This is a genomic window from Citrobacter freundii ATCC 8090 = MTCC 1658 = NBRC 12681 (assembly GCF_011064845.1).
GTDB classification, from domain to species: domain Bacteria; phylum Pseudomonadota; class Gammaproteobacteria; order Enterobacterales; family Enterobacteriaceae; genus Citrobacter; species Citrobacter freundii.
Genome location: NZ_CP049015.1, coordinates 3040900 through 3098570 on the forward strand (window position 1 = coordinate 3040900; position 57671 = coordinate 3098570).

Genomic DNA, 57671 nt, shown 5'->3' on the forward strand with positions numbered 1-57671 from the left:
AGCAGGATAAAAAGCAGCGCATTACCCCAGTGCCAGCGGCGAACTGCCAGCGAATAGAGGTAATCCCGATGTTCTTCTCCAGTAGCTGTTTTGGGTGACAGCATCCGACGTAACAGCGCGTGTATAACCAGGCCCGCAATCATCAGCACAATAACAACGCCTGCATAAATGAGCCACAGCGGCCAGTAGTCCGGCGCATAGTTAAGCTCTGCTCCCCAGATAGAATTCATGCTTTACCCTCCTGATGGATCTCTTTACGCCGATAAACACTCACCGGGCCGCTACGCGTATCCTGCTGGCGATAAACCTCTTTTTGATTTATCCAGTGCTGAATTTCCGGGTCGTCACGACGACCAAATTTCAGCGCATCCGTCGGGCAAACGGAAACGCAGGCGGGCGATTGTCCAGTCTCCAGTCGGGTATCTGCACAGAAGTTACATTTGTCGGCAATTCCCGTTTGCGGATTGAGATAACGGACGTGGAACGGACAAGCGGCAACACAATAGTCACAGCCAATACAGCGAGACTTATCCACTTGCACAATGCCATTTTCGTCGCGAAATGACGCACCGGTCGGACAAACGCTGACACACGGCGCATCTTCACAATGCTGACAGGAAACGCGAACAAACTGGAAGTGGGATAGCACCTCGGGTTCATGTTCGGGTGAACGGATCTGCACCTGTAGACGGCTAAATCCCTCTGGCACGTCATTCAAAACTTTGCAGGCAACCGTACATGCCTGACAGCCGATACAGCGTTTCTCGTCATGCAGCATGACATAAGGGTTTGTTGCTTGATTCATGATGTTCTCCTTTCTCATGCCCGACGAAGCGTAACGCCAGCGGTGTGCACCACTGTACCGGAAACCGGACTGGTAACATGCGGAAGCAAATTACCGCAATGGATACCGTGCGTTGTCGCTGCGGTTTTGGCTCCCGCCTTGGCGCCAAACCCCATATAAACAAACAGCGTATCGGGCCGAATTCCGGCGGTGACCAGCGCTTTGCCTTTTTCCTTGCCGGTCGCGTTTTCCAGCCAGATGTCATCGCCGCTTTTGATGCCTTTTTCACGGGCCGTTTGCGGGTGGATCCACACCGCGTTGTCCCACATCAACTCGCTAAGCAGTGGCACGTATTGCGTCGCACCGTTGGTATGAACCGCCACTTTTCCCTGGATAAAATAGAGCTCACTATCGCCTTTGAGCGCAAAATTGCGCGCGCGCGGAATACCGTAGCCAGGCAGGAGCGTCTCCAGCTCTTCAGAATAAAGCTCTATTTTTCCTGAAGGGGATTTAAAGCGCAGTTGCTCGCCATAGGTACCGTCGCTGTCAACCGCCACCGCGCCCGGATAGCGTTCCACAAACTGACGCACCGCTTCAGGTTCACGCAGCAGTAACGGAACACCCCACTCCCGATACCCTTTCTCACGCAGTTCAGCAGACAGCGCATGATCGCCATTAAGCTGGTATAACTGACGCGTTTGCATATCCTGCCATGGGTAGAATTGCCCAAGGCCTAACTGCACGGCCAGCTCTTTCCAGATTTGCCAGCTTGGACGCGCATCACCAATAGGTTCTACTACCTGCTGGCGCAGGGCATAGGCTGGATTCAGACCCGACATGTCTGAAACTTCTTCATCGCGCTCAAGGTAAGTACATTCAGGCAAAAGGTAGTCGGCATACGCCGCGCTTTCGCTTAGATAAACATCACAACTGACCACAAGGTCGAGCTGTTCAACGGTTTTGACCAGATCCGGTCGGCAGGTAACGGTTTGGAAAGGGTTGTGTCGGGACATAATCCATCCCTTCACCGGATAAGGCGTCTGGTTTAACACAGCATCAATGATGCTTTGCACCACACCACCGCCCGCCGCGATGTACTTAAACTGCGGGGCTACCAGATCGATACGCTGCGCCGTTGGCTTGGGTAATTTGACATCGGGTTTTGCCAGCACCGGAGCGACCTTCTCTCCGGCCAGCTTATTATAAGTTGCCGCCGCTTTTTTCTGGTATAAACCGCCTTCACGCTCAATATTACCAAGCAGCACATTGAGGGTAAAAATCATGCGCCGCATATCAATTTCTTCTTGCGAGAACGTCGCACGATGGCCCGGGCTGACGATAGCATGAGGCGCGCAGGCGGCCATTTCTCGGGTGACCCGAACAATGACATCAGCAGGCACATCAGCTTGCTTTTGCGCCCATTCCGGCGTGGTCTCTTGTACTGCTTCTGCCAGTTGGTCAAACCCTGTGGTGTAGCGCGCAACGAAGTCCGCGTCATACAATTTTTCATTGATCATGACGTGACACATGGCCATCAACACCGGCAAGTCGCCGCCCGGTTTGAGCGCATGCCATTCATCCGCCTTGCTGGAGAAGACGGACAGACGAGGGTCGAAGCTGACCATTTTTGCGCCCTTTTCCTGCGCCATCATAAGTTCATGCGTTTCGGCAACCTCAATTCCTTCATAAAGGTTGTGACCAAAAGAGACCATATAACGGGTATTGGCGATATCCATGGCCAAATCGCCGCCCATCATCACTTTGGCGGCAATCGATTTTCCGGCCGGGCATGTCGACGCGTGCGTAAAGGTGTTTGGCGATCCGAAAGCCGTCGCCAGTTGAAATAAATGCCCTGAAAGCGAACCGGATTTAGAAGAAAAGACGACGCCCTGAGGACCATGCTGCGTTTTGATTGCCGTCATTTTTTCGGCAATTTCTTTATACGCTTGTTCCCAGCTAATAACCTGCCATTCTCCGCTCCCGCGAGGTCCTGTGCGTTTCATGGGTTTAACAATACGGTGCGGGTCGTTGACCAGGCTAACGCCGCTGCCGCCACGAGCGCAGACACGTGTCCCTTGCTGGGGCGCATTAGGGTTCCCTTGAATAAAAACCGTTTTATTATTAATTACCTGTGCCTGTATCGGGCAACGATAAGAACACATTTCACACAAACTTGGCGTCAGGGATGTTTTCCCCTTAATGCTCTCTGGAGAATTACGCGCCAGTGCGCCTGGCGGAAAACTGCCTATCGCACAGGCTGAACAGCCTATACCCACTCCTCGCAAAAAATTACGCCGACTAATGCTCATATAACCTCCTGTTATTAGATATATCCAATGATTATATGGCGTTTAGAATATTTATTTTTTACATCAATCACATTTCATTACAATGCATGACAGCGAATTGACACAAATAAAAACTCTTTGTTTATAAAAGACTTTTAAAGTTTCCAGAACACAATAAAAGAAGAAGAAAATAACAATAATGGTTATCAATTAGATTGTTTACAAATCCGCAACTCCAAGATATTTTATTTCCGTAATTTATTTTAACAGTGCGGAATTTATTTATTAATTCTATAAAAGTCCTGTTTATCTCAACTTTATTGCGTACACAATCCAGCTTCGATAATACCATAGCTGATTATCTCACTATTTTTTGGTATTCTTGGACGAGCGCTAAATTGATCCCGGACATAACTGAACAATGAATGACGGCAAGCAGCAACCTGGTTTTCTCTTCCACGATTACGAGACATTTGGCACCCATCCGGCGCTGGACAGACCCGCGCAATTTGCGGCTATCCGCACAGATAATGATTTCAACATCATCGGTGAACCAGAAGTCTTTTATTGCAAACCCGCGGACGATTATCTGCCGCAGCCTGAGGCGGTGTTGATTACGGGTATCACACCGCAGGAAGCACGTGAAAAGGGAGAGAATGAAGCCGCTTTTGCTGCGCGCATCCACGCCCTGTTCACCGTGCCGAAAACCTGTATCCTGGGCTATAACAACGTGCGCTTCGATGATGAGGTGACGCGCAACATCCTGTATCGCAATTTCTACGATCCCTATGCCTGGAGTTGGCAGAACGATAATTCGCGCTGGGATCTGCTGGATGTGATGCGCGCCTGCTATGCCCTGCGCCCTGAAGGCATTAACTGGCCGGAAAACGACGACGGCTTACCCAGCTTCCGCCTGGAGCATTTGACTAAAGCCAACGGTATTGAGCATGCCAATGCTCACGATGCGATGGCGGACGTATACGCCACGATCGCAATGGCGCAATTAGTGAAGTCACGTCAGCCGCGTCTGTTTGATTATCTCTACAGCCATCGTAATAAGCACAAGCTGGCCGCACTGGTTGATGTCCCGCAAATGAAACCGCTGGTCCATGTCTCTGGTATGTTCGGCGCATGGCGCGGTAACACCAGTTGGGTGGCGCCATTGGCGTGGCATCCGGAGAATCGTAACGCAGTTATTATGGTCGACTTAGCTGGTGATATTTCGCCGCTGCTCGAACTCGACAGCGACGCCCTGCGCGAGCGGCTCTACACGTCTAAAGCGGATCTGGGTGATAACCCGGCCGTACCGGTTAAATTGGTGCACATCAACAAATGCCCGGTACTGGCACAGGCGAATACCCTGCGTCCGGAAGACGCCGACCGTCTTGGCATTAACCGCCAGCATTGTCTGGATAATCTTAAAGTTCTGCGCGAAAACCCGCAGATACGCGACAAAGTGGTCGCGATCTTTGCCGATGCGGAACCCTTTACACCATCAGATAACGTGGATGCCCAACTGTACAACGGCTTTTTCAGCGATGCTGACCGTGCGGCGATGAAAATCGTTCTGGAAACTGAACCACGCAATTTACCTGCGCTGGATATCTCCTTTGTCGATAAGCGCATTGAAAAACTGTTGTTTAATTACCGTGCACGTAACTTCCCGGGAACGCTGGACGAAGCTGAACAGCAGCGCTGGCTGGACCATCGTCGCCAGGTATTCACACCGGAGTTTTTGCAAAATTACGCCAATGAATTGCAGCTATTGAGCCAGCAATATGCGGATAACAAAGAAAAGTTGATGCTGCTGAAATCACTCTGGCAGTATGCCGAAGAGATTGTATAAATCCCACGTATAAAAAAACGGAGAACATGTCTCCGTTTTTTTTCAGCTAAATGCAGTTATTACGCGATATCTTCGTCGTACTGTGGGACCGGGTTGCGGAAGCTTTTGGTCACGCAAGCAAGGTAGATCAGACCGATACCCGCCCAGATCAGGCCCAGAACCATTGAGCTTTCTTCCAGGTTCACCCACAGCGCGCCAACGGTCAGCGCACCACACATTGGCAGGAACAGGTACTGGAAGTGATCTTTCAGCGTCTTGTTACGCTTCTCACGGATCCAGAACTGGGAGATTACCGACAGGTTAACGAAGGTAAATGCCACCAGCGCACCAAAGTTAATCAGCGCCGTCGCCATCACCAGGTCGAAGTTGATTGCCAACAGAGCAATCGCCCCAACCAGAATGATGTTCATGGACGGAGTACGCCATTTCGGGTGTACATAACCGAAGAAGCTTTTCGGGAATACGCCGTCACGACCCATCACGTACATCAGACGCGCAACGCCTGCATGCGCCGCCATACCGGACGCCAGTACGGTAATGGTAGAGAAAATCAGCGCGCCGACCTGGAAGAACTTACCGGCAACATACAGCATGATTTCCGGCTGCGAAGCATCTGGATCCTTAAAGCGCGAAATATCCGGGAAGTACAACTGCAGCAGATAGGTGGAGACAATAAAGATCAGGCCACCAATCAGCGCAGTCAGGAAAATCGCACGCGGGATCACGCGCTCAGCGTCTTTGGTTTCTTCTGACAGGTTGCTGATACCGTCAAAACCGGTGAACGAGAAGCACAGGATGGTCGCGCCGGTGATCATCGGGATCACGTGCGCATCACCGGACCAGAATGGGCGACTGCTCGCCAGCGTACCGGCACCTTCCCCTTCGAACACGCCATAAACGACCATGCCGAGGATCACCGCAATCAGCACCACCTGCAACAACACGATCACGGTGTTGAAATTCGCAACGGATTTGAGGCTGCGCAGGTTGAAGGCGGTCATAAAGGCCACCAGCGCCACCACGAACATCCACGATGGAATCGAAGGCACCAGCGCTTCAAAATAAATTTTCGCCAACAGAATGTTGATCATCGGGGCGAACAGGTAGTCCAGCAGCGATGACCAACCCACCATAAAGCCAACTGTCGGGCTAATGGATTTCTGGGCGTAAGTGTAGGCAGAGCCTGCAGACGGATAGCGGCGTACCAGTTTACCGTAGCTCAGTGCGGTAAAAAGGATGGCGATCAGTGCAAAGGCGTAAGCTGTCGGGACGTGACCATCGGTCATTCCTGATACGATACCGAATGTATCGAACAGCGTCATCGGCTGCATATAGGCAAGGCCCATCATGACAACCGGAACCAGCGTAAGCGTTTTACGTAATTCCACGCGAGAGGTGTTTGGAGTAGCGTTATGCGACATGGTTATCCCCCATTACGGCGAAAACCGTCGCGTAAGCAAAAAATTGCCCCATTTTTTGTTAATCCTCAGCGACAACAACTGTCGATTTTTAAGTAAGTATCTATCCGGTACGAAGCCCGGCCTCTTTTATGAATGATTGGTTTGATGCAAAAAAATAACCGACGCGTATTAAAACGTCGGTTAATGTCATTTTTTGCAAGCGGCATATTTTGCACTAAATTGGGGAGAAATAACAAGAGATTGAAGTGGCCACAAAAGAATATTTTTTCTTAACTGATTGATTTGTCAGCAGCCGTTTTAACATACACCCCCGCAATAGCACTATTTGCTAAAATTTCATCTCGCCACCAGGCACTGGCCAACCCGGCGGTCTGTTCATTCCAGCCTATCCACACGGGTTCAAGGACAATTTGCGCGACCACTTTTTTCTCAATCAGTGCGCCGCTCTCCAGAAATCGCTGCGCCAGATAGCGCGGAATATAGCCACATCCCAGGCCGCTGATTTGTAGTTCCAGCTTGGTTTTGAAGTCAAAAACGGTAATGGCTTCCTGATCGTCAAGCACCTGAGAACCTGAGACATTGGCATGCTGCGCATTGTCGCCCACTACAATGGCGCGAAAACGGCGAATAGTGCGACGATTTAACGGTTCCTGTTCCTGCGCCAGCGGGTGATGCGGCGCAACCACAAACACCTGTTCCAGAACCCCCAGCCGTGCAAAGCCAAATTCGCTCGCTGCAGGGGGTTCATGCATGGCACCGACAATAATATCCGCCCGGCCCTGAATTAGGGCATCCCATGAGCCGCCCAGCACGCCATTGATAAATTTCAGACGCGTCACGCTGTGGTGTTGATAGAAAGACTCGATGAGTGGGGCCAGCAATGAAAAGGGAAAGGTATCATCTACGCCAATAACCAGTTCATTCTCCCAGCCTTCGTGTAGTTTAATGGCCTGCTTTTCGAGTTCACGGACGGTATGCAGCACCTCCCGCCCCTTTTCCAGCAGCATCTGTCCGGTGCGGGTGAACTTAGCCCGGTGCCCGCTGCGATCGAGTATCTGAATATTAAGATCGCTTTCCAGCTTATGGACGGTGTAGCTAAGCGCAGACGGCGTCTTAAACAATTTTGCCGACGCCGCCGCGAAACTGCCCTCTTTTTCTAAGGCATCGAGGATGATAAGAACGTCCAGCAGTGGTTTCATACTCGCCCCCTGGCGGTATACAGCGGCACTCTGCTGGCTTGTCACTCCATCGGCATCACCAGCGGATCAGGATACTGGTACTCAAACCCAAGCTCATTACAAATACGGTTGCCATCAATGACTTTACCTTTACCGTTATCCGTACCGTCGCGAAATTCCGGCGGCTCCATCCCCAACTGGCGGGCCATCTGCGGATAGAACACGTTACGCGCCGGATGCATAGGCGCACATATATTATAGATGTGTCCCCCTTTAGGCGCTTGCAGCAGTAACGTGATGGCAGAAACCACATCGTCCAGATGCACCAGATTGACGCCATGATGTCCGTCTGGCGCCGTCTTGCCGGCAAAGAAGCGACCAGGATGTCTTCCCGGACCAACTAACCCGGCCAGACGCAAAATATCCACCGACGTGCCAGGTAAATTGTGCAACCAGTCTTCAAGTTCTTTCAGAACACGGCCACTTGCCGTGACCGGATTACGCGGCGTCCCCTCTTTCACTATTCCTTGAACGTCACCATAGACTGACGTCGAACTGGTAAAAATAATTCGCGGGATCCGATACGCCAGCGCGCTGTCGACCAGTTCCTGCATTGCCTGCAGGTAAAATGCTTCCCCAGGACCGCTACGGCGTGCAGGCAGCGTAATAACCAACGCATCGGCGTCCATCAGTGCGTCGAGATCGTCAGCCTCACAGACCAGTTCAGGTTCCAGGCGCAGCGAGTAACTCTCGATACCGCTCATGCGGGCCGCTTCCACCCCATCCAATGTGGTTTTGCTGCCGGTAACCTGCCAGCCTCTCGCCGCCAGCGACATGGCTAACGGCATGCCTAACCAACCTAATCCGACAATTGCGACCTTTTTCATGCCTTCTCTCCTGACTTTTGGCCTATAACGCAAGGCTACGCCAGCCCACGGTGGCTGACAATTCATAGTATCAATATGAAATGAATTAATGATCAAAAAAAGCCCTTGCTTTCCGTAGCTAAAGTGGTTTAGGTTAAAAGACATCAAATGAATAAACATTCATCGAGAAAATTTATGACACGCGCTCAATTTAAACACCATCATCACCATCATCCTGACTAGTCTTTCAGGCGATGTGTGCTGGGAGACATTTAAATCTTCCAGCGGTGCATGAGCGTATGAGAAAGCCCCCGGAAGATTTCTTCCGGGGGCTTTTTTTTGTGCGTGACCCAAACTGATTCAGACAGGATAACGAGGAATAAAGAATGTTAGACAACACCCGTTTACGCATAGCTATGCAGAAATCTGGCCGTTTAAGCGATGATTCACGCGAATTGCTGGCCCGTTGCGGTATTAAAATTAATCTTCACACCCAGCGCCTGATTGCAATGGCAGAGAATATGCCTATCGATATTCTGCGCGTACGTGATGACGATATCCCGGGTCTGGTGATGGATGGCGTTGTTGACCTCGGCATCATCGGGGAAAACGTTCTCGAAGAGGAACTGCTCAACCGCCGCGCACAGGGTGAAGACCCTCGCTATTTTACCCTGCGCCGTCTGGACTTCGGCGGCTGCCGTCTCTCGCTGGCTACCCCGGTTGATGAAGCCTGGGATGGCCCGGCAGCGCTGAACGGTAAGCGTATCGCTACCTCTTACCCACACCTGCTCAAACGCTATCTCGATCAGAAAGGGGTGTCGTTTAAATCCTGTCTGTTGAATGGCTCTGTAGAAGTCGCACCTCGTGCAGGCCTGGCAGATGCGATTTGCGATCTGGTGTCCACCGGCGCAACGCTTGAAGCCAACGGCCTGCGTGAAGTGGAAGTGATCTACCGCTCTAAAGCCTGCCTGATTCAGCGCGACGGCGAAATGGCCGAAGCCAAGCAACAACTGATCGACAAACTGCTGACCCGTATCCAGGGGGTGATTCAGGCACGCGAATCCAAATACATCATGATGCACGCGCCGAGCGAGCGTCTGGACGAAGTTATCGCCCTGCTGCCTGGCGCTGAGCGTCCGACCATTCTGCCGCTGGCCGGCGACCAGCAGCGTGTTGCCATGCACATGGTCAGCAGCGAAACCCTGTTCTGGGAAACAATGGAAAAACTGAAAGCGCTCGGTGCCAGCTCAATTCTGGTGCTGCCAATTGAGAAGATGATGGAGTGATAGCCATGAGCTTCAATACCCTGATTGACTGGAATAGCTGTAGCCCCGAGCAGCAACGCGAACTGCTGACGCGCCCGGCTATTTCCGCCTCGGAAAGCATCAGCCGTACGGTGGCCGAGATCCTTGAGAACGTCAAAAATAACGGCGACCGGGCGCTGCGTGAATACAGCGCGAAGTTTGATAAAACCGAGGTCGGCGCGCTGCGCGTCACCGAGGAAGAAATCCAGCAAGCCAGTAGTCGCCTGAGCGACGAACTGAAACAAGCTATGCAGGCAGCGGTGCGTAATATTGATACTTTCCACACCGCGCAGATCCTGCCACCGGTGGATATTGAAACTCAGCCAGGTGTGCGCTGCCAGCAGGTTACCCGCCCTATCGCTTCCGTGGGCCTGTATATTCCAGGAGGTTCAGCGCCGCTGTTCTCTACCGTATTAATGCTGGCGACCCCGGCGCGTATCGCCGGCTGCAAAAAAGTGGTGCTGTGCTCACCGCCGCCGATTGCCGATGAAATTCTCTACGCCGCGCAACTGTGTGGTGTAAAAGAGGTGTTTAATGTGGGCGGCGCTCAGGCTATTGCCGCGCTGGCGCTGGGCACCGAATCTATTCCTAAGGTCGATAAAATCTTCGGGCCGGGCAATGCGTATGTGACCGAAGCCAAACGTCAGGTCAGCCAGCGTCTTGACGGCGCGGCCATCGACATGCCTGCTGGTCCGTCCGAAGTGCTGGTTATCGCCGACAGCGGCGCGACGCCGGACTTTGTTGCCTCTGACCTGCTTTCTCAGGCAGAACACGGCCCCGACTCGCAGGTAATCCTACTGACGCCAGACGCTACGCTTGCCGAAGGCGTTGCCAAAGCCGTAGAGCGCCAGCTCGCTGAGCTTTCCCGCGCTGAGACCGCCCGCCAGGCGCTCAGTGCCAGTCGGCTGATTATCGCCAAAGATCTGGCGCAGTGCGTGGCCATTTCTAACGCCTACGGTCCGGAACACCTGATTATTCAGACCCGCAACGCACGTGAACTGGTTGATGAGATCACCAGCGCCGGTTCGGTGTTCCTCGGCGACTGGTCGCCGGAATCCGCAGGCGACTATGCTTCTGGCACCAACCACGTTCTTCCGACCTACGGCTATACCGCGACGTGCTCAAGTCTTGGGCTGGCTGACTTCCAGAAACGGATGACTGTACAGGAATTAACCCCACAAGGTTTCTCTGGCCTGGCCTCAACCATTGAAATACTGGCCGCTGCTGAACGACTGACTGCCCACCAAAATGCCGTTACCCTGCGCGTTAACGCCCTGAAGGAGCAAGCATGAGCACTGACAACTTTCTCAGCGTCACTGATTTAGCCCGTAAGAATGTTCGCGAATTAACGCCCTATCAGTCTGCCCGTCGTCTCGGCGGTAACGGCGATGTCTGGCTCAACGCGAATGAATATCCCACCGCCGTGGAGTTCCAGCTCAGTCAACAAACGCTGAACCGCTACCCGGAGTGTCAGCCGAAAGCGGTGATTGAGAATTACGCGCAGTATGCTGGCGTCAAACCGGAGCAGGTGCTGGTTAGCCGCGGCGCAGATGAAGGGATCGAGCTGCTGGTGCGCGCGTTTTGCGAACCCGGTAAAGATGCCATTCTCTACTGCCCGCCGACTTACGGCATGTACAGCGTCAGCGCCGAAACGATTGGCGTCGAATGCCGCACCGTTCCGACCCTTGATAACTGGCAGCTGGATTTGAAAGGCATCGCGGACAAGATTGTTGGCGTGAAGGTGGTCTACGTTTGCAGCCCTAATAACCCAACCGGCCAGTTGATTAACCCGCAGGATCTGCGTTCACTGCTCGAAATGACGCAGGGTAAAGCTATTGTGGTCGCTGATGAGGCCTATATTGAGTTTTGTCCGCAGGCCACGCTGGCAGGCTGGCTGTCTGAGTATCCGCATCTGGTGATATTACGCACGTTGTCAAAAGCGTTTGCTCTCGCCGGTTTACGCTGCGGGTTTACGCTGGCGAATGAAGAGGTTATCAATCTGCTGTTAAAGGTGATTGCCCCTTACCCACTCTCTACGCCGGTAGCAGATATCGCCGCCCAGGCCCTGACGCCGCAAGGGATTTCCGCCATGCGTAAACGCGTAGAGCAGATCCTGGAAGAGCGTCAGTATCTGGTAGATAACCTGAAAACGATTCGCTGTGTAGAACAGGTTTTCGACTCTGAAACCAACTATGTTCTGGCGCGCTTCACCGCATCAAGTAGCGTATTTAAATCTTTGTGGGATCAGGGCATTATCTTACGAGATCAGAATAAACAACCTTCGTTAAGCGGCTGCCTGCGAATTACTGTCGGAACCCGTGAAGAGAGCCAGCGCGTCATTGACGCCTTACGTGCGGAGCAAGTATGAGCCAGAAGTATCTTTTTATTGACCGTGATGGAACCCTGATTTCCGAACCGCCGAGTGACTTTCAGGTCGATCGCTTTGACAAACTCGCCTTCGAGCCGGAAGTTGTTCCCGTTTTGCTGAAACTGCAAAAAGCAGGTTTTAAGCTGGTTATGATCACTAACCAGGATGGACTCGGAACGCAGAGTTTCCCACAGGCTGATTTTGACGGTCCGCATAACCTGATGATGCAAATTTTCACCTCTCAGGGCGTGACGTTTGATGAGGTACTGATTTGCCCGCACCTGCCAGCGGACGAGTGCGATTGCCGTAAGCCAAAAGTGAAGCTGGTTGAACAGTATCTGGTTGAACAGGCCATGGATATGGCGAACAGCTACGTCATTGGCGATCGGGCAACCGATATTCAGCTCGCTGAAAACATGGGCATTAGCGGAGTACGTTACCATCGCGACACCCTGAACTGGGCAATGATCGGCGAGCAGTTGACCAAACGTGACCGCTACGCACACGTTGAGCGTAATACTAAAGAAACGCAGATTGACGTCAAAGTCTGGCTGGACCGTGAAGGCCAAAGCAAAATCAACACAGGCGTGGGATTCTTTGACCATATGCTGGATCAAATCGCCACCCATGGCGGTTTTCGCATGGAGATAGCCGTCAAGGGCGATCTGTATATAGACGATCACCACACCGTTGAAGATACCGGTCTGGCGCTGGGTGAAGCTTTAAAGCTGGCATTAGGCGATAAACGCGGCATCAATCGTTTTGGTTTTGTGCTGCCGATGGACGAGTGCCTGGCGCGTTGCGCACTGGATATCTCCGGCCGCCCGCACCTGGAATACCGCGCGGAGTTTACCTACCAGCGCGTTGGCGATCTGAGCACAGAGATGATCGAACACTTCTTCCGCTCACTCTCTTACACCATGGGCGTCACCCTGCACCTGAAAACCAAAGGCAAAAATGACCACCACCGTGTGGAGAGCCTGTTTAAAGCCTTTGGCCGTACTCTGCGTCAGGCAATTCGTGTAGAAGGCGACACGCTGCCCTCTTCAAAAGGAGTGCTGTAATGGACGTGGTGATTCTGGACACCGGCTGCGCCAACCTGCACTCGGTAAAATCCGCCGTCGCACGCCATGGATACGATCCTGTTGTCAGCCGCGACCCGGATGTAGTGCTGCGCGCCGATAAGCTGTTTCTGCCGGGCGTCGGTACCGCCCAGGCGGCGATGGACCAGTTGCACGAGCGCGAACTGATTGAGCTGATCAAAGCCTGTACGCAACCAGTGCTGGGGATCTGCTTAGGCATGCAACTGCTGGGCCGTCGCAGCGAAGAGAGTAACGGCGTATCCCTGCTGGGCATTATTGAGCAGGATGTCCCGAAGATGACCGATTTCGGTTTACCGCTGCCGCACATGGGCTGGAATCGCGTCTATCCGCAGGCGGGAAATCGTCTGTTCCAGGGCATTGAAGATGGCGCGTATTTCTACTTTGTTCACAGCTATACTATGCCGGTAAACCCGTGGACCATCGCCCAGTGTCATTACGGTGAACCGTTTACCGCGGCAGTACAAAAGGACAATTTCTTTGGCGTGCAGTTCCACCCTGAACGTTCGGGCGCGGCTGGGGCGCAGTTGCTGAAAAACTTTCTGGAGATGTAATGATTATTCCGGCATTAGATTTAATCGACGGCACGGTGGTGCGTCTTCACCAGGGCGATTACGCAACGCAACGTGATTACGGCAACGATCCGCTCCCCCGTTTGCAGGATTACGCCGCCCAGGGTGCCGAAGTACTGCACCTGGTTGATTTAACCGGCGCGAAAGACCCGGCGCAGCGCCAGATCCCGCTGATTAAAACGCTGGTCGCTGGCGTCAACGTTCCAGTGCAGGTTGGCGGCGGCGTGCGTACCGAAGCGGATGTTGAAGCGCTGCTTAACGCTGGTGTTGCGCGTGTAGTGGTGGGTTCGACGGCGGTAAAATCTCCCGAAGTCGTCAAAAGCTGGTTTGCTCGTTTTGGTGCCGACGCGCTGGTGCTGGCACTGGACGTTCGTATTGACGAGCGCGGGAACAAACAGGTAGCGGTTAGTGGCTGGCAGGAAGACTCCGGGGTTTCACTGGAAGAACTGGTTGAGACCTATTTACCCGTCGGCCTGAAGCACGTGCTGTGCACCGATATCTCCCGCGACGGCACGCTGGCAGGCTCAAACGTCGCGCTTTATGAAGAAGTGTGCGCCAAATATCCGCAGGTGGCGTTTCAGTCATCTGGTGGTATTGGTGGAATCGAGGACGTAGCGGCCCTGCGCGGGACCGGTGTTCGTGGTGTTATCGTCGGACGAGCCTTGCTGGAAGGAAAGTTCACCGTTGAGGAGGCCATACAATGCTGGCAAAACGCATAATTCCTTGTCTGGACGTCCGCGATGGGCAGGTAGTAAAAGGCGTTCAGTTCCGCAATCACGAGATTATTGGCGACATTGTCCCACTGGCAAAACGCTATGCCGATGAAGGCGCAGATGAACTGGTGTTTTACGATATCACCGCCTCCAGCGATGGCCGCGTAGTGGATAAAAGCTGGGTATCACGCGTGGCGGAAGTGATCGATATTCCGTTCTGTGTTGCCGGTGGCATTAAATCCATCGACGATGCGGCACGTATCCTCTCTTTCGGGGCGGACAAAATCTCCATCAACTCCCCGGCGCTGGCCGAACCGGAACTTATCACCCGTCTGGCGGATCGCTTTGGCGTGCAGTGCATCGTGGTGGGCATTGATACGTGGTATGACGTCGAAACCGGCAAATATCACGTTAATCAGTATACCGGGGATGAAAGCCGTACCCGCGTCACGCAGTGGGAAACACTGGACTGGGTGCAGGAAGTCCAAAAACGCGGCGCGGGCGAAATCGTCCTGAACATGATGAATCAGGACGGCGTACGTAACGGTTATGACCTGGAACAGTTGAAAAAAGTACGTGACGTTTGCCACGTCCCGCTGATTGCCTCCGGCGGCGCGGGCACCATGGAACACTTTCTCGAAGCCTTCCGGGATGCCGACGTTGACGGCGCGCTTGCCGCCTCCGTCTTCCACAAACAAATTATCAATATTGGCGAATTAAAAGCGTACCTGGCAACACAGGGCGTGGAGATCAGGATATGTTAACGAAGCAACAATGCCGCGAGCTGGACTGGGAAAAAACCGACGGGCTGATGCCAGTCGTCGTGCAGCATGCGGTTTCCGGTGAGGTGCTGATGCTGGGTTATATGAACCCGGAAGCGCTGGATAAAACGCTCGAAAGCGGCAAAGTGACCTTTTTCTCGCGGACTAAGCAGCGCCTGTGGACCAAAGGAGAAACATCCGGTCACTTCCTGAATGTGGTGAGCATTGCGCCTGACTGCGACAACGACACTCTGCTAGTGCTGGTTAACCCGATTGGCCCGACCTGCCATAAAGGGACTTCAAGCTGCTTTGGCGACGCCAGCCACCAGTGGCTGTTCTTGTATCAGCTTGAGCAACTGCTGGCCGAACGTAAAACCGCTGACCCAGCCAGTTCCTACACCGCGAAACTGTATGCCAGCGGCACCAAACGCATCGCACAGAAAGTGGGTGAAGAAGGCGTAGAAACCGCGCTGGCTGCGACGGTGAACGACCGCTTTGAGCTGACAAACGAAGCCTCTGATCTGATGTATCACCTGCTGGTGCTGCTGCAGGATCAGGACCTTGACCTGACGACGGTGATTGAGAATTTACGTAAGCGTCATCAGTAAGTTGCAAATGTAAAAAAACCGGGCAAGCCCGGTTTTTTTTATTGAGATGAGCGCTTACTCTGTTTTGCCTTTATAGCTGCGCAACGCATTTCGCCCCAGCACCACGCCAGCCCCAATCATCCCACCGAGCAGAACCGCCAGCACCAGGGTAATCGCTTTTTTCGGACTGTCGCGACGAATCGGTAACGTTGGTTTCATTACATAGCGATAGGCGTGTAACTCGGCCCCCTCAAGCTTAAGATTTTCGATATCCAACAGCTTTTGCTTAGTCTGAAAGTAGTTGTCAGATAATATCAAAGGGCGTGTAGATTCGTGTTCAATCATGGACTTCAGGGCATCACTACCCAACAAAAACATACTGTCCTGCGTCACATCCTGCGTCTGCTGAATTTGCGGCTTAATCACCCCGGACTGTTCTGCATAACGCAGCGCTTCCTGGATTTGCTTGATTCTCAGATCTTTTTGCTCCTGAGCGACCACTTCCTGAGTTTTCAGAGAGTCTTGCAACGTAGTTGTTTGCAATTTGATGTTATCAACCAGGTCAAGTTCCAGCTCTTTGGCAACCTTTTCATCTGTTTGTTGAATGTATTCGGCGAGCTGACGCTGAGCGTCTTCTGGTGAACCACCCACATAAGAAACCGCCAACGGTAATGGTTGCCCTTTTACAGACTGCTCAATCGATAGTTTTTCAGGCTTTTCCTGATTATCCAGCATTTCCGCCAATGCGGATAAAGAGGTGCTGAAACGACCGATCACATTTTCCTGAAGTTCAGTAGCCTTAGGCGCACTGGCACCATACAACACATTGAGGGCGTTGTTATATATGGCTATCTGACCAACATCCGGTTGAGTGATAATGGCTGTTGAAGTCCATTTCTCCTTAGCAACTGCCAAGTAGCCCACAGCAAGCACTATGGCAATAACAATCGCAATAACGATTGTTACTTTCCCGCGCCACAACTGTACCAGTAAATCAATCAGATCAATCTGTTCCGGATTATGACTGCGCCCGGACATGTTATTATCACTTACAGACATAGAAACCCTAGATAAGGAAAGTCTTAAACTGGGATTAGTTTAGCTATAAATTGAAGCAATGCCATAGGATTAATGATAAAAAATCAAATTGTTTGAGGGATTTTGATTGGTATTTCAATCACTACTGAAAATCAATACGATTAAACAAAAGTGTAATTACTCAAAGAACACTTTCATGAGCAAAAAAACAGCAACAATCAGATTTCATGTCCGCCAATCGTTGCCCTTTACAATTCATTTTAATGAATCCATGTCATGAATATTTACCGTCTGACCAGTAAAAATGGTAAGCGTAAAAAATATAACAATTAGCTTTTTTACCATCTAACGGTATCATTCCACTTTTTAGTAGCGCCTGTTGGTGTCTGGCTATTATTTAGCCAAAAAGAGGAATAAACATGAAATACCTGGTTACGGGTGCCGCTGGTTTCATCGGCTTCCACGTTAGCAAACGCCTCCTTGAGGCTGGCCATCAAGTAGTCGGTATTGATAATCTGAACGATTACTACGACGTCAGCCTTAAGCAGGCTCGTCTGGCGTTACTGGTACATCCCGGTTTCCATTTTCATAAGATTGATTTAGCCGACCGGGAAGGCATGGCTTCGCTCTTCGCATCAGAGCATTTTGAACGCGTAATTCATCTCGCCGCCCAGGCTGGCGTACGTTATTCACTCGAAAACCCGCATGCCTATGCAGACTCAAATCTCACAGGCTTTCTGAACATACTGGAAGGGTGTCGCCATAATAAAATTCAGCATTTACTCTATGCCTCATCCAGTTCAGTTTACGGCCTGAATCGCAAAATGCCTTTCTCTACGGATGATTCCGTCGATCATCCCGTGTCGCTGTATGCAGCAACCAAAAAAGCCAACGAGCTGATGGCTCATACTTATTCCCACCTGTACGGATTGCCCACCACCGGGTTGCGTTTTTTCACCGTGTACGGCCCATGGGGTCGACCGGATATGGCGCTGTTCAAGTTCACCAAAGCGATGCTGGAAGGGAAAAGTATTGACGTCTATAACTACGGCAAAATGAAGCGTGACTTTACCTATATCGATGATATCGCAGAAGCGATCATTCGCCTGCAGGATGTCATTCCACACGCAGACACACAATGGACCGTTGAAACAGGCACGCCAGCAGCCAGCATTGCGCCCTATCGCGTCTACAATATCGGCAATAATTCACCGGTTGAGCTAATGGACTATATCCAGGCTTTGGAAGATGCTCTGGGTATTGAAGCGAAGAAAAACATGCTACCACTACAGCCAGGTGATGTACTGGAAACCAGCGCAGACACTAAAGCACTGTATGAGGTAATTGGTTTTAAACCTGAAACCACGGTAAAAGATGGGGTGAAGAACTTTGTTGACTGGTATCGTAATTTCTACAAAGTTTAATTACTGACCTGATTAAAATAAAAAGGCCTTTTATAAGGCCTTTTTTATGGAGACGAGATTAATCACTACCAAACAAATCGCGGGTATAAACTTTATCGGCAACATCAGCTAATTCTGACGTCATGCGGTTAGAAATAATAATATCCGCTTCATTTTTGAACGCATTAAGATCACGCACAACTCGGGAATGGAAAAATTCATCCTCTTCCATGACCGGTTCATAGATAATAACTGGTACGCCCTTGGCTTTAATGCGCTTCATGATGCCCTGAATCGATGATGCCCGGAAATTATCGGAACCAGTTTTCATGATCAAACGGTACACGCCGACCACCTTAGGCTTACGCGCAAGAATAGAATCTGCAATGAAGTCCTTACGCGTACGGTTCGCATCAACAATCGCGCCAATAATGTTATTCGGTACAGACGCGTAGTTAGCCAGCAACTGCTTAGTATCTTTCGGCAGGCAGTAACCACCATAGCCGAATGACGGATTGTTGTAGTGATTACCGATACGCGGATCCAGGCACACACCTTCAATAATCTGCCGTGAGTTCAAGCCAAGACTTTCTGCATAGCTATCCAGCTCGTTAAAGTAGGCAACACGTAACGCCAGATAGGTGTTAGCGAACAACTTGATGGCTTCGGCTTCAGTAGAGTCGGTAAACAGCGTCGGAATGTCTTTTTTAACCGCACCTTCCTGCAGCAACTCGGCAAAACGCTCGGCTCGTTCGGAACGTTCACCAATAACGATACGGGACGGATGCAAGTTGTCGTATAGCGCACGACCTTCACGCAGGAATTCTGGCGAGAAAATAATATTATTAGAGTTAAATTTTTTACACATTTTCTCAGTAAAACCAACTGGAACTGTCGATTTAATAACCATTGTTGCAGATTTATTTAATTCAATAACATCTTGAATAACAGACTCCACAGAAGATGTATTAAAATAGTTTGTCTTCGGATCATAATCAGTAGGTGTTGCAATTATTACATAATCAGCATCAGTGTAAGCTTTGCATTTATCTAGAGTAGCATTGAAGTTAATTTTTTCAGATTGTAAAAACTGCTGAATCTCATTATCAACTATAGGTGATATTCTTCTATTTAAAGCATCAACACGTGATGGCACAATGTCCAACGCAACAACCTGATGATGCTGTGCAATGAGCAGAGCATTGGATAAACCAACATATCCAGTACCGGAAACAGCTATTTTCATTTTATGCCTCAGAATAAAATCAACCATCAATAATATAGCATTCACTTCCTAACAAAAGCAAACAATGCTAACTCAAAAATAAAAACAAAGCCAATAAAAGCTGAATAAATCAGATAATACTTATCACAAAAAAAGATATCAGAGTAATGGGCAGTTGAAAAACACGTAAAACAAGCATTGAAATTCAAGAGCATTTATTCGTCCTTGAAAAATAGACTTCACTTATCAAGCGATTATTAAAAATCAATAAATCAATAAATCAATAAATCAATAAATCAATAAATCAATAAATCAATAAATCAATAAATCAATAAATCAATAAATCAATATAAATATCCCAAAAGCCCTAGGGGTTCCATAGGTCAAGAGGTAGATTAAGCACATCTAATTTACGAGAGGGAAAACGCCTAAATTATTATAATAAATCTGCATAACATTCCTCAAAAGTCCATCATGAACACAATTAAATCGACAAACCCAACAAAGTGTGGTAACCGCTTAAAAAGAATACAATCTCACTTTTCTTGTAAGCATAATTAAGATCATAATCGTAACCATTTTAAGCCTTAGACTCACTAATCCGTAGGCAAAAACTGCTATAGTAAGACGACTGTTAAAAATATTTTTTGATGCTAAAATATCTATACTGCCTCTTCTATTTTCTGTTTTGTGCTGAACATCAAGCTAGCGAATCGGAGAGTGGCTAAAATAATAGTTGTTTTCCTGATGAAAATAGAAGCCTAGTAAAAATTGAGCGGAGAAATAAAATGGGACAATTTTCAATCATATCAAAAAAAGCACAAATAGGAATAAATGTTACAATTGGTGATTTTGTAACCATACATGACAATGTCGTTATTGGTGACAATTGCATCATCGAATCCTACACTGAATTAGGTGTTCCAAACCATCTTTCAAATGGTGACAACTTAATCATAGGTAAAAACTCGCATATTAGGTCTCACAGCATTTTTTATGAAGGCTCCATATTTGGTGATGGATTAATTACTGGTCACCGGGTAACTGTTAGAGAAAAGACTAGGGCCGGAAAAGGATTTCAAATAGGAACACTCTCAGACATACAGGGCCATTGTAATATTGGTGATTATGTAAGGACCCACAGTAATGTACATATTGGACAACATAGTGAAATAGGTAATTTCGTATGGATTTTTCCCTATGTAGTTTTAACTAATGACCCACATCCACCGAGTAATGTTATGCTCGGAGTTACGCTAGATGATTTTTCAGTTATAGCAACAATGTCTGTAATATTACCTGGGGCACATATTGCCAAGGGTGTGTTAGTAGGTGCCCACTCATCAATATCTGGTAAAACAGAAGAAGATATGATCTATTCTGGTAGTCCCGCCAAATGTATAGGACCAACCAGTAAGCTAAAATTACGTGATGGCTCTAGAAAACCAGCATATCCTTGGCGTAAACATTTCACGAGAGGTTACCCAGAACACGTCGTCGATTCATGGAATAAAGAGGAATTTTAAATGTATAAAATAGAAGATATTTCAATTGGTATGTCTGCATCATATTCACAAACAATAACCGATGCTGATATAAAGGCTTTTGCTGGGATATCAGGAGATAGAAATCCAGTACATTTAGATGAAAAATATGCCGAATCCTCTCGTTTCAAAAAAAGAATTGCACATGGCATGATAAGTGCGGGTTTCTTCTCTGCGCTTTTTGGAACTAAAATACCAGGAGAAGGCTGTGTATATGTTTCACAAAACCTTAAATTTAGAAAACCTGTTTATATAGGCGATACGGTAGTTGCTACCATTGAAGTTAAAAGCATAGACATTAGTAAAAGACGTGTTTTTTTTGATACTTATTGTAAGGTCGGAAAATCAAAGGTAATAACGGGAGAGGCTGAAATATATATACCAGAACAAGAATAGGATAATCCCTAATATCTAGAGAAAAGATTATTAAACCTTTTTGTCAGTTGCCGGCATTTATACCTGGCAACTGACAAATTACAATACCAACAATTCAAAATATTATATTAAATGCTCTATGATATGTCTGTTTGGCAATGATATAAAAATACAAGGCGTTGATTAGACTTTAGAATACACAAACGTTGGAATAGTTTCAAAAACTCGTTAAAATCATTCTTATAAATTTCATAATAGAGCATACATTTAATTATATAAATTAAGAATTAGATAAATAATCACTATCGCCAAAATCAACTTGATGACCGATAAAAAAACGTATCCAAGAGTAGAATAAACTTGGATACGCTGACTAGCTAAAACTGCAACTAGTTAATAAATTAATCCAGCCATTCAGTGTGGAACACGCCTTCTTTATCGGTGCGTTTATACGTATGTGCACCAAAGTAGTCGCGCTGGGCCTGGATCAGGTTAGCCGGCAGTACCGCAGAGCGGTAGCTGTCGTAGTAGGCTACCGCTGCAGAGAAGGTCGGTACCGGAATACCGTTCTGCACAGCATAAGCCACTACGTCACGCAGTGCTTGCTGATATTCATCAGCGATATTTTTGAAATACGGAGCCAGCAGCAGGTTCGCGATGCCTTTGTTTTCAGCATAGGCGTCGGTGATTTTCTGCAGGAACTGCGCACGAATGATACAGCCCGCGCGGAAGATCTTCGCAATTTCGCCGTAGTTCAGATCCCAGTTGTATTCGTCAGATGCGGCACGCAGTTGAGAGAAGCCCTGAGCATAAGAGACGATTTTGCCCAAATACAGCGCGCGACGGACCTTCTCAACAAACTCTGCTTTATCACCAGCCAGTTTAGCCTGCGGGCCAGACAGCACTTTAGATGCCGCAACGCGCTGGTCTTTCAGAGAAGAGATGTAGCGAGCGAATACGGATTCGGTGATCAGCGACAGCGGTTCGCCCAGATCCAGAGAGCTCTGGCTGGTCCATTTACCGGTGCCTTTGTTCGCCGCTTCGTCCAGGATCACATCAACAAGGTATTTACCCTCTTCGTCTTTCTTGGTGAAGATATCTTTGGTGATGTCGATCAGATAACTGCTCAACTCGCCTTCATTCCACTCGGTGAAAGTAGTTGCCAGCTCTTCGTTAGACAGGTTCAGACCGCCTTTCAGCAGAGAATAGGCTTCCGCAATCAGCTGCATATCGCCGTATTCAATCCCGTTGTGCACCATCTTCACATAGTGACCTGCGCCATCGGCACCGATATAGATCACGCACGGTTCGCCATCTTCAGCAACAGCGGCGATTTTAGTCAGAATCGGCGCAACCAGTTCGTACGCTTCTTTCTGCCCGCCAGGCATAATAGACGGACCTTTCAAGGCCCCCTCCTCACCGCCTGAAACACCTGTACCGATGAAGTTGAAACCTTCCGCAGACAGTTCACGGTTACGACGGATTGTGTCCTGGAAGAAGGTGTTACCACCATCAATAATGATGTCGCCTTTATCCAGATACGGCTTCAGGGAATCGATGGCAGCATCGGTGCCAGCGCCCGCTTTCACCATTAACAGGATACGACGTGGGGTTTCAAGAGACTCGACGAACTCTTTCACCGTGTAATAAGGTACCAGTTTCTTACCCGGGTTCTCGGCAACAACTTCTTCAGTTTTCTCGCGGGAGCGGTTGAAGATGGAGACGGTATAACCACGGCTTTCGATGTTGAGCGCCAGGTTGCGCCCCATCACTGCCATACCGACGACGCCGATCTGTTGCTTGGACATTACATACTCCTGTCAGGTGTGGTCACCGCGGCAGAGCGCGGTTCAAAAGTCGTGTTATAATAACCCATGTAAATACATCATAGAAAGTAGCTTCTGCGCTCTTTAATCAGCGATTGATTTTTATCTTTCCTGGCTATCTCTCGCGAAGTATACATCCTCATACTTCATAGCTATTTTATCCCAACAGTACAGCTCATCAGCTATAAGCTTCATATTAACTGCACATTTTTCATCATCCAAGACACCTGATTCAGCATCTGACAACAAGCCAAGTAGCTGTACAGAATTAGCGAAATAAAATGCGCGTTCGTCAGTGGTATATCGGTTGAAGGTACAATCGAATGCAAAAACTGGCTTGGCAAAATGCATAATCTCTACCAGCGAAGGGTTTGTTCCTCCCGCTGAGTGACCATGAATATATGCACGGCAATTACTTCTGAGCTTAAAAAGTTCATCCAACTCATATACTGGTTTAATCATTTCAATATTACTAAAAGACGAATACTTGCTCAGAAGATTTTTCCCGTATTCACTAGCTTCCCAGTTACCGATAAACTTGAGTCTCTTATTTGAACCAGAAAATGCTTCAAGTATCATATCAATATTATTTTCTGGTTCAATCCGACACAAAGATAAGTAATATTCATCAGTCGAAGGAGTATCGTTATAATTTGTCGTTTCTACACAAAGTACATGATCTCCCCCATAGGCTATTGTTTTTGCCTCAACGCCATAACATTGTTTAACATATTTAGTAATTTGCATGTTATCAGCAATAACAACATCTGAAAATTTTACTGCAAACCATTCAGATAACTTCAAGAATCTTTTTACATTGGTTGACCATTTATTTCGTTTCCACTCCATCCCGTCAATGTTAGTTATAATTTTTGCTTTTGTAAAAAATTTCAGTATTGGTAAAATCGTACAGCCAGAAACACCCAAGATTAATATTACATCTGATTTACGCGCCTTGAATAAAGAAATAATATCATATGGAATGCTTTGCAAGCCATTTGCGCGCAGGTTAACATATTTTAATGATGCATTATTATAAGTTTTCTTTTGAACTTCGTATAATGGCGAAGAACAGTAAACAACATAATTGCATTCAGGAGAAGCATGTTTAGTAAGATTTTCCACTAATGTTTCAAATCCACCATAACATGCCGGAATTCCAGCTGCGCCAACTACTGACACTGTTTTCTTCATGAGTAAAAGTACTCTTCCTATTTTATTTTAAAATGCACTGTAAATTTTCCCGGTACTGCTCAAAAAAGTACCTTTCACTCGCATCCCGAGCATTACGAGAAAACGCATAAAAATTTTCACGATCATTAAGTAAAGTAATTATTTTATTAAGAATTTCGTCATGTCTATCATGAGATATAGTATAACCAAATGCTGATTTAATAATTTCTGCAGGGCCACCTGTAACGGGACCAATTGGGATCGCGCCGTTGGCCATCCCCTCTACCAATGTTAACCCAAACGTTTCTATCCACTCAGGTGTAGATAAATTTAATACAAAAGACGACATTTGATATAGTCCCCTTAAATTTTTTGGTCGATTATACATAGTCACATTTCGCGGTATCTCCCTCTCTTTCAAAAAAGAGTTGAACTGTGTTACAGAACAATTCAAAACCATATGAAAATTAATATCTTGACTCTTAACAATTGCCATTTTTGCAATTGCAAGGAAATCATCTAATCCTTTATAGGGAACGAGAGAGGACAAAAACAATACATTGCGCCCATGGTATTTCGCATCAATATCCAATTCATCTATAGGAGTAATAAGTGAGTTGCTTAGTGGATTATAGATCACATATTGATTAGTAATATTTTCTAATTTTTCTGTTTCAAAAAGATAGTTTGAAACAAAAATAGTTTCGCTAGCACATTTATTGATACAAAAACGAAGGAACTTTTTAAGTAATATCGGTTTTATAGATGTTTCATGAATATATACTGTTGTTCTGACTTTCATTATTCGCGCAGCAAACATTGCCCCAAATGGCAGCATTGTATTTACTATCACATGTTGTTCCTGACCTTTATTAGCCTTTAATAGGCGATAAAGCATATGAAAAATGATAATATTTGCAACTACAAACTGGTAAAGCTTAACAAATTTATTGCTGTTCGGTATATAACGAAATTGATGATATTCCACACCATCAATATCTGATAGCACACCTTCGCCATCGCTGGTAATCAAGTGTTTTTCAGAGGAAACAGTGCTGATCATCTCCCTCAATACTCGAGGGCTACCACTGAAGTCATTGTACAAGTGAACAAAATAGTAAAGAACAGGATTTTCTATACATTGAGCCATTAGCGATCTCTAATCAGTTTTGCTGGCACTCCGCCAATTAAAGAAAATGGAGGAAAAGACTTATGAACGACGGCTCCTGCAGCAACAACAGAACCCGTACCAATTGTGACATTACTTAGAATCGTAACGTTGCAGCCGATCCAAACATTATCTTCAATCGTTACATTACCTCTTACAACTCCTTGTTCTTTAATATTACGGGTTTTATCAGTGAAAATATGATTTTCACCGATAATTGTTAGATGAGGGCCAATAATAACATCATCCCCAATATGAATATACCCAGAGCAACCAATAAATGAGTTAATCCCTATAGCACTTCGATTACCAACCCAAAGCCCTTCTCCCTTCATTCCTCCATAATAGCCGGAAGGACGAATACTAGTTCCAGAACCAATAGTGCATTTCTCACCAATATTGATCCCTTTAGTACAGTCACACTGGATTATGACATTCTCCTCTATCTTTGTCATTTTACCAATTGATAGTTTTCTTCTATCACCAATAATTTTCACTCTTGAATGGAAAAATAAAGGATATGAATAGCGACCTCTGCGGCAAAATGTTTTCATGAATGCTCGAGAAAACATCATTAAAATTCGATATAATACTCGAAAATTATATGACTCATCGTTATACGCTAAAGATCTCAAAAATGTACGCATTATTTACACCGTTCTATATTATCTACCCTACTTTTAACCGACATTGCTATTATTGGCAACATGATAACAGCACTGACATTTTGAAAAAGCGCAACATACAGTATCAGTAACAAAAATATATATGATTGATTTCCATCTTTTGAAAGCACCGCAGAAATCTTGATGAGAAAATATAGTGCAATAACAAGACCAATATAGCCAGCCATATATATATACGCAATAACATTTGAATCAGGCCATTTTTCTAAACCAACCCCGGCAAAGCCAACTCCATGACCAAGTGGATTACTTTTAAGATCAGTTAAAACATCTGTCCATTGGGTTACTCTACCTAATGATGATAAGTCGCCGCTTAAATTAACAATGATAAATAATGTCCCAATAAAACCGATCAAAACGAGCAGTATGTAACTATAAGTTTTTAATTTATAATGCATTCTGATTTTGTATAAAAAAAGCAAACAGAAGAATAATACAGCAACAAGGAAGATGGTCCGGGTTCCTGATAGTAGTGCAGGGATAAGGGAAATCAACATCACTAGTATTTTGGAGTTTTTAGAATAAACGCTAGAACCAACGAAAATGAAGAAACAAAAAAAAGCCAAAGATAGGGTATTACTAAAAAACCCAAACGGTCTTACAAAGCCTTCACGAAAATAGTCCCACTCATTCAACGCTAAATCCATATTCATGAATGAATCATAGAACCAAAAATCCTTTATCATATGATAATTATAATATTGATATAATGCGAATATAGCATTTGGCAGAACAATCAATATAAAACAAGCATTAATATAGTTTTTTTTATTAACAAAAGCATCCGTCTGACAAATTGCGATGAGAAGAAGTAACATCGGCACATATGAATTAAAACCAATAAAATAATTGCTTAACCCATTATTCATTATGCCTAATACAGAGATAACTATCAGAATGGAAAGCGTCAGCAGGACTTGTTGATATTTATTATGATTCAAGAATAATCTTCCCATATAAATCATACACAATAAATACACTGCTATCTCTTTTGCATATCCAGATATAAGAACAATACTATGATTAACATAATCTTTTGCTAATAAATAGATCCAATCATAGTAGCCATATAAACATGTTAACAGAACAAAAAACAGGGTAGTGTCTCGCTTGAGACCACTCAGTAACAAAGTAATTAATATGATTAAAAAGAAAACCACATCGAATATTTGTATTACTAGCATATATTATTTTCTCAATCTCAATGCTAAGCTTTTAAACGTTCGTACAAAAAATAATAAACCTTAGCTAAATAACCATGGATTATAGAACGTTTAAAGTTTATATAAATCGTTGCTTTTTTGCTATTAACATATCTAAAATTACTAAGCTTTTCTCTTTTACTTAATACAATGCCATCATCATACATTGACATATCATGCTCAAGTTTAGTATTAAGCACATTTACTGGGATATTTAGCTTGGATAAGTTAATAAAAAAATCAGTATCAATACCATATAAATTAAGCGACTCATCAAACAATGGACTGAATATATCACAAAGCTTTCGATTTATAACCATTCCACTAGTAATAGCCAATAGTTTCGGATGCAAGCCAGGGTTTATGGAGTTAAGATGCTTACCAACAACAATACCCATCCTTGCAGGGCTCTTCAGTGCCCCATTAACATATATCTGAGGGATATGAACTAAATAATCCCTTTGAAGTTCTTGCTCCAACTCAGCGAAGTAAACTCTATTATATACAGTATCATCATCTGATATAATAATAAAATCTAATTTATTTTCATTAATAATCTTATTATAAACATAGCTTAACGGACAGTTCTTTTTTTCTGTGCGATAGGTGATGTTGTTATTAGTCGCATAACTTTGATTTTGTTCTAGTATCTTCTCATCATCGCTATTATCCCATACAATAACGTCAAAATTCTCAAATGTTCTCTGTGACTCTTTCACACTATTGACTGCAACATTAACTTCTAGCTTTTTATTGTATATGACAACAAGTAGTTTTAATATCATTTAATTTACCGTAAATATATTTACAATAGTGCAATAAAGACAACACCACCCTTTTATATTTTTTCTCAATGACCTACTAAGAACTTTACTTGATTAACAATTTTTGCTGTAATGAATTTTACCATTGCCCACGAAGTCGAAAATCTCAGCAATATACCATAGGGAGCATCAAATAAAGTTAAATGGTTGGGAATATTAGCAATGTGCTTATTTTCTAGAAAATGTTCATCTCCACTCCATTTTATAAAACTCTGACAAAGATTTTTATTGCAAATAGTACCATCTAATGCCAAGAGAAAACGCTCTTTAACTTTATCGCTTGAATGAACCTCAATAGCCATATCCAGAACACGTCTAAATTCTCTATTATCACATTTATGAAACCCCGTGAATTTTCTCATTTTAAATACTTCAATCGGTGTATAACCCTGAACTGGACTATGTAAACCAATGCAAAATTTCCCTTTAAAAAACTGTTCGGCGAAAGCCGAACCACCAGGCAAAGGATGACTATCGATATATCCCTTGGCTGAATTAGTTAGGGATAGATACGCTTCATAACTAAGAGTTGAGTGAAGTACGATTCGACTTCTATATTTGAGTTTTGTTGCCCACCACCAATAGTCTCTATATTTACTAACACCTATGACATAAATTTTAGATTTACTATATTTATCAAGTATAGGGTGAATTATTTTTGTTATAGTCTCATTTCTAATAGGTTTATACTTAAAGCCAGCGGCAGCAGTTACTAACAAATCACCATTTGAAATCCCAGATGTCTGAAGATGTTTTTCGTTATCAATAATTGCAATATCAAGTGGGATACCTAGAAACGATTTTTCCGTTTTTAAATTCCTTAAGACATCAATCCGCCTACCAAATTCGCTGAGCTCAAACCAAAGATCAGCAATAGTTTGCCCAAAAGAAAAAGTATGATCTGCGTGATTCACGAAAAACACTTTCAACTTTGGATTATTTTTCTTTGCAATACCACATGAAATAACCGCACTGATATCATCAGGATGTATATTTAGTACAACTTTATTGTAATGTTGTATTTTTTCAACCAACCGATAAACATGCATCAAATAATTGTTTTTTGACACATATATACCTGTGATTTTATTAAAAAAAGTCTCCATTCTCGCTACCACGTCTGTATTATGTGGCATTCTGGTTATCAGTAAATCAGGTTTATTTTCGCAGTATTGAGATAATCTCTCCATTAGTCGAGTGTGCCCACCGGTTAGGTAAGGTTCACTGACAACAAACAATTCGTTGGGGCTACAGCCTATGGTTTCATGCCATTTTTTAGAGTTATAGCATAAATCACACAATTCACTCTCAATATCAGCTAAACTATAAATTCCAACATTGTTAAACCACAGCAATGAACCGATTTTCTGAGCATTTTTAATAGACAGATTTAACTCTTTATCATCAAAAATATACTCATTTACTTTTGTTAACAAGAGATTTTTATTCATATTCTAGTTTTTACAAAGAAAGTTTTTAGAAAAAACAAACATAAACATCATCACAATCAAATATAGTGAATAGTTTGTCAAATATGCGTAATTAGCCCCTTGCACACCGAGTTGTCTCACAAAATATTGAGTAAATAAAACTAATGTTAAAGAGAAAAAAATTTCTGAGAAGATATATAGCTTTGTTTTAGCATTAGAAAGCATTGGATATGCAATAACCCAACTTATAATTTTTACGACATCTCCACAAAGTTGAACTAAAAACAAATCCCTTGCACCTTTGAACTCATCGGTGAAAAGAATCTTAATAACTAAATCACGAAAAAAAAATACAGCACCAGCACTCAATATCGCAAACGGAATTACGACCTTCAAAGTATTAATAATTTCCATCTGCATTTCGCTTCGCGAAGTCAAGGTAGCCAATTTAGGCAAATAATAAGTTCCAAGCGCGATGGTCAATACTGAAAGATATGTTTCTGAAATACGCCATACAGCCTGCCATTGTCCTGCATCAACCCAACTTGTATTTGCAATAATTTCATTACGCACAAAAATGAATGATATAGGTACAGTTAAAGCAGTTGTTACTGCCATGAGAATATAATTCCCCAAGCCGGACAAGTATTTTCGCTCTACTCTTCCCCAAAAATTATTAAAGTTAAACCATGGTTGCCTGAAGTTTAACGCCAACATAGCAATACCCACAATGGCATTCTGAAGAGCCGCAGCGACTAATGCTCCCTGAATACCATATCTAATAACCATGTAAACCATGACACCTGCAGTAACCAGTGTCGAAAACATACCTACCTTTATATATTGTCGATATTGCTGTTTTCCATTGATGATTGATGTTAGCAATGTACCTAAGGTCACTAAAGGCAATGAGCAAGCACAAAGAATAAGCAACCAGGCATACTCAGTATTGTCAAATAACCATCCCGATAGCATCGTTGAAAAACTAATGGTAATGGCAATCGCAAGTATGCTTATAACCAGAGCCCAGTGTACTGCGGCTCTCCACCATGGGGCACATGCTTCTGTGCCCTTAGGTGAAAATTCAGCTGTATACTTGATAATGCCATTACTCGTTGGGGCATTTACCAGACCATTAAGACTGGTAACCACACTTTGAATTTGCCCCAGCATGGCCATTCCTGATGGGCCAGTATAGATCGCAACTACTTTAGCAATTATGAAACCCATTAACATTTTGACTAATGTTAATGAACCAGTCATAGCTGTAACCTTTAGCAATTTCTTCATACAGAAAATTCATTCAAGGCTTCAATTACTTTTTCCACATCAAGATTGGACATTGTTGGATCCAGCGGTATTGACAATACCATATTGTGAAGGCTTTCAGTTGTTGGTAAATCAATATCATTCATCCACTCATAGGCCTTCTGTTTATGTGGCGGGATAGGATAATGAATTAAAGACTGGATATTATTTTTTGCTAACCAGGACTGTAACAAATCTCTGTATTCACATTTTACAACAAATAGATGCCATACATGTGCTGAGTCAATTGTAACAGCAGGAAGATGGATTAAAGGATTACTAATACCTTTAATATAAAGATTTGCTATCTCTTGTCTGCGAAGAGTTTCTTGGGGAAGATATTTTAATTTTACAGTTAACATTGCAGCTTGGATTTCATCTAGACGACTATTAACGCCTGCATATATATTTTCATATTTTTTTTGTGAGCCATAGTTCCTCAAGGCATAAAGCACATCAGCTAATTGATCATCATTGGTTGTAATTGCCCCTGCATCCCCCAATGCACCAAGATTCTTTCCCGGATAAAAACTAAATCCTGATGCAATCCCCCAATTACCCGACATTTTGCCATTAATATTTGCACCATGTGATTGAGCGCTATCCTCGACTACAAGCAAATTGAATTCATCTGCGATTTCCATAATCTCAGGCATTGGAGATAACTGACCATATAAATGCACTGGTAAAATAAGCTTAGTCTTATTTGTTATTGCTAACCTAACATTCTGAGGTGAAAGATTGTAAGTACTGGGGTCTGGCTCGACAAGTACAGGTTTCAAATTATTTGCAGTTATCGCAAGAATAGATGCGATGTATGTATTAGCCTGTACAATAACCTCATCGCCATCATTTATTTTACCCATCTCCTTCAGGGCTCGAAATATTAAAATTAGTGCATCCAATCCATTCGCAACGCCTATTACATGCTTAACGCCACAGTAATCAGAAAAATTCCTTTCAAATTTTTGTAACTCCTCGCCCATAATGTACCAACCTGAATCGATTACCTTCGAACAAGCATTTTTGAGTTCTTCATTGTACCTGGCATTTACTTCTTTCAAATTTAGAAAATTAATCATAATTAACCTGTCGTATTTAATTTGCTTTCTTTAAAAAATCATCATAATCACGAATGTAATCTTTCTCATCATAATGACTGTTGGCTAATATCATAAGGACACAATCACTCGAAAAATCATACATTTCACGCCATATGTACGATTCAATAAGAAGACCTTGAGCTGGATTATCAAGCACAACCTCTATGCGCTCTGTACCATCATCCAACAGAAAACGACAGGACCCCTTGACTGCAATTGCAACTTGCTTTAATTCTTTGTGAGCGTGAAAGCCCCTACGAACACCTTCTTTGGTATCAAAAATGTAGTAAACTCTTTTAATACTAAATGGTATATTATTTTCTTCTTCTAAAGCGACTAATGAACCGCGATCATCACCATGTTTCTGAAGTGGGATAAGATTTATTTTCATACTCCTTCCTTAGTATTTAATGAAGAAAAAGTTGAGCCGCGCTGATCTTTTTCTGAAATGATATAATCCATGGAAGGCCATTCTATTTTTAAATCTACATCATCCCATTTAATACAACGTTCATGATCCGGTGAGTAATACTCTGTAGTCTTATATAGAAATTCGGCATGCTCGCTAAGAGTAAGAAAACCATGAGCAAATCCAGGAGGGATCCAAAGCTGCTTATTATTCTCTCCTGATAGCACCACACCGAACCACTCGCCATAAGTAGGTGATTCTGTACGTATGTCAACAGCTACATCAAATACTTCCCCACTCACACACCTGACGAGCTTCCCTTGTTCAAACGGAGCTTCCTGATAGTGTAAACCTCGTAAGACACCTTTACTAGATTTGGACTGATTATCTTGCTTAAAACTAACGTCTGAGCTTATATATTTTTTGAATTCTTTATCATTATAACTTTCAAAGAAATATCCCCTCTCATCATGGAATACTCGAGGTTCAATAACCATAACGCCACTAAGTGGAGTGTTAATTATATTCATCAGTTCCTCTACTTTATTCTAGCAATACATAAAGTCATTTTCTCGATATTTTACGGAGCTATCTACTAATGCCTTACCAAGGTCATTCCGGATCTTAGCAAATAAACAACACTTAAAGTTAACTCATTCGAGAAAGTTTTATCTAAAAAAACATGCCAATATGAGCATTGTCTGCGTTAATATGTCAACTTGATAATTTAATCAACTTAAACTATTTCTTTTCCCTATATTTTATCATGCTACTGTCACTTCCAATCATCTTGAAGTATTTACATAGCATTTTTTCTAGCATTTAGCCTAACATTAAAAGTTTCATATAAAATTATGTCTAATATTCGTAAAACACAAAGAACTAATGAAGCCTATCCCGAAGATTTATGTAACACATAATTATGAAAATGCTAAAATAGATTATTATTTATTCTCAATCATCTTTAAAAGATATTTCCCATAATTATTTTTCGCTAAAGGTTTAGCCAATTGAGCTATTTTCTCTGCATCAATAAACCCTTTGCGATATGCGATTTCTTCCGGACAAGAAACTTTCAATCCCTGACGCTCTTCAATTGTCGCAATAAAGTTACTTGCTTCGATTAAGCTCTGATGAGTACCTGTATCCAGCCATGCATAGCCACGTCCCATCATTGCAACAGATAACCGCCCCTGCTCCATGTAAATTCGGTTAATGTCTGTAATTTCCAACTCGCCACGTGCTGAAGGTTTTAAGTTCTTTGCCATTTCAACAACATCGTTGTCATAGAAATACAGCCCTGTCACCGCATAATTACTTTTTGGCTCAAGTGGTTTTTCTTCCAGGCTAATCGCTGTGCCATCCTTGTCGAACTCTACAACACCGTAACGTTCAGGGTCGTTTACATGATAGGCAAATACAGTTGCGCCACTTTCTTTATTTACGGCTGTATCCATTAATCTAGGAAGATCATGGCCGTAAAAAATATTGTCGCCAAGCACTAAAGCACAATCATCATTACCGATAAACTCTTCACCAATAATAAATGCCTGAGCAAGGCCATCCGGCGTCGGTTGTACTTTATATTGCAGATTTAGTCCCCACTGACTACCGTCACCCAGTAACTGCTCAAATCGAGGGGTATCCTGTGGAGTACTAATAATCAGAATGTCACGAATCCCAGCTAACATCAGCGTGGACAGCGGATAATAGATCATTGGTTTATCATAGATCGGAAGCAATTGTTTACTAACAGCCATTGTCACCGGATAAAGACGTGTTCCAGAGCCACCAGCTAATATAATGCCTTTACGCGTTTTCATTTCATGATCTCTTTATATGTCAAAATGCCCATTAAAGGGCATTTAAAATAATTTTAAGCTGTCGTAGTTGTAAATAATTCAGCCAGCATACGTCTTACACCACTCTCCCACTCGGGTAATACCAGATCAAATTTGTTCTGGAATTTATCAGTGTTTAGCCGAGAGTTATTTGGTCGTCGCGCAGGGGTAGGATATGCACTGGTAGGAACGGCATTGAGCTTGTTAATAGCCAGTTTTATTCCCGCTTTACGTGCTTCATCGAATACCAGTGCTGCATAGTCATGCCATGTGGTCGTGCCACTAGCCACCAAGTGATACAGTCCTGCAACCTCAGGTTGTTTAAGCGCTACACGTATTGCATGAGCCGTACAGTCCGCTAGCAATTCAGCTCCTGTGGGCGCACCATACTGATCGTTAATCACCGACATTTCTTCGCGCTCTTTTGCGAAACGTAGCATGGTTTTTGCAAAGTTATTACCTTTACCCGCGTAAACCCAACTGGTGCGGAAAATTAAATGCCGGACACAATTATCCTGAAGCGCTTTCTCACCCGCCAATTTTGTTTCACCATAAACATTCAACGGTGCAGTAGCATCATCTTCACGCCATGGAGTTTCCCCAGTACCAGGAAAGACATAATCAGTCGAATAATGCACGACCCATGCCCCTGTTTCTGAAGCAGCTTTGGCGATAGCTTCGACACTTCGCGCATTGAGCAGTGTTGCAAACTCAACTTCTGACTCAGCTTTATCTACTGCCGTGTGCGCAGCCGCATTCACGATCACATCTGGGCGGATTCGACGTACGGTTTCCGCAACGCCCTCTGGGTTACTGAAATCGCCGCAATAATCTTTCGAGTGGACATCAAGCGCAATAATTTTTCCAAGAGGTGCTAATGCGCGTTGAAGTTCCCAACCCACCTGTCCATTTTTGCCAAAGAGGAGAATATTCATTACTGACGCTCTCCGTAATTCTGTTCAATCCAGGTTTTATAAGCGCCACTCTTCACATTCTCAACCCACTGGGTATTATTCAAATACCACTCCACCGTTTTACGGATACCGCTTTCGAATGTTTCCTGCGGTTTCCAGCCCAGCTCATCGCTGATTTTTGCTGCATCAATTGCATAACGACGATCGTGTCCAGGGCGGTCTGTGACGTAGGTCAGTTGATCGCGGTAAGACCCTTCTTTAGGCACAATCTCATCGAGCAGTTCGCAAATAGTATGTACTACATCCAGGTTTTTCTTCTCGTTATGCCCACCGATATTGTAGGTTTCACCGACTATACCCTGGGTCACCACGGTATACAGTGCTCGGGCATGATCTTCAACATAGAGCCAGTCGCGAATCTGATCGCCTTTACCATAGATTGGCAATGCCTTACCTTCCAGCGCATTAAGAATCACCAGCGGGATCAGCTTTTCAGGGAAATGATATGGCCCGTAGTTATTGGAGCAGTTGGTGACAATTGTTGGGAAACCATAGGTACGTAACCATGCACGAACCAGGTGATCGCTGGATGCCTTAGAAGCAGAATACGGGCTACTCGGCGCATATGCTGTCTTTTCCGTAAACAGAGGCAACACGCTACCGGCAGATACTTCGTCTGGGTGTGGCAGGTCGCCGTATACTTCATCCGTAGAGATATGATGGAAACGGAACGCCGCTTTCTTATCCGCATCCAGGGTGTTCCAGTAACTACGAGCGGCTTCCAGTAACACATAAGTACCGACGATATTCGTTTCAATAAACGCTGCCGGCCCCGTTATAGAGCGATCAACATGACTTTCTGCCGCCAGATGCATCACCGCATCTGGTTGATGAGTGGCAAAAATGCGCTCCATTGCCGCTTTATCACAGATATCCGCATGCTCGAAGTGATAGCGATGACTTTCGCTGACTTCAGAAAGGGACTCAAGGTTACCGGCATAGGTTAGTTTATCGACATTAATAACAGTATCCTGAGTATCTTTAATAATATGACGAACTACTGCAGATCCAATGAAACCCGCCCCACCAGTAACAAGTATTTTCACGTTTTAATTCCGAATATCGTTTATATGACTACTATTTAAATGCTGGTATACAATGCCTGCGTCTGGATATTTACGCACGCTACCGCCCCTGGCCTTACAGCAACCAGAGCACCACTTGATGGATAAAGATGTAACCAGCCCCGCCAGCTTTCGCAAAGCACGCTAAATTCAAACGCTAATTGTCTTACCAAATGCAGTCGGAAACAAGGAAAAATCCAATCAAAAGAAGATTAAACTTAGTAGGTTAACTTCTTGTTATCCATTGTTTTTAAAATAAAAAGCGACAGTAACACCCCACAGCATAAAGCATAGACACAGGGATGTTAGCTGCCGCTATTTTTTCTGGTTTACCGTCACAAAGACCTGTAAATATCTACTCGCTCAGTAGCTTCTCGATGCTCTTACGGAACTTCGGACCTTCTTTCAGGTTACGCAGCCCATACTTAACGAATGCCTGCATGTAGCCCATCTTTTTACCGCAGTCGTAGCTGTCACCCGTCATCAGCATGGCATCAACAGACTGTTTTTTAGCCAACTCTGCAATGGCATCAGTCAGTTGAATACGTCCCCAGGCACCTGGTTCAGTTTTTTCCAGTTCTGCCCAGATATCAGCAGAAAGTACGTAGCGGCCTACAGCCATCAGATCGGAATCCAGCGTCTGCGGTTGATCAGGTTTTTCAATGAATTCAACGATACGGCTGACTTTACCTTCGTTGTCCAAAGGCTCTTTGGTTTGAATAACAGAGTATTCAGACAGATCGCCTTCCATACGCTTAGCCAGCACCTGACTGCGCCCGGTTTCATTAAAACGGGCAACCATAGCAGCGAGGTTGTAGCGCAGCGGATCCGCACTTGCGGTGTCCAGAACAACGTCAGGTAATACCACGACGAACGGGTTATCACCAATGATAGGGCGAGCACAAAGAATGGAGTGACCCAGACCCAGTAATTGAGCCTGACGGACGTTCATGATAGTCACGCCCGGAGGACAGATAGACTGCACCTCGGCTAATAACTGGCGCTTAACACGCTGCTCAAGCAACGATTCGAGTTCGTAAGAGGTGTCGAAGTGGTTCTCAACCGCGTTCTTAGACGCATGAGTTACCAGAACGATTTCTTTGATACCTGCAGCTACAATTTCGTCGACAATGTATTGAATCATCGGCTTGTCTACGATCGGCAGCATCTCTTTAGGGATTGCCTTAGTGGCTGGCAACATGTGCATCCCCAGACCCGCTACCGGAATAACTGCTTTCAAATTAATCATTAAGTCATTCACCTATTCATTAGTTGCTGAATTATAGCTTTTTAGCTTGTTTTAGCCAGTATGAATTACATTGTACAGTTGCCGCGTATGTTACGCCGCTTATCTGTAGAATGCAGTAATCTTAAGCTCAAGTATGTGCGACTTGAGCCAGGAATGGTCGCAAAGTTACCTCCCCTGCCCCGGTAGTCGAAAATTCACCGCTTCTACATTCACTACCTGATGGTTTATACGGTCGATGTCAACTGAACTTTGCCCAGCTTCGTTTACTGCATGTACGTTGGCCAGTGAGAGTAATGTGTCCTGCCTGGCCATAAACTTACCGCGTACGTCCTGGCGCAGATCGAAGTGCATCTTAAGTGCGGGACCCGTAGCCGATTGCTGCATCACCCTGACGTTACGTAAAAAAAGGTGCTGCGGTTGGTTGTGCAACTCAAGCGTGGCATGCTTCATCTCCACGTTGGTGATGGCCACGAATGACGTTGCATTACCAGAGGAGATCTGAATTCCGCGTAATTTGTATTCACGTTTGGTGTTATCGAGATGGATATTATTTAGCTTAAAGTTTTGTGGAATGGATAAATATCGACCTTTGATGACGCCATAACCAATGAGCATACCTGCGCTGTTCTCCATATTGATATTATCAATCACGAAGTTATCACATCCATAAATAGCAACCGTCGCATTATCAATGCCTGCTTTCTTACTGAAATCCGGTGTGATATTTCGCGCGGTAATATTACGAATGATAAAGTGTTTGCCGTTCTCAACATGAACTAACTGCCGACAGTCGGTACCGGTGATGTTCGCCACCACGAAGTTTTTTACCGCCAGTTCATCGGGATAGCTATTGTCATAGGTACTGCCCGCCAGCCCGATACCGATGCCCCAGTTCACATTGCCATTGGTACAGTTAATACGTTCAATGACATGGTCAGAAATGAGGATGTTGCTGTCGTTGATAGCCACATTCCACTCAATGGCATCTCCCTGTAGATCGCTAAAACGGCAGTTTGTAATCTTTACGCCGTCCATTCGGTTATGAAAACCCTGACGCAAAATCCCATAGTTAGCGCGTGTGACAGTAATATCATCAATAATCAGATTACGCATCAGCCTTGAAGTTTTACCGCCGATATAGATTTGCGTCACCGGACCGAAACCGCTCATGGCAATCCCTTTTATTACACAGTCCGAACCACGTACATCCAGGGTAACGTTCTTCAGGCTCCCGCCTTGCTCGCCCACAACGTTGCATCCATCCTGTAAAATAAAGCGCCCACGGCCATTGCCACTTATTCGCCCTTGTATGAAGAGCGTTTTGCCTGGCGGAATAACAATAGCAGTATTGAGATCCTTACATTCCAGGCCTTTTGGTACGACGACCATTTGCCCTTCTTTGAACGCCTGCCTGAAAGAGGCCACCCAATCCTGTGGGTTGTAATCCTGAATGTTGACGCTGCCCGATGATTCAAGCGCGCGAACAACGGGAGAATGCAGCATGACAAGCGCAGAGCCCGCCGTCAGAAAAGTACGGCGTGAGAGTTTGTTCTCTGACATACAACCTCGATTTACATCGTTTGCAGCAGACTGGCTAACTGTTTATTGATAGCTAACTGATTAAATTCATTTTCAATTTTTTCGCGCGCACACTGCACAATCGACTGTACCTGCTCACTGTCGAGCAGGCTAAATGCCGCTAAACGCTCTGCCAGTGCCTGCGCGTCGTTTTCCGGTGCCAGCCAGCCTGATTTACCCGACTCGACCAGCTCCGGGATCCCGCTGTGAACGGTGGAAATCACCGGAATACCCACCGCCATCGCCTCCATCAGTGCCACCGGGATCCCTTCCATATCGCCGTCTCTTCCGGTGATCGAAGGCAGCAAAAATACATCCGCCTGTTCAAGCATCTCCTTTACCTGATGACTGGGCTTAAAGCCGGGCATCTCAATAACGCCATCGAGTTGATATTGCTCGATCAGCGTACGTAAACGACGCTCCCAAGGGCCTATACCCAGAATTCGATAACGAAATGAAACGCCCTGCTCTTTTAACTGACGACAAGCTTCGATGGCGAGGTGCAGTCCTTTTTTCTCGGTTAACCGGGCAACAGAGATTATTTCCAGCGGTGCAGTTGGCGATTTCAACTGGCGTGGCGTAAAGCGTGTCATATCGATTCCCATACGCGAGACGGCAATTTTTTGCGGCGGACATCCCATGTTTTTTAACCGTCCGGCCCAGAGATTGCTGATGGGCAACATTAAATCACCGCGTTGAAACAGCTGCTGATACTCAGGGGTATAGCGGGCCAAAACGCCCCGGTGCGAAACATCAATCCCATGAAATACCGTGGCGATTTTTCCGCGGATCATCCCAAGCTCACGCAGCTTGGCGGCCGTTACGCCTGCGGGCCCAAAATGAGCAATAAAAACATCCGCCTCAAACGCTCGCGGATTCCCGCCGCAAATAGCTGCCAAAATCAGATTGCGCGCCTCCTCACCATAGCGTGCAACATTAAGCGCTTTCCAGGTCGCTGCGCGGGTAATACCGTGCAGAGCCGCCGCTGCCCTATATTTCAGTTTCGCCAGTTTGCTTTCCGGTTCATTCAGCAACCAGCGAGTTTTTTCACCCAGACGGTAGGTATTAAAGGAGGCATGAGTATTTTCAAGATCGCCCTTCTGCAAAGCGACAATCTCCACGTCGTAGCCCATATCGATAAATGCGGTTATCTGATTGAGTACAAATGTCTCGGAGGAGAGCGGAAATTTAAGCAGGAAAAAACCAATCTTCATTTATCCCCCTCAATACGCGTTAAAACCGACTGCACCATGCGTACCCCACGTTCGCGTTCGCGCATAACCGCGTCGCCGAGACGTATGCGCAGCTCAGGTAACTGTCCGAGAGTATCGGCAACCTTCCCTTCGAGACCGCCATCGAGAAGATGACGAATATCAACAGCCATCTCCGGTAACCCCAGTTGTTGCATGATCCCGGCCGATTTGTGCTCGTAGTTAATGGCGATGGCAGGCGTCATAAAATTCATCGAGATGATGGCAGAATGCAAGCGAGTCCCCACCGTCAGATCGCAGGCGCCCAGAATCTTCCCCATCTCCAGATCGTTAAGTTCATCCATCACCACGTGATATCGGGCCGGATCGTTAACATACTGGCGCAGGTTTAACGCCACCATGCGGTCATCTTTGTTGTAACTATCAATACCGGTGCAAGTTGACAGCGCTATCACCTGGTAACCTTCGTCGAGGATGCGGTTCACCACCCCGGAAAAGGCTTGCTCATAGGCCTGCTGCGTTGTCCCCAGACGCTTATCAAAAGGAGCCAGCTCACGCAATGTAATGGCAACGGTCTTCTGTTTAGCCGCCATGTCTAACCAGTGCTGTACCGCATAACCTGGCTCAAAATCCTCATGATGGTTGTCAACCAGCCAGGCCGTATCCACGCCAGTTTCGACTTTATCCGTGGTAATTGCGCTGCGCTTCATCAGATCCAGACTGACGGATTCACGTAAAATTAGCGCATTACAGTGACCAAACACGTAGTTCGCCAGTTGATTAAACTGCTCATCCTGGAATGGCCCCACGCTGTGACCAATCATGTACAGCGGTTTTTTCGCCATAAACGAACACAGGGCATGTTCAAACTGCGGCACGCCATACAGATCGACAAAGAACGATCCGCCGACCTGGATGATGGCGTCATAGCGCGACAGCAGACGGACAAAATCGGTAAAGCCCTGGGCGATAGCGATATTGCGCAGATTACCGGAATCGGTAACACGCGAGAGCAGTACCTGATGCTGATAGCGACGACGCAGCACTTTCTTCACGCGCCCCATAACACCCGCTGCGTTGTTATGTTGCTTCATCTGCAAATACAGCGGGTCGCCCATCACCGGGCGGTTTAACAACCACGAAGAGCTCACCGGGTAACGGCTCATCACATCCACTTCGGTCTCGGGACGCAACGCGTTAATGGCATCCAGCAAACCGCGCAGGATCGCGCTATCCCCTCGGTTCCCGCAGGTATGGTTGCCTAAAATTAGTAATTTCATTATGACCTCTTAAAACGTTGTTCTTATCCCGCACGGAGCAAGGTTTTCATTTTTTCACTGCGACAGAGTTGGCGTTTTATTTCCACCACCAGCGGATGGCGCGACAGCACAATCATTAGCGCAAACACCAGTGCTCCTGCCGCTATCTGGATCCCCAGCAGCGCGCTTAATGGCATCAGGTTACGCAGGGTTAAGCCCAACACATAGCTCACCACAAGGGTTGGTAAGGAGAGATACAACGGCAGCCACAGGCTGAGCATGTACTGACGGTAGCTGGAGCCAAGAACAGGTTTGATCATCACGAAGTAGCTGAGGATCGTGTTAATCACCTGGACCAACAGAAAGCCCAGCGTCACGCCAATCGCCCCTGCCAGATGACCGCCAATGAAAATGGCAGGAATAAACAGAAAGGTTTTGAAAACATTGAATTTGAAGCTGATATCGACCCGGGCTTTCGCCATCAAGAGCGATCCTATTGGATTCCCCACGGATCGCAGCAAACCCACAATGCACAACAATTGCAGGACTGGAATAATGCCGTTCCACTTATCGCCGAATACCAGCGGCACCACGTTATTCGACACCACCATCAGTCCCAGTAGCGCTGGGAAGTTGATAATCCCAACCACTGACAGCAGCTTGTAAAAATTCACCCGTAGTTTTTCGCTGTCGTCCTGGATTTTGGCAAACGCCGGAAACAGCACGCGGGTGATAATCGGGTTCAGTTTGATCGGCGGGACAACCGCCACGTTCCAGGCGAGATTGAATCCGCCCGCCACGCCAGCTCCCAACGTGCGAGCTAAAACCAGCGTGGAAAGGTTGGTATTGATGTAATTGATGATGCTGTCTGCCGTCAGCCATGCGCCAAAACGCAGGTTCGACGAAACGGATGCCAGCGAAAAATGCAGCCCGGGTCGGTAAATCCGGCGGCCAAAATAGCCGAACAGCAGCGTACGTAGCGTACTATTCACCAGATACCCAAGAATGGCCGTCAGCGCGAGCGGCCAGAAATGGGCGCTGACCACGGTAAAGGTAAATCCAGCCAGCACCGAACTGGTTTCAATCATGCCAATTTTGTTGAAGGCCAGCTCTTTTTGCATCAGCGCGCGAAACTGCTGCCCGTGCGGTATCACCACAAACGCCAGTGATAAGGTTTTGATGAGCGGTGCCAGTTCTGGGTTATTGAGCACATGGGCAATCGTCTCGCTCAGCAGAAACATCGCCACGCATACCACGATACCCAGCCCAACGTTGAGCCAGTACAGCGTTGTCAGCTCCAGATAACCAATCTCTTTGCGTTGAATAATTGAGTTGGCGATACCGAAATCCGACAGTGTATCGGCCAGCGCTATGATCACCAGCGACACGGTTAACAACCCGAACTGGTGGTTATCAATAATTCGCGCCAGGACGGTCATCTGAATAAGTCCGAGCCCAATAATGATCACCGTGGCAATCGCCGACCACTTTGCGCCATTAAGCGTTTTTTCTCGTAAGCTCATGTTAATACGCCGCTTTGTTAACAAAGCCTTTGAATATCGTCAGAAAAACAATTTTGATATCGAACCACACGCTCCACTCGCGAATGTATTCGAGGTCAAACTCCACACGTTTCTCCATTTTTTCCAGCGTATCGGTTTCACCGCGCCAGCCGTTGATTTGCGCCCAGCCGGTAATACCCGGTTTCACCTTATGGCGTAACATGTATCCCTCAATCAGTTGGCGGTACTGTTCGTTATGCGCCACCGCATGCGGACGTGGTCCGACGATAGACATCCCCCCGGTGAGCACGTTAATAAACTGCGGCAGTTCATCAAGCGACGTCCGACGCAGGAAATTCCCCACAGGAGTAACGCGCGGATCGTTTTGCGTGGCCTGCGTCACCACCGCATCGTTTTCCATCACTTTCATTGAGCGAAACTTCCAGACTTTGATCGGCTTCCCATCCATGCCATAGCGAGTCTGGCGGAAAATCACCGGTCCTTTGGAGGTCAGTTTTACCAGTAGTGCTATGCCACACAGCACCGGGGAAATAAGTAGCAGGATCAGTGAAGCCAGCACGATATCTTCCGCGCGCTTCAACAGACGATTAATTCCCGAGAGTGGCGTGTCATACAGCGGCACCACCGGAATGCCGTTCATCTCTTCAATCCGTGAATGCAGAATGTTGAAGGTAAAGACATCAGGAATAAGGATCACTGAACAGGTGGTATCGGCCAGCTCGCGCACTAATTTTTTGACGCTGGCACCATCGCTCATCGACATGGCGATATAAACGTTATGAATGCGTGAGGCTTTGGCGTCATCCACCAGTTGTTGCAGATTACCGGCCCAGTCGCGGGAGTTTTTTCCAGGGATAGGGTCGTGATAGATACCTGCAACTTCAAACCCCAGCCACGGTTCATGGCGAAAGCTGTCCAGCAGCATTTGTCCGGCAGGCAGGTCCCCTGCCACTGCCACCCGGCGAGTGTTGTAACCGCGATTACGCAGCCATCCCGCGCCGTAGCGAATAAACGAACGACTCAACACCAGGCCAACGCTGGATAGCAGATACCACGCCAGCCAGACGGCGAGACGGTTATCAAAATCATTATTAAAGGCGATCAGACCTGCGCAAAAAATCAGGCTTAGCGTCCAGTTTTGCAGCAACAGCACCAGCTCAGTGGTCATTTTGACACCACGCCAGGATCGATAAAAATCCGTTATGCCACCGAGCATCTGAAAAACGACCAGCGTGATCAACGCCACCAGCAGGTGCATGTACAGGAAAGGCAAACCGCTTAATTCGCAGATTACCCACAACCCGCCAAACATGATGGTGATATCTGAAAAGCGTTGCACCATCGAAATTAACGACGCATTGGTTTTGGCGCGCTCGCGCTTCTTTAGATGTGTCATCGTGGTTCCTGTTAGTCACCCTTTGCCCAGAATCGGGCAAAGGAAGCACCAGCATTACTGATTCAGTAACGCCAGAAGAGTGCGCGTTCGCGCTTCCATCAACGGAATATCTCCGCGCGATTCCACGTTCAGGCGCACCACCGGTTCGGTATTGGAAGAGCGTAAATTGAAGCGCCAGTCGACAAACGACATGCTGATACCGTCCGTTCTGTCTACCGTCAGTGCCTCACGGGAAAAATGCTGCTCCACGCGCGCAATCGCTGCCGCCGGCTCTGCCAGCGTACTGTTTATTTCACCACTCGCCGGGTAGGCCACCATCCGGTCGCGGACCAGTTCGCCCAGCGACTGCCCTTTCAGACACAGCAGCTCCGCCACCAGCAGCCACGGGATCATCCCGCTGTCGCAGTAAGCAAAGTCGCGAAAATAGTGATGCGCGCTCATCTCGCCACCATAAATGGCATCTTCATGGCGCATCCGCTCTTTGATAAACGCGTGTCCGGTTTTTGACATCACCGGTTTACCGCCTGCCGCCGTCACCACGTCCACGGTGTTCCAGGACAGGCGCGGATCGTGGATAATCTTCGCCCCCGGATTCTTCTCCAGAAACGCCTCCGCCAGCAGGCCGACAATGTAGTAACCCTCAATGAACTGACCTTTTTCATCGAACAGGAAGCAGCGGTCAAAATCACCGTCGAAGGCAATCCCCATATCTGCGCCGTGTTCAATCACCGCGTTGCGCGTGTCAGCCCGACATTCCGGCAGCAGAGGATTGGGAATACCGTTGGGGAAGTTGCCATCCGGCGTATTGTGGATTTTGATGAACTCGACCGGCACGCCCAATGTTTTAAAACGGGCTTCAATGGCGTCAACCACCGGACCTGCCGCGCCGTTGCCGGAATTGAGCACCAGCTTCATCGGTTTCAGTTTGGCGGGATTGATGTAACCCTGCAGGTGGTCAATGTAGGCATCACGGGTAGTAATACGCTGGTAGCGGCCACGTTTTGTCTCATCAACCGCCGGGAAGTCGTTGGCTTCCGCCAGGCGCTGTACGTCGCGCAGACCGGTATCACCGCTGATGGGCCGTGCCCCTTCCCGCACCAGCTTCATGCCGTTGTAATCCATCGGATTATGGCTGGCGGTCACTTCAATACCGCCGTCAATACCCAGGTGGAAGGTGGCAAAATAAATCTCTTCGGTACCCGACATCCCAATATCCAGCACATCCACCCCCGCATCCTGTAGTCCTTTCGCCAGCGCCAGCTTTAGCGTCTTGCTGGTCAGGCGCACATCACCGCCGAGGACAATCGTTTTTGGCTTCAGGAACTCGCCGTAAGCGCGGCCAATACGCCACGCGATATCTTCATTCAATTCTTCGCCCAGCCTGCCGCGAATATCGTAGGCTTTGAAACAGGTTAATTTCGTCATGATTTACCCTTCTTCAGGCAACAGGAGGCCCTGACTCTTAATGAGCCTTTTAATGAGTGTTAAATGCATTTCCCGGCGCGCTTCGCTTACCGGGCCTACGGTGTTGTAGGCCGGATAAGCGCGGCGCATCCTGCATCAGGCACGCCCGTATCTGTCCGCAAACCGCACCACATCATCCTCATCGAGGTAAGATCCGGAGCGCACTTCAATCAGATCGAGCGGGATTTTCCCGGGATTCTCCAGACAATGGGTCGCCCCAAGCGGAATATAGACAGACTCGTTTTCAGCGAGCAGTTTGATGTCATCATTGATCGTCACTTTCGCGGTACCGGCCACCACCACCCAGTGTTCAGCCCGGTGATGATGCATCTGCACGGACAATCCTTCACCGGGTTTAACGGTAATTCGCTTCACCTGGTAACGGTCTCCGGCATCAATGGAGTCGTACTTGCCCCACGGACGGTAAACTTCACGGTGAATATGGTGTTCATGTCGTCCGTCAGCTTTAATTTGCTCCACCACTTTTTTGACGTCCTGCACCGCGTTGCGATCGGCTATCAGCACCGCATCTTTGGTCTGCACCACCACCAGGTCCTTCACCCCGACGGTCGTCACCAGGCCAGATTCGGCATACACGTAGCTGTTCTCCGTTTTGTGGCTAATGACGTCGCCATGATGCACATTGCCTTCGGCGGTATGGGCGCTGATTTCCCACAGCGATGACCAGGAGCCAACATCGCTCCAGCCTGCGTTCATGGGCATTACCACCGCATCGGCCGTACGTTCCATTACCGCATAGTCCACAGACTCTTCCGGACAGGCGAGAAACGCCTGTTCATCAACGCGGATAAAATCGAGATCGGGGTCGACCGTACTCATGGCATTCACACAAGCCTCAAGAATGTCGGGGCGGTACTTTTCCAGTTCTTCCAGGTAACGTCCGGCGCGGAACAAGAACATGCCGCTGTTCCAGTAGTAATCGCCGTTCGCCACATAAGCCTGCGCGGTTTCCAGATTGGGTTTTTCAACAAACTGCGCCACTTCGAACGCCACGGCGTCGGTATTCGTTGGCGAAACCACGCCACGTCGGATATAGCCATAGCCCGTTTCCGGCTGGTCCGGCACGATACCAAACGTCACCAGCTTACCCGCACTGGCATAGGGCATAGCATTGCGAACCGCCTCGCGAAATGCCTCTTCGTCGGCAATCATGTGATCGGCCGCCAATACCAGCAGCAGCGGATCTTCCTCCGGGCTTTGACGTTTTGCCGCCAGTGCGGCCAGCGCTATCGCCGGTGCCGTGTTACGTCCGGCGGGTTCGAGAATAATGTTCTCAGTCAGCTTGTGCAGTTGCCGTAGCTGTTCCGCGACGATGAAACGGTGTTGTTCATTACAGATAACCACCGGGCTTTCACACTCCACGCCGTTCAGACGACAGATCGTTGTCTGCAGCATAGTGAGATCACCTTTCAGGCACAGGAACTGCTTTGGATACAATACGCGGGACAGAGGCCATAAACGGCTACCCGAGCCACCGGCCATCACTACCGGAAAGAGTTTGCTTTGACTCATCATTAACCCCGAATATCAGCAATAAATTGGCTAAGCACGTTATCTTTATCCAGCGTGCGTTCAGCATAGTCACGTGCCACCGTATTGACTTTTGGCATCCTCAACGCCTGTTGGATACCGCAAACCAGCGCATTTACCGATTCCGGCTCCACGCATACTGCGATGCCTGGAACAATGTTACAGAGCTGCCCCAGCTCGGTTTCCGGCTCGGCGGTAATCACCGCGTTACCACCAACGGCGAGGATATTGGTCAGTTTGGAAGGCAGTACGGCATCCGCCGCACCGCGCTTTTGTACCACCAGATGACAGTCCGCCATTTTTAGCAGTGCAGGCAGCGCGTCATAAGATTGCAGCGGAAAGAACATCACATTGTTCAGGCCGCGTTCGCTGGCCATATTCTCCAGTCGCGCTTTACCCCCGCCCTGCCCGACAATCACAAACAGCCAGGGCCGCTCGCTCAACAGGGCCGCTGCGTCGATTACACTCTCCAGTCCTTGCTTTTCACCAATATTGCCAGAGTAGAGAATGATTTTTTTTCCATCAGGCAAGCCCAGCTGCTGGCGCAACGCCAGAGCATCGGCGGCGTCCACATCGCGAAAACGCGCTACTTCTGACCAGTTCGGAAAGAAAATAACCTTCTGTGCATCAACGCCCTTTTCCTGTGCTTTATTCATCATTGAGCGAGAAATGGTCGAAATATGATCCATATTCAACAGCCCACTGCGCTCAAAAGCGCTGGCCAGTTTTGCCACCATACCGCGCTTGCCTTTGCCCGCCATGCCAAGTCCCAACATGGCATCAACTTCGTAATCCTGAATATGCAGCAGCGTGCGCGCCCCGGACAGCTTCGCCAGCAGGCGCATTCCCGGCGTACAAAACAGCGTCGGTACTACCCCAATGATGTGATCTGGCTTCCAGCGGCGCTGCGCCAGCAGCGGAAAGAAACTGCTCATGGCGAAACTGCCTAAATGCAGTAGACGCTTGAGCGTGGAGGGCTGCTCAGGCACATACAGCGGGCAACGCCAGACGATGGTATCGCCCTCTTCACGACGGTAGCGCCAGGATGAATAGCGACCGTTGACCTTCCACTGCGGATAATAAGGTGGCGCAGTGATCACCCGTACGTCATGCCCCTGTCGCGCCATCCACTCCACCATTTCACCGGTGTATTTACCGATACCGGTCAACTCCGGCGAATAGTTGATGCCATACACAAGGATCTTCATAGCCCGGGTGCTCCAGCCTGACTCTTCTCACAGAAGTAAGCCCGGCTGTTGTCGTGCACGTGGTCACTGGCCAGAATCTCTTCAATTGCCAGCCAGCGGTACGCGTCATGTTGAACGTCAGGCAGTTGCAGGTCGTTTTCCGACACCCGCAGACGAAATCCCAGCACGATGTAATGCGTTGAGAAATCTTCCCCGGAAAAGTTGTCGCCATAGAAGTGCTGCCAGACACCGTAAAACTGCGCAGCGGACAGCGGTAAACGTAACCCCAGCTCAGCTTCAGTAAGCCGCTCAAAGGCCGCGTGCAACGGTTCATCTTTTTGCACCCGACCGCCGGGCACAAACCAGTACCCCTGCGCAGGACGATTGAGGCGCTTGCCAAGCAGAAATTCACCGTGGGCGTTTTCCACGATCAAATCGATGGAAATCAGCGGAGTTGAACGTACAACGGTGGAAAAATCCTCATGACGTAAAAACATGCTTACCCCCGGTAACGCTGCTGGTTTTCAAGAAACCACTGATATGTACTGGCAAGTCCCGCTTGCAGAGATATCTCGTGATACCAGCCCAACTGATGCAGACGCGTAACGTCAAGCAATTTGCGCGGCGTGCCGTCCGGTTTGCTGGCGTCAAACACCACGCGCCCCTTGTAACCCACGACCTCCGCAATAGTCTGCGCCAGTTCACGGATGGTGCAGTCCACGCCGGTACCCACGTTGATATGCGACAGCATAGGCTGGGTATATTCCTGCAACACTTCCTGAGCCAACTCCATCACGTGGATACTGGCCGCCGCCATATCGTCGACATGCAGAAATTCACGCATTGGCGTCCCGCTGCCCCATACCACCACATCCGGCGCATTTTGCCCGCGAGCTTCATGAAAGCGGCGCAGCAGCGCCGGGATCACATGCGAATTACTCGGATGAAAGTTGTCATGCGGCCCATACAGATTGGTCGGCATCACCGAGCGATAATCACGGCCATACTGTCGGTTATACGATTCACACAGCTTGATACCGGCAATTTTGGCAATCGCATACGGCTCATTGGTCGGTTCAAGTGTCCCCTGCAACAGTTCACTCTCGGCGATTGGCTGGGTAGCTTGCTTGGGATAAATACAGGATGACCCGAGAAACAACAGTTTATTCACGTTATGCAGATGTGCAGCATGAATAATGTTGCTCTCAATCATCATGTTTTCATAAATAAAATCAGCAGGATAAGTATTGTTTGCCACAATCCCTCCTACTTTTGCCGCCGCCAGATAAACCTGGTCAATACGTTCAGCGGCAAAAAACGCCTGCACCGCACTGGCGTCCAGCAGATTAAGCTGGTCGCGGGTACGCAGCACCAGCTCCACATTATTTCGCTGCGACAATTGTCTGACGATGGCGGACCCCACCATCCCGCGATGGCCCGCCACAAAAATACGTTGTGTCTTCATCCTCAGTACTCCAGCGCGATGGCAACCTCGTAACCGTGCGACTTGAGCAGGGAATGTTTCTTCGCCGCATCAAGATCGTTAGCAACCATTTCCGAGATCATCTGGCGCAGCGTGATTTCCGGTTTCCAGCCCAGTTTTTCATGTGCTTTGGCCGGATCGCCCAGCAGCGTTTCCACCTCAGCCGGACGGAAGTAGCGCGGGTCAACGGCAATCATGACATCGCCTGGCTTCACGCCCGGCGCATCATGTCCGGTCACGGAAACCACGATGCCTTTTTCATTCACGCCCTCACCTTCAAAGCGCAATTTAATCCCCAGTTGTGCTGCCGCCATTTCTACAAACTGGCGCACGGAATACTGCACGCCGGTGGCAATCACGAAATCTTCCGGCTTATCCTGCTGCAGCATCATCCACTGCATCCTGACGTAATCTTTGGCATGCCCCCAGTCGCGCAGTGAATCCATGTTGCCCAGGTACAGGCAAGACTCCAGCCCCTGAGCGATGTTGGCGATCGCCCGGGTAATTTTGCGAGTGACAAAGGTTTCGCCGCGGCGCGGAGACTCGTGGTTAAACAGAATGCCGTTACAGGCATACATCCCGTAAGACTCACGGTAGTTGACGGTTATCCAGTAGGCATACAGCTTAGCAACGGCATACGGTGAACGCGGATAGAACGGCGTGCTCTCTTTCTGCGGGATTTCCTGAACCAGACCATACAGCTCAGAGGTGGACGCCTGATAAAAACGGGTCTTTTTTTCCAGACCAAGGAAGCGGATCGCCTCCAGCAAGCGCAAGGTGCCGATCGCATCAACGTCTGCGGTGTATTCCGGTGAATCAAACGACACCGCAACGTGGCTCATGGCACCCAGGTTATAGACTTCATCCGGTTGGACTTCCTGTAAAATACGGGTCAGATTGGAGGAGTCCGTCAAATCGCCATAGTGCAGATGAAATTTGGGATTGCCTGAATGCGGATCCTGGTAGATGTGGTCCACACGTTCGGTGTTGAATGATGAAGCGCGACGCTTAATACCGTGTACTTCGTACCCTTTTTCCAGCAGGAGTTCTGCCAGGTAAGAACCATCCTGCCCGGTTACGCCAGTAATGAGAGCGACTTTTGACATGTTATAACCTCTTCAGTGATCCCCTCAGGGAGTAACTTTCTCGACGCGTTCGCGCGTGACTACTGCGGGATTTCCCCGACAAATGACATTTGCTGGCAGCGATTTAAATACGCTGCTTCGTGCTCCGACGACGGTGCCATCGCCAATCGTTACGCCAGGCGCGACAAAGACATCTGTCGCCAGCCAGCATTTATCGCCAACCACTATCGGTGTGGCGTTAATATCAAAATGTTGGCTGGCATAATCATGACTCCCGGTGCATAAATAACTTTTTTGCGAAATAACTGCGTGGGCCCCAATCGTAATATCACCTAACGTATATAAAACCGCGTCATCACCCACCCAGGCATAATCTCCCAGAGTTAGTTTCCACGGATAAGTAATTTTTACTGAAGGCCGAATGACTACGTTTTTTCCTATTTTTGCGCCAAACATCCGTAATAAAAATGCACGCCAGCGATACATGACCTGTGGAGACCAGCGAAATAATGTTGATTGCACCGCCCACCATAATTGCACTTTAATAGCGCCGCCGCCGCGAAAACCTCCAGGCACTTTAAATCCGCTTAAGTCTTGCATATTGTGCTCTTACGTTTTTCCATATAAGGTTTTTGCTTTATCGGTTGTGCGCAGACGTAAATATTCTGACAAACCGGTCCAAAAACCAGGCATATGTAATATCTGGCGCTGTACTTTTTTGGCATCCCGGCACAATTCCAGATTATTCGTCGTTGACACTCCGCCCATAGAAAATTCCGACACCAACCCGCGCAGCTTTTTAAAAGCATAGCCGGACTTGTATAATTTGGCTGCCAACGCGTAATCTGACGATATTTTATATTGCAAATCATAATGCCAGACATTCAGTCCTGAGAGAGGAAAGAATATTGCCTGATGGCTGGCTGGCAGGCTGTGATAAATATACCAACCCGGTTTTGCCCGACGCTTAATTTTGTTGCCATTGCCGAAATCCAGCAACGCATCGCCAATGACCATAGTTTGGTCACTCTGCATTTTTAGCTGGCGGATAAAACAAGCCGCATTCGCATGCAGAATATCCCCGGAGTTGAGGAACAATGCAAACCGCCCGCGCGCCATGGCGATGCCTTTGTTCATCGCATCATAGATGCCGTTATCCGGTTCGCTGACAAACCGTAACCGGTGTTCTCCACTGAGTCCTTCAAGAAACGCCGACGTACCATCCGAGGAGCCGCCATCAACAACAATCCACTCAAAACTGATATCACCCGCTTGCGCCAGATGTGCCAGCGACGCGTGAGTTTTGACGATCCCTTCCAGATTGCGAAAGGCGACGGTAATGATACTGAGCAGCATGTGAGTTACCTCGCGATATTCAGCGCCTTGCGCAAAATAAACGGACACACAATTAAAAATGCGTATTCCGGACTAAATACTGAACCAGTAAAAAACAGTGACAATGGTGTAAAAAGATAAAGCTGCACCCGATAATTCTGATTATCGCCAAACGCATTGATCATCATTTTCATGACTTTCCCCATGTACCATAGGGCTAATATCACCGCGAACCATGAAAAATAAATAATCAGCAGATACAAGCCATTGTCTATTGTTTTACCGACATCTGCACCGTTAAAAATTCCGAATGACGCGACGTATTCATAAAGTGAGCCAAATCTCACTACGCCATCAACGTTCAGTAACGAATAACCGACCATCACTAATGGCCCTACGATACGATAATACGATGACGAACCTTCAGTTCCTAAATCACCAAGCCGCGTTGCGATGTACGGAAAAGCAAATATCACACCAACTAAAAACACGCTCAATGAGATTATCGCCAGAGGTAGTTTCTTTTTTATCGCATCCTTATTTAGGTACTGAAACGCCCATTCTAGGAGGTAAAACAAAATAAACGTCATTACTCCTGAAAACGATCCCGATAATATTATCCCTACCAGAATCATAGCATCGGACTTAGGTGTTTTGATACCAAACTGTTTGATACTGAGCCAAATTGAGATTAATGCCAGAGCGAAGAATGCCGGTTCGAAATAGAGCGCGGTAGTTCGTTTCCCACCAAACTTAATAAAGTTCAGAACATAGCTGTTACTGTAAATAAGATATTTCGAAATAACTTCCATTAAACTGCTGCCGCCGCTGAGAATTATCTGCGCCATTTCAGCTGCAGCTAACCCCACCACCAGTCCCACAACCAGCCAGAAAAAGCGCAAGATTTTAATGTAGTTATGCGATGAAATGGTTTTGAAGCGAATACTCCATACCATGCCAATAATCACCACGGTATAGATAAACAACATGGCGGACGTCACGTACTTGCTGGCATCCAGTGACTGACCGAACAGATAGTTAAATGCCGTCAGTCCGCCCCCTACGCCCAGCGCGATCATTAATTTTTTGATATTGATGCGTTCGATAAACAGCAACAGCAGAACGGGTAAAAAGGTAACGATAGTGATCGGGAAGCTCTCGCCAAGCTGGGCGAGTTTGACGTTTACCAGCAGATAAAGCAGCGGTAGCACCAGATAGCTACAGATTCTGATAGAACGAGACATATTCCTCCAGCATCTGTTGTCCACTGTATGCCAATCGGCTGCGCTGGCTAAATGCGGCAAGCGACGTGTCAAAAACCGCCTGCGCAATGTCTGATTTTTTCAGCTGCACCAGTTGCAACACTTCAGCTTCGCTGAACGTTTTTCCGCCTGATTTAGCAAGCACTTCCTGCGCGGCATCGCTGTGCGTGGCTATTACCGGTACGCCGATGGACAGCGCTTCGCACAGAATCAGCGGGTAGTTATCGACACGGGAGCTGAACACCAGTCCATCCATCTGATTAAGCGCACTCATCAACGTGCGCTTATCGCTCTCAAAACCGTGATTGATGACGTTATCTCCCGCAAATGGCGAAAATTTGCCGAAGGTATGCAACTCAATTTTGTCTCCAAGCGCGGTAATCGCTCGCACCAGTTGCTGACTGGTTTTGCCGTCATAGCGCAGGTCATGAGCCACCACGGCAATTTTCGGCCGACCGCTCTCCTCAGGCATCGCGGGTAGTTCGGCAAGAATGGCTTCAGTTGCCACATCAATGCCATTATTGATAATGCGGCAGCGTCCCGCGCCATACAGGCTGTTGAAGGCGTCGGCCACATGCTGACTGGGCGAGATAAACTGGCAACCCAGCGCCAGCATCGCACGAAACATCTGCCGCTTAACGGGCAACTGTTGATGGGCTTTATCGATTTTTACCGGCGGATAGTTGCTCAGCGTTGGGCATTGCAGACAGCCCGTTTTCCAGCCTTCGCAGCCATCGGTAAAGGCACAGCGCCCGGTCACACTCCAGTGATCGTGCAGCGTCCAGACGAAGGTGATATCCGGTTTATGCGCTTTCACTTTTTGGCAAAAGGAGACTACCTCTTCCAGGTTCAACCAGTAGCTGTGCAACACATGAAAATGCAGTACCAGCGGGCCGTTAGTGCGGGTAACCGTACGATATAGCTTGTCGAGATTGCCGAACATGTCGCGGTTCGCGAAACGAAACAGCGCAATGTTCGCCGCCGACGTCAGGCGCGGCGTATATTTGATAACCTGCGGGTATTTCGCATGGCTGGCGCTTTTTTTACCGCCTTTGCCATAGCCATAGACAAAACGCGACGACAGCCCTTTTTCCAGCGACCTCAGATGCAAATCTAACGCCACGCCTGCCGCCCCACCTTCTGCGAGTCGCACATTAAATTGTAATATCTTCATTTTATTACCTTCACCCGTGCCTTCTCGCCCACGACCAGCGCATTGTCCGGAACGCTATCCACCACGACGCTCCCGGCACCAATCGTCACGTTATCGCCAATAGCAACGTCGCCAAGCAGAGTGACATTGGCCCCCAGCTCAACGCTGTTACCGATTACCGGGCAGGACAAATCGTTGGTGCCAAGATTGCCGATGGTGACGCCGTGGCGTAGGGTAAAATCATCCCCCACAACCACGTGTTTATTGATAACCACCCCATAGCCATGATGGATGGTGAAACGACGACCGATTGATGCAGCAGCCTGAATCTCATAGCCAAACAGGCATTCGGTGATAAGGCGGTACATCACCAGTACCGGGGCGGCCCACAGGTTGTTTATGATATTTTTTTTACGCCAGACGGAGCAAAAATGGGCAATCCGATAGGCCACCACCATGCAGCAGGGGCGCAGACTCCAGCCGTTCACGCGTAAATCTTCCAGCATAATTAGCGTCCTCGCAGTCCGTCGGCCAGACGCTTACTGTTGCGAACAGAAAGCAGCGTCAGCAGCGTGCGCCAGTTCATCCGTTTGTTGCGGATCTGATAGAGGGTAAACAGCTGATATTTCTTGCTGGCCCGGTCAAATTTGCCTTTGTGCTTGCGGTAAAACTGAAAGTAGCCGGAGAATTTATTTGGCGATGAGGTAATGCGCATCTCACCGTGATTCACATGCAGGATCTGCGTTGCCTCCTTGACCTTCCACGGTTTGCCATACGCCACCACCATGCGCAGGAAGATGTCGTAATCCTGCGCCGCTTTCAGCGTGGTATCGAACAGACATGCTTTAAACCGCCATGCCCAGGTAAATACCTGATTACCAATGATGTTGCGCTTATAAAACCTGCGGCGTGAATAAACGGACTTCGGATAGAGCGGCAGACTGGTCGGCTGCGAATACACTTCGCCCTCACAGACATAGTCATTGGCATACAGAAACGCCCGCGTGACCAAATGATGGCGATAGTTGAGAAATACACTCAGTCGGTTCGGCGTCCATTCATCATCATCATCAATCCCCGTAATGTATTGCCCGTTGGCCTGCATAATGGCCTGATTACGCACCGCACAGGCCCCGGAGTTGGTGGGATTATGCGTATACGACACGCGCGGATCGTTGAGTTCCTCAACAAACTGCTGCAACTGCTCATATGAGGAAGAGCAATCATCCACAATGATCATCTCCCAGTGAGGATAGTCCTGCCGCAACACCGATTTAATCGCCCGAATGGCCAGCTGCTGGCGGTTCCAGGTTGGCATGTAAATTGAAATTAGCGGGTTTTCTGTGGTCATTTTCGTTTCCAAAAAAAGTTGCCTGATGGCACTACGCTTATCAGGCCTACATTCGATATGCGTTGCTGTTAGTTATTTCGAATCCGACGTGTATTCGTATTCGTAGTAGCCGTAATCCTGATACCCGCTGGCGCGGCGGAAGATCGAGTTGAGGATCACCCCTTTCACCTGAATGCCATTTTGCTCGAAGCGGCCCAGGCTGGTTTCCACCTCTTTCAGCGTGTTGACCGCATAACGCGCTACCATCAGCGTGGTTCCGACGTGGCGCCCTACGATAGCCGCATCGGTCACCGCCAGAATTGGTGGGGTGTCAATCAACACCAGGTCATAGTGCGAACTGGCCCAGGCAATCAGTTCGCCGAAGCGCTCGCTCATCAACAGTTCGGAAGGATTGGGAGGAATTTGACCGCGAGGGATCAGATCAAAATGCGGAATCGATGTCGGTTTAGCGCTGGATGAAATATCCCCTTTGCCAATGAGGATCTCAGACAGGCCGTTAACATTATTGGTCCCCAGCAGTTCGTGGGTATAGCCTTTGCGCATGTCGCAGTCGATCAATAGCACGCGTTTGTTAGTCTGGCTAATAACTGCCGCCAGGTTAGCGCAGACAAATGTTTTCCCAATCGACGGACTGACGCCGGTCAGCATCAATACGTTGTTACGCGCCTGCATCATGGCAAAGTGCAGGCTGGTACGCAGGCTACGGACCGCTTCTATGGCGAGATCCGTTGGATTCCCCACGGCCAGCAGTTGGCTTTGCTTGTAGCGTTTCACACCTTTAATGGTCTGAACGTTATCACGCGCTTTTTGCCATTCAGACAGCGGAATACTGGCATACACGCTGATACCATGCTCTTCCAGCGCCTGGGGGCTTTCAATACCGCGATTAAACAGAGAACGCAGCAGTACGCCCACCACGGAAAGCATTAAACCGAGAATGATACTGCCGAGAATAATCAGCGCCGTTTTCGGCTTCAGCACGCCAGGCTGGGCAATCGCGGGATCGACAATGCGCACATCACCGACCGTACTGGCCTCGGTAATCTTCAGTTCCTGTTGCTTGTTCAGCAACTGCATATAGACCTGCTGACCGGACTCCACATCACGCGTCAGGCGAACAATTTCCTGCTGTGTTTTCGGCATCGCCGTTACACGCCCGTTCAGCTTACTTTTCTCATCTTCCAGCGCCTGGCGTTTTTCCAG

General features: G+C 47.3%; 54 protein-coding genes, 1 pseudogene and 1 other annotated feature (2 of these 56 only partly in view). Of the genes and pseudogenes, 13 read left to right on the forward strand and 42 right to left on the reverse strand.

Annotated features, from left to right (window positions below):
* The 3 genes in view from phsC to phsA are tightly spaced (at most 14 nt apart) and all read right to left on the reverse strand, a layout consistent with a single transcriptional unit that may run on beyond the window.
* Positions 1-230: the 5' portion of a thiosulfate reductase cytochrome B subunit gene (gene phsC / locus G4551_RS14880; RefSeq protein WP_003838979.1), read on the reverse strand. It extends 538 nt beyond the left edge of the window; only the first 230 of its 768 coding nucleotides appear in the window; it begins with the start codon at positions 228-230; its stop codon lies off the left edge, out of view.
* Positions 227-805, reverse strand: coding sequence for a thiosulfate reductase electron transport protein PhsB (gene phsB / locus G4551_RS14885; protein ID WP_003838976.1), 579 nt, complete (start codon positions 803-805; stop codon positions 227-229). The genes phsC and phsB overlap by 4 nt, the downstream gene beginning before the upstream one ends.
* A 14-nt stretch (positions 806-819) precedes the next feature.
* Positions 820-3093 (reverse strand): thiosulfate reductase PhsA, encoded by a 2274-nt coding sequence (phsA, locus tag G4551_RS14890; RefSeq protein WP_003838975.1) that lies wholly within the window; start codon positions 3091-3093, stop codon positions 820-822.
* A 400-nt stretch (positions 3094-3493) separates the two neighbouring features.
* On the opposite strand from phsA, the gene sbcB reads away from it, so the two are divergent.
* The gene (sbcB, locus tag G4551_RS14895; RefSeq protein WP_003838973.1) at positions 3494-4918 is read left to right on the forward strand and encodes an exodeoxyribonuclease I; all 1425 of its coding nucleotides are present in this window, start codon (positions 3494-3496) and stop codon (positions 4916-4918) included.
* Positions 4919-4977: 59 nt separating this feature from the next.
* Here the strand turns inward: sbcB and plaP are convergent, their stop codons facing one another.
* From plaP to G4551_RS14915, 4 genes and pseudogenes are all read right to left on the reverse strand, one after another.
* Entirely contained in the window at positions 4978-6339 is a 1362-nt protein-coding gene (gene plaP, locus G4551_RS14900; RefSeq protein WP_003030167.1) for a putrescine/proton symporter PlaP, read from the reverse strand.
* Positions 6329-6391, reverse strand: a complete 63-nt coding sequence (yoeI, locus tag G4551_RS24070) for a membrane protein YoeI (protein ID WP_099045591.1) — start codon at positions 6389-6391, stop codon at positions 6329-6331. The genes plaP and yoeI overlap by 11 nt, the downstream gene beginning before the upstream one ends.
* 162 nt (positions 6392-6553) lie before the next feature.
* Positions 6554-7538 (reverse strand): annotated as a pseudogene (locus G4551_RS14910) (LysR family transcriptional regulator).
* Between the two features lie 41 nt (positions 7539-7579).
* On the reverse strand, positions 7580-8404 hold the full coding sequence (locus tag G4551_RS14915; RefSeq protein WP_003838968.1) for an SDR family oxidoreductase: 825 nt from the start codon (positions 8402-8404) through the stop codon (positions 7580-7582).
* 174 nt (positions 8405-8578) lie between these two features.
* Here G4551_RS14915 and hisL point away from each other — a divergent pair, with 174 nt between their 5' ends.
* From hisL to hisIE, 9 genes are all read left to right on the forward strand, one after another.
* Positions 8579-8626, forward strand: a complete 48-nt coding sequence (gene hisL / locus G4551_RS14920; protein ID WP_100250077.1) for a his operon leader peptide — start codon at positions 8579-8581, stop codon at positions 8624-8626.
* Positions 8602-8724: a sequence feature (His leader region), on the forward strand. (Overlaps the previous gene by 25 nt.)
* A 45-nt stretch (positions 8725-8769) precedes the next feature.
* A complete protein-coding gene (gene hisG, locus G4551_RS14925) occupies positions 8770-9669 on the forward strand; it encodes an ATP phosphoribosyltransferase (protein WP_003834191.1) in 900 nt (299 codons plus the stop codon).
* 5 nt (positions 9670-9674) lie between these two features.
* Complete coding sequence (gene hisD, locus G4551_RS14930; RefSeq protein WP_003838966.1) at positions 9675-10979, forward strand: histidinol dehydrogenase; 1305 nt, start codon at positions 9675-9677, stop codon at positions 10977-10979.
* Positions 10976-12055 carry a histidinol-phosphate transaminase gene (gene hisC / locus G4551_RS14935; RefSeq protein WP_003838963.1) on the forward strand — a complete coding sequence of 360 codons (1080 nt, stop codon included), beginning with the start codon at positions 10976-10978 and terminating at the stop codon, positions 12053-12055. The genes hisD and hisC overlap by 4 nt, the downstream gene beginning before the upstream one ends.
* Complete coding sequence (gene hisB / locus G4551_RS14940; protein ID WP_003838962.1) at positions 12052-13119, forward strand: bifunctional histidinol-phosphatase/imidazoleglycerol-phosphate dehydratase HisB; 1068 nt, start codon at positions 12052-12054, stop codon at positions 13117-13119. The genes hisC and hisB overlap by 4 nt, the downstream gene beginning before the upstream one ends.
* Positions 13119-13709, forward strand: coding sequence for an imidazole glycerol phosphate synthase subunit HisH (gene hisH, locus G4551_RS14945; protein WP_003838960.1), 591 nt, complete (start codon positions 13119-13121; stop codon positions 13707-13709). The genes hisB and hisH overlap by 1 nt, the downstream gene beginning before the upstream one ends.
* Positions 13709-14446: a 1-(5-phosphoribosyl)-5-[(5-phosphoribosylamino)methylideneamino]imidazole-4-carboxamide isomerase gene (gene hisA, locus G4551_RS14950; protein WP_003838958.1), complete on the forward strand. Its 738-nt coding sequence runs from the start codon at positions 13709-13711 to the stop codon at positions 14444-14446. Before hisH ends, hisA begins: the two co-directional genes overlap by 1 nt.
* The gene (hisF, locus tag G4551_RS14955) at positions 14428-15204 is read left to right on the forward strand and encodes an imidazole glycerol phosphate synthase subunit HisF (protein ID WP_003838956.1); all 777 of its coding nucleotides are present in this window, start codon (positions 14428-14430) and stop codon (positions 15202-15204) included. Before hisA ends, hisF begins: the two co-directional genes overlap by 19 nt.
* Positions 15198-15809, forward strand: a complete 612-nt coding sequence (hisIE, locus tag G4551_RS14960) for a bifunctional phosphoribosyl-AMP cyclohydrolase/phosphoribosyl-ATP diphosphatase HisIE (protein ID WP_003838954.1) — start codon at positions 15198-15200, stop codon at positions 15807-15809. The genes hisF and hisIE overlap by 7 nt, the downstream gene beginning before the upstream one ends.
* A gap of 54 nt (positions 15810-15863) precedes the next feature.
* Here hisIE and wzzB read toward each other — a convergent pair whose 3' ends face one another.
* Positions 15864-16847, reverse strand: coding sequence for an LPS O-antigen chain length determinant protein WzzB (wzzB, locus tag G4551_RS14965; protein ID WP_003838952.1), 984 nt, complete (start codon positions 16845-16847; stop codon positions 15864-15866).
* 398 nt (positions 16848-17245) lie between these two features.
* On the opposite strand from wzzB, the gene G4551_RS14970 reads away from it, so the two are divergent.
* Positions 17246-18250 carry an NAD-dependent epimerase gene (locus G4551_RS14970; RefSeq protein WP_003838949.1) on the forward strand — a complete coding sequence of 335 codons (1005 nt, stop codon included), beginning with the start codon at positions 17246-17248 and terminating at the stop codon, positions 18248-18250.
* A 58-nt stretch (positions 18251-18308) separates the two neighbouring features.
* Here the strand turns inward: G4551_RS14970 and ugd are convergent, their stop codons facing one another.
* On the reverse strand, positions 18309-19475 hold the full coding sequence (gene ugd / locus G4551_RS14975; RefSeq protein ID WP_003838947.1) for a UDP-glucose 6-dehydrogenase: 1167 nt from the start codon (positions 19473-19475) through the stop codon (positions 18309-18311).
* Positions 19476-20242: 767 nt separating this feature from the next.
* On the opposite strand from ugd, the gene G4551_RS14980 reads away from it, so the two are divergent.
* Together G4551_RS14980 and G4551_RS14985 are read left to right on the forward strand one after the other, a co-directional pair.
* Complete coding sequence (locus G4551_RS14980) at positions 20243-20980, forward strand: acyltransferase (protein ID WP_003838946.1); 738 nt, start codon at positions 20243-20245, stop codon at positions 20978-20980.
* Positions 20981-21394, forward strand: coding sequence for a MaoC family dehydratase (locus G4551_RS14985; RefSeq protein ID WP_003838945.1), 414 nt, complete (start codon positions 20981-20983; stop codon positions 21392-21394).
* A 380-nt stretch (positions 21395-21774) separates the two neighbouring features.
* On the opposite strand, the gene gndA is transcribed toward G4551_RS14985, so the two are convergent.
* From gndA to wzc, 33 genes are all read right to left on the reverse strand, one after another.
* Positions 21775-23181 carry an NADP-dependent phosphogluconate dehydrogenase gene (gene gndA, locus G4551_RS14990; RefSeq protein WP_003838942.1) on the reverse strand — a complete coding sequence of 469 codons (1407 nt, stop codon included), beginning with the start codon at positions 23179-23181 and terminating at the stop codon, positions 21775-21777.
* 120 nt (positions 23182-23301) lie between these two features.
* Complete coding sequence (locus G4551_RS14995) at positions 23302-24393, reverse strand: DUF1972 domain-containing protein (protein ID WP_003838940.1); 1092 nt, start codon at positions 24391-24393, stop codon at positions 23302-23304.
* Between the two features lie 22 nt (positions 24394-24415).
* A complete protein-coding gene (locus G4551_RS15000) occupies positions 24416-25435 on the reverse strand; it encodes a glycosyltransferase family 4 protein (RefSeq protein WP_157787174.1) in 1020 nt (339 codons plus the stop codon).
* An 86-nt stretch (positions 25436-25521) separates the two neighbouring features.
* Entirely contained in the window at positions 25522-26187 is a 666-nt protein-coding gene (locus G4551_RS15005; RefSeq protein ID WP_071524301.1) for an acyltransferase, read from the reverse strand.
* Positions 26187-27410, reverse strand: a complete 1224-nt coding sequence (locus G4551_RS15010; RefSeq protein WP_032941256.1) for a hypothetical protein — start codon at positions 27408-27410, stop codon at positions 26187-26189. The genes G4551_RS15005 and G4551_RS15010 overlap by 1 nt, the downstream gene beginning before the upstream one ends.
* A 23-nt stretch (positions 27411-27433) precedes the next feature.
* Positions 27434-28213, reverse strand: coding sequence for a glycosyltransferase family A protein (locus G4551_RS15015; RefSeq protein WP_003842209.1), 780 nt, complete (start codon positions 28211-28213; stop codon positions 27434-27436).
* Between the two features lie 65 nt (positions 28214-28278).
* Positions 28279-29703: a hypothetical protein gene (locus tag G4551_RS15020; RefSeq protein ID WP_003842211.1), complete on the reverse strand. Its 1425-nt coding sequence runs from the start codon at positions 29701-29703 to the stop codon at positions 28279-28281.
* A gap of 3 nt (positions 29704-29706) precedes the next feature.
* Positions 29707-30945 carry an O-antigen translocase gene (locus G4551_RS15025; RefSeq protein WP_231501079.1) on the reverse strand — a complete coding sequence of 413 codons (1239 nt, stop codon included), beginning with the start codon at positions 30943-30945 and terminating at the stop codon, positions 29707-29709.
* A 23-nt stretch (positions 30946-30968) separates the two neighbouring features.
* Positions 30969-32072, reverse strand: coding sequence for a DegT/DnrJ/EryC1/StrS family aminotransferase (locus G4551_RS15030; RefSeq protein ID WP_003842215.1), 1104 nt, complete (start codon positions 32070-32072; stop codon positions 30969-30971).
* 16 nt (positions 32073-32088) lie between these two features.
* The gene (locus G4551_RS15035; protein WP_003842218.1) at positions 32089-32484 is read right to left on the reverse strand and encodes a sugar 3,4-ketoisomerase; all 396 of its coding nucleotides are present in this window, start codon (positions 32482-32484) and stop codon (positions 32089-32091) included.
* The gene (rfbC, locus tag G4551_RS15040) at positions 32481-33032 is read right to left on the reverse strand and encodes a dTDP-4-dehydrorhamnose 3,5-epimerase (protein ID WP_032941356.1); all 552 of its coding nucleotides are present in this window, start codon (positions 33030-33032) and stop codon (positions 32481-32483) included. The genes G4551_RS15035 and rfbC overlap by 4 nt, the downstream gene beginning before the upstream one ends.
* Before the next feature lie 414 nt (positions 33033-33446).
* On the reverse strand, positions 33447-34325 hold the full coding sequence (rfbA, locus tag G4551_RS15045; protein ID WP_003841824.1) for a glucose-1-phosphate thymidylyltransferase RfbA: 879 nt from the start codon (positions 34323-34325) through the stop codon (positions 33447-33449).
* Positions 34326-34378: 53 nt separating this feature from the next.
* A complete protein-coding gene (gene rfbD, locus G4551_RS15050) occupies positions 34379-35278 on the reverse strand; it encodes a dTDP-4-dehydrorhamnose reductase (RefSeq protein ID WP_003841822.1) in 900 nt (299 codons plus the stop codon).
* On the reverse strand, positions 35278-36363 hold the full coding sequence (gene rfbB, locus G4551_RS15055; protein WP_003841820.1) for a dTDP-glucose 4,6-dehydratase: 1086 nt from the start codon (positions 36361-36363) through the stop codon (positions 35278-35280). The genes rfbD and rfbB overlap by 1 nt, the downstream gene beginning before the upstream one ends.
* A 373-nt stretch (positions 36364-36736) precedes the next feature.
* Positions 36737-37630: a UTP--glucose-1-phosphate uridylyltransferase GalF gene (gene galF, locus G4551_RS15060; RefSeq protein ID WP_003841818.1), complete on the reverse strand. Its 894-nt coding sequence runs from the start codon at positions 37628-37630 to the stop codon at positions 36737-36739.
* Between the two features lie 165 nt (positions 37631-37795).
* Positions 37796-39190, reverse strand: coding sequence for a colanic acid biosynthesis protein WcaM (gene wcaM, locus G4551_RS15065; RefSeq protein ID WP_003841816.1), 1395 nt, complete (start codon positions 39188-39190; stop codon positions 37796-37798).
* Between the two features lie 11 nt (positions 39191-39201).
* On the reverse strand, positions 39202-40422 hold the full coding sequence (gene wcaL, locus G4551_RS15070) for a colanic acid biosynthesis glycosyltransferase WcaL (protein WP_003841815.1): 1221 nt from the start codon (positions 40420-40422) through the stop codon (positions 39202-39204).
* Positions 40419-41699, reverse strand: coding sequence for a colanic acid biosynthesis pyruvyl transferase WcaK (wcaK, locus tag G4551_RS15075; protein ID WP_003841813.1), 1281 nt, complete (start codon positions 41697-41699; stop codon positions 40419-40421). The genes wcaL and wcaK overlap by 4 nt, the downstream gene beginning before the upstream one ends.
* Positions 41700-41722: 23 nt before the next feature.
* Positions 41723-43201 (reverse strand): colanic acid undecaprenyl disphosphate flippase WzxC, encoded by a 1479-nt coding sequence (gene wzxC, locus G4551_RS15080; protein ID WP_003841812.1) that lies wholly within the window; start codon positions 43199-43201, stop codon positions 41723-41725.
* A gap of 1 nt (position 43202) precedes the next feature.
* Entirely contained in the window at positions 43203-44597 is a 1395-nt protein-coding gene (gene wcaJ, locus G4551_RS15085) for an undecaprenyl-phosphate glucose phosphotransferase (protein WP_003841810.1), read from the reverse strand.
* Positions 44598-44651: 54 nt separating this feature from the next.
* The gene (gene cpsG / locus G4551_RS15090; RefSeq protein ID WP_003841808.1) at positions 44652-46022 is read right to left on the reverse strand and encodes a colanic acid biosynthesis phosphomannomutase CpsG; all 1371 of its coding nucleotides are present in this window, start codon (positions 46020-46022) and stop codon (positions 44652-44654) included.
* Between the two features lie 135 nt (positions 46023-46157).
* Complete coding sequence (gene cpsB, locus G4551_RS15095; RefSeq protein WP_003841806.1) at positions 46158-47594, reverse strand: mannose-1-phosphate guanyltransferase; 1437 nt, start codon at positions 47592-47594, stop codon at positions 46158-46160.
* 2 nt (positions 47595-47596) lie between these two features.
* Positions 47597-48820 carry a colanic acid biosynthesis fucosyltransferase WcaI gene (gene wcaI / locus G4551_RS15100; RefSeq protein WP_003841805.1) on the reverse strand — a complete coding sequence of 408 codons (1224 nt, stop codon included), beginning with the start codon at positions 48818-48820 and terminating at the stop codon, positions 47597-47599.
* Entirely contained in the window at positions 48817-49296 is a 480-nt protein-coding gene (locus tag G4551_RS15105; RefSeq protein WP_003841803.1) for a GDP-mannose mannosyl hydrolase, read from the reverse strand. The genes wcaI and G4551_RS15105 overlap by 4 nt, the downstream gene beginning before the upstream one ends.
* A gap of 2 nt (positions 49297-49298) precedes the next feature.
* Positions 49299-50264, reverse strand: a complete 966-nt coding sequence (gene fcl, locus G4551_RS15110; protein ID WP_003841801.1) for a GDP-L-fucose synthase — start codon at positions 50262-50264, stop codon at positions 49299-49301.
* 2 nt (positions 50265-50266) lie between these two features.
* A complete protein-coding gene (gene gmd / locus G4551_RS15115; protein WP_003036748.1) occupies positions 50267-51388 on the reverse strand; it encodes a GDP-mannose 4,6-dehydratase in 1122 nt (373 codons plus the stop codon).
* 24 nt (positions 51389-51412) lie between these two features.
* Positions 51413-51967: a colanic acid biosynthesis acetyltransferase WcaF gene (wcaF, locus tag G4551_RS15120; RefSeq protein ID WP_003841800.1), complete on the reverse strand. Its 555-nt coding sequence runs from the start codon at positions 51965-51967 to the stop codon at positions 51413-51415.
* Positions 51968-51976: 9 nt separating this feature from the next.
* The gene (gene wcaE, locus G4551_RS15125) at positions 51977-52723 is read right to left on the reverse strand and encodes a colanic acid biosynthesis glycosyltransferase WcaE (protein ID WP_003841797.1); all 747 of its coding nucleotides are present in this window, start codon (positions 52721-52723) and stop codon (positions 51977-51979) included.
* A 5-nt stretch (positions 52724-52728) separates the two neighbouring features.
* Positions 52729-53946 carry a colanic acid polymerase WcaD gene (gene wcaD / locus G4551_RS15130; protein ID WP_003841796.1) on the reverse strand — a complete coding sequence of 406 codons (1218 nt, stop codon included), beginning with the start codon at positions 53944-53946 and terminating at the stop codon, positions 52729-52731.
* Positions 53921-55138 (reverse strand): colanic acid biosynthesis glycosyltransferase WcaC, encoded by a 1218-nt coding sequence (gene wcaC, locus G4551_RS15135; RefSeq protein WP_003841794.1) that lies wholly within the window; start codon positions 55136-55138, stop codon positions 53921-53923. Before wcaC ends, wcaD begins: the two co-directional genes overlap by 26 nt.
* Positions 55135-55623, reverse strand: coding sequence for a colanic acid biosynthesis acetyltransferase WcaB (wcaB, locus tag G4551_RS15140; RefSeq protein ID WP_003841792.1), 489 nt, complete (start codon positions 55621-55623; stop codon positions 55135-55137). The genes wcaC and wcaB overlap by 4 nt, the downstream gene beginning before the upstream one ends.
* A 2-nt stretch (positions 55624-55625) precedes the next feature.
* Positions 55626-56468: a colanic acid biosynthesis glycosyltransferase WcaA gene (gene wcaA, locus G4551_RS15145; protein WP_003841790.1), complete on the reverse strand. Its 843-nt coding sequence runs from the start codon at positions 56466-56468 to the stop codon at positions 55626-55628.
* Positions 56469-56540: 72 nt separating this feature from the next.
* On the reverse strand, positions 56541-57671 hold the 3' portion of the coding sequence (gene wzc / locus G4551_RS15150) for a tyrosine-protein kinase Wzc (RefSeq protein ID WP_003841788.1). It continues 1032 nt past the right edge of the window; 1131 of the gene's 2163 nt are visible here — the last part of the coding sequence; the start codon falls outside the window, past its right edge; it ends in the stop codon at positions 56541-56543.

Bases quoted from the DNA above. Each gene is read 5' to 3' on its own strand.
- phsB (WP_003838976.1), bottom strand. From the start codon at position 805: ATGAATCAAGCAACAAACCCTTATGTCATGCTGCATGACGAGAAACGC.
- phsA (WP_003838975.1), bottom strand. From the start codon at position 3,093: ATGAGCATTAGTCGGCGTAATTTTTTGCGAGGAGTGGGTATAGGCTGT.
- sbcB (WP_003838973.1), top strand. From the start codon at position 3,494: ATGAATGACGGCAAGCAGCAACCTGGTTTTCTCTTCCACGATTACGAG.
- plaP (WP_003030167.1), bottom strand. From the start codon at position 6,339: ATGTCGCATAACGCTACTCCAAACACCTCTCGCGTGGAATTACGTAAA.
- G4551_RS14915 (WP_003838968.1), bottom strand. From the start codon at position 8,404: ATGAAAAAGGTCGCAATTGTCGGATTAGGTTGGTTAGGCATGCCGTTA.
- hisG (WP_003834191.1), top strand. From the start codon at position 8,770: ATGTTAGACAACACCCGTTTACGCATAGCTATGCAGAAATCTGGCCGT.
- hisD (WP_003838966.1), top strand. From the start codon at position 9,675: ATGAGCTTCAATACCCTGATTGACTGGAATAGCTGTAGCCCCGAGCAG.
- hisC (WP_003838963.1), top strand. From the start codon at position 10,976: ATGAGCACTGACAACTTTCTCAGCGTCACTGATTTAGCCCGTAAGAAT.
- hisB (WP_003838962.1), top strand. From the start codon at position 12,052: ATGAGCCAGAAGTATCTTTTTATTGACCGTGATGGAACCCTGATTTCC.
- hisH (WP_003838960.1), top strand. From the start codon at position 13,119: ATGGACGTGGTGATTCTGGACACCGGCTGCGCCAACCTGCACTCGGTA.
- hisA (WP_003838958.1), top strand. From the start codon at position 13,709: ATGATTATTCCGGCATTAGATTTAATCGACGGCACGGTGGTGCGTCTT.
- hisF (WP_003838956.1), top strand. From the start codon at position 14,428: ATGCTGGCAAAACGCATAATTCCTTGTCTGGACGTCCGCGATGGGCAG.
- hisIE (WP_003838954.1), top strand. From the start codon at position 15,198: ATGTTAACGAAGCAACAATGCCGCGAGCTGGACTGGGAAAAAACCGAC.
- wzzB (WP_003838952.1), bottom strand. From the start codon at position 16,847: ATGTCTGTAAGTGATAATAACATGTCCGGGCGCAGTCATAATCCGGAA.
- G4551_RS14970 (WP_003838949.1), top strand. From the start codon at position 17,246: ATGAAATACCTGGTTACGGGTGCCGCTGGTTTCATCGGCTTCCACGTT.
- ugd (WP_003838947.1), bottom strand. From the start codon at position 19,475: ATGAAAATAGCTGTTTCCGGTACTGGATATGTTGGTTTATCCAATGCT.
- G4551_RS14980 (WP_003838946.1), top strand. From the start codon at position 20,243: ATGGGACAATTTTCAATCATATCAAAAAAAGCACAAATAGGAATAAAT.
- G4551_RS14985 (WP_003838945.1), top strand. From the start codon at position 20,981: ATGTATAAAATAGAAGATATTTCAATTGGTATGTCTGCATCATATTCA.
- gndA (WP_003838942.1), bottom strand. From the start codon at position 23,181: ATGTCCAAGCAACAGATCGGCGTCGTCGGTATGGCAGTGATGGGGCGC.
- G4551_RS14995 (WP_003838940.1), bottom strand. From the start codon at position 24,393: ATGAAGAAAACAGTGTCAGTAGTTGGCGCAGCTGGAATTCCGGCATGT.
- G4551_RS15000 (WP_157787174.1), bottom strand. From the start codon at position 25,435: ATGATCAGCACTGTTTCCTCTGAAAAACACTTGATTACCAGCGATGGC.
- G4551_RS15005 (WP_071524301.1), bottom strand. From the start codon at position 26,187: ATGCGTACATTTTTGAGATCTTTAGCGTATAACGATGAGTCATATAAT.
- G4551_RS15010 (WP_032941256.1), bottom strand. From the start codon at position 27,410: ATGCTAGTAATACAAATATTCGATGTGGTTTTCTTTTTAATCATATTA.
- G4551_RS15015 (WP_003842209.1), bottom strand. From the start codon at position 28,213: ATGATATTAAAACTACTTGTTGTCATATACAATAAAAAGCTAGAAGTT.
- G4551_RS15020 (WP_003842211.1), bottom strand. From the start codon at position 29,703: ATGAATAAAAATCTCTTGTTAACAAAAGTAAATGAGTATATTTTTGAT.
- G4551_RS15025 (WP_231501079.1), bottom strand. From the start codon at position 30,945: ATGACTGGTTCATTAACATTAGTCAAAATGTTAATGGGTTTCATAATT.
- G4551_RS15030 (WP_003842215.1), bottom strand. From the start codon at position 32,072: ATGATTAATTTTCTAAATTTGAAAGAAGTAAATGCCAGGTACAATGAA.
- G4551_RS15035 (WP_003842218.1), bottom strand. From the start codon at position 32,484: ATGAAAATAAATCTTATCCCACTTCAGAAACATGGTGATGATCGCGGT.
- rfbC (WP_032941356.1), bottom strand. From the start codon at position 33,032: ATGAATATAATTAACACTCCACTTAGTGGCGTTATGGTTATTGAACCT.
- rfbA (WP_003841824.1), bottom strand. From the start codon at position 34,325: ATGAAAACGCGTAAAGGCATTATATTAGCTGGTGGCTCTGGAACACGT.
- rfbD (WP_003841822.1), bottom strand. From the start codon at position 35,278: ATGAATATTCTCCTCTTTGGCAAAAATGGACAGGTGGGTTGGGAACTT.
- galF (WP_003841818.1), bottom strand. From the start codon at position 37,630: ATGATTAATTTGAAAGCAGTTATTCCGGTAGCGGGTCTGGGGATGCAC.
- wcaM (WP_003841816.1), bottom strand. From the start codon at position 39,190: ATGTCAGAGAACAAACTCTCACGCCGTACTTTTCTGACGGCGGGCTCT.
- wcaL (WP_003841815.1), bottom strand. From the start codon at position 40,422: ATGAAGATTGGTTTTTTCCTGCTTAAATTTCCGCTCTCCTCCGAGACA.
- wcaK (WP_003841813.1), bottom strand. From the start codon at position 41,699: ATGAAATTACTAATTTTAGGCAACCATACCTGCGGGAACCGAGGGGAT.
- wzxC (WP_003841812.1), bottom strand. From the start codon at position 43,201: ATGAGCTTACGAGAAAAAACGCTTAATGGCGCAAAGTGGTCGGCGATT.
- wcaJ (WP_003841810.1), bottom strand. From the start codon at position 44,597: ATGACACATCTAAAGAAGCGCGAGCGCGCCAAAACCAATGCGTCGTTA.
- cpsG (WP_003841808.1), bottom strand. From the start codon at position 46,022: ATGACGAAATTAACCTGTTTCAAAGCCTACGATATTCGCGGCAGGCTG.
- cpsB (WP_003841806.1), bottom strand. From the start codon at position 47,594: ATGAGTCAAAGCAAACTCTTTCCGGTAGTGATGGCCGGTGGCTCGGGT.
- wcaI (WP_003841805.1), bottom strand. From the start codon at position 48,820: ATGAAGATCCTTGTGTATGGCATCAACTATTCGCCGGAGTTGACCGGT.
- G4551_RS15105 (WP_003841803.1), bottom strand. From the start codon at position 49,296: ATGTTTTTACGTCATGAGGATTTTTCCACCGTTGTACGTTCAACTCCG.
- fcl (WP_003841801.1), bottom strand. From the start codon at position 50,264: ATGAAGACACAACGTATTTTTGTGGCGGGCCATCGCGGGATGGTGGGG.
- gmd (WP_003036748.1), bottom strand. From the start codon at position 51,388: ATGTCAAAAGTCGCTCTCATTACTGGCGTAACCGGGCAGGATGGTTCT.
- wcaF (WP_003841800.1), bottom strand. From the start codon at position 51,967: ATGCAAGACTTAAGCGGATTTAAAGTGCCTGGAGGTTTTCGCGGCGGC.
- wcaE (WP_003841797.1), bottom strand. From the start codon at position 52,723: ATGCTGCTCAGTATCATTACCGTCGCCTTTCGCAATCTGGAAGGGATC.
- wcaD (WP_003841796.1), bottom strand. From the start codon at position 53,946: ATGTCTCGTTCTATCAGAATCTGTAGCTATCTGGTGCTACCGCTGCTT.
- wcaC (WP_003841794.1), bottom strand. From the start codon at position 55,138: ATGAAGATATTACAATTTAATGTGCGACTCGCAGAAGGTGGGGCGGCA.
- wcaB (WP_003841792.1), bottom strand. From the start codon at position 55,623: ATGCTGGAAGATTTACGCGTGAACGGCTGGAGTCTGCGCCCCTGCTGC.
- wcaA (WP_003841790.1), bottom strand. From the start codon at position 56,468: ATGACCACAGAAAACCCGCTAATTTCAATTTACATGCCAACCTGGAAC.